Annotated in this window: 53 protein-coding genes (1 of these 53 only partly in view); 32 read left to right on the top strand and 21 right to left on the bottom strand. The window is 44.4% G+C overall.

Annotated elements, in window-relative coordinates; genetic code table 11:
• Positions 1 to 28 precede the first annotated feature (28 nt).
• Positions 29 to 778, bottom strand: a complete 750-nt coding sequence (locus LEP1GSC058_RS01455; protein WP_016547770.1) for a menaquinone biosynthetic enzyme MqnA/MqnD family protein — start codon at positions 776 to 778, stop codon at positions 29 to 31.
• Positions 779 to 929: 151 nt separating this feature from the next.
• Here LEP1GSC058_RS01455 and LEP1GSC058_RS01450 point away from each other — a divergent pair, with 151 nt between their 5' ends.
• Positions 930 to 1,217, top strand: a complete 288-nt coding sequence (locus LEP1GSC058_RS01450) for an STAS domain-containing protein (RefSeq protein WP_016547583.1) — start codon at positions 930 to 932, stop codon at positions 1,215 to 1,217.
• Positions 1,218 to 1,220: 3 nt separating this feature from the next.
• Positions 1,221 to 2,096 (top strand): CheR family methyltransferase, encoded by an 876-nt coding sequence (locus tag LEP1GSC058_RS01445; RefSeq protein ID WP_016547694.1) that lies wholly within the window; start codon positions 1,221 to 1,223, stop codon positions 2,094 to 2,096.
• A 28-nt stretch (positions 2,097 to 2,124) separates the two neighbouring features.
• On the opposite strand, the gene LEP1GSC058_RS01440 is transcribed toward LEP1GSC058_RS01445, so the two are convergent.
• The gene (locus LEP1GSC058_RS01440; RefSeq protein ID WP_039947826.1) at positions 2,125 to 4,119 is read right to left on the bottom strand and encodes a methyl-accepting chemotaxis protein; all 1,995 of its coding nucleotides are present in this window, start codon (positions 4,117 to 4,119) and stop codon (positions 2,125 to 2,127) included.
• A gap of 121 nt (positions 4,120 to 4,240) precedes the next feature.
• Positions 4,241 to 6,238: a methyl-accepting chemotaxis protein gene (locus tag LEP1GSC058_RS01435; protein WP_016547706.1), complete on the bottom strand. Its 1,998-nt coding sequence runs from the start codon at positions 6,236 to 6,238 to the stop codon at positions 4,241 to 4,243.
• A gap of 179 nt (positions 6,239 to 6,417) precedes the next feature.
• On the opposite strand from LEP1GSC058_RS01435, the gene rsmH reads away from it, so the two are divergent.
• The 7 genes from rsmH to murC are packed head-to-tail and all read left to right on the top strand — an operon-like array spanning position 6,418 to position 14,021.
• A complete protein-coding gene (gene rsmH / locus LEP1GSC058_RS01430) occupies positions 6,418 to 7,386 on the top strand; it encodes a 16S rRNA (cytosine(1402)-N(4))-methyltransferase RsmH (protein WP_016547677.1) in 969 nt (322 codons plus the stop codon).
• Positions 7,383 to 7,742, top strand: coding sequence for a hypothetical protein (locus tag LEP1GSC058_RS01425; protein WP_016547726.1), 360 nt, complete (start codon positions 7,383 to 7,385; stop codon positions 7,740 to 7,742). Before rsmH ends, LEP1GSC058_RS01425 begins: the two co-directional genes overlap by 4 nt.
• The gene (locus LEP1GSC058_RS01420) at positions 7,720 to 9,225 is read left to right on the top strand and encodes a UDP-N-acetylmuramoyl-L-alanyl-D-glutamate--2,6-diaminopimelate ligase (RefSeq protein ID WP_016547620.1); all 1,506 of its coding nucleotides are present in this window, start codon (positions 7,720 to 7,722) and stop codon (positions 9,223 to 9,225) included. The genes LEP1GSC058_RS01425 and LEP1GSC058_RS01420 overlap by 23 nt, the downstream gene beginning before the upstream one ends.
• 35 nt (positions 9,226 to 9,260) lie before the next feature.
• Entirely contained in the window at positions 9,261 to 10,373 is a 1,113-nt protein-coding gene (mraY, locus tag LEP1GSC058_RS01415) for a phospho-N-acetylmuramoyl-pentapeptide-transferase (RefSeq protein ID WP_016547547.1), read from the top strand.
• Positions 10,370 to 11,521, top strand: a complete 1,152-nt coding sequence (locus LEP1GSC058_RS01410; protein ID WP_016547554.1) for an FtsW/RodA/SpoVE family cell cycle protein — start codon at positions 10,370 to 10,372, stop codon at positions 11,519 to 11,521. Before mraY ends, LEP1GSC058_RS01410 begins: the two co-directional genes overlap by 4 nt.
• Positions 11,518 to 12,594, top strand: a complete 1,077-nt coding sequence (locus LEP1GSC058_RS01405) for a UDP-N-acetylglucosamine--N-acetylmuramyl-(pentapeptide) pyrophosphoryl-undecaprenol N-acetylglucosamine transferase (protein WP_016547626.1) — start codon at positions 11,518 to 11,520, stop codon at positions 12,592 to 12,594. Before LEP1GSC058_RS01410 ends, LEP1GSC058_RS01405 begins: the two co-directional genes overlap by 4 nt.
• Positions 12,594 to 14,021 (top strand): UDP-N-acetylmuramate--L-alanine ligase, encoded by a 1,428-nt coding sequence (gene murC, locus LEP1GSC058_RS01400; protein ID WP_016547678.1) that lies wholly within the window; start codon positions 12,594 to 12,596, stop codon positions 14,019 to 14,021. Before LEP1GSC058_RS01405 ends, murC begins: the two co-directional genes overlap by 1 nt.
• Positions 14,022 to 14,135: 114 nt before the next feature.
• On the opposite strand, the gene LEP1GSC058_RS01395 is transcribed toward murC, so the two are convergent.
• The 3 genes from LEP1GSC058_RS01395 to LEP1GSC058_RS01385 are packed head-to-tail and all read right to left on the bottom strand — an operon-like array spanning position 14,136 to position 17,203.
• Complete coding sequence (locus LEP1GSC058_RS01395; RefSeq protein ID WP_016547622.1) at positions 14,136 to 15,257, bottom strand: 5-(carboxyamino)imidazole ribonucleotide synthase; 1,122 nt, start codon at positions 15,255 to 15,257, stop codon at positions 14,136 to 14,138.
• Positions 15,254 to 15,742: a 5-(carboxyamino)imidazole ribonucleotide mutase gene (gene purE / locus LEP1GSC058_RS01390; protein WP_016547592.1), complete on the bottom strand. Its 489-nt coding sequence runs from the start codon at positions 15,740 to 15,742 to the stop codon at positions 15,254 to 15,256. The genes LEP1GSC058_RS01395 and purE overlap by 4 nt, the downstream gene beginning before the upstream one ends.
• 48 nt (positions 15,743 to 15,790) lie before the next feature.
• Complete coding sequence (locus LEP1GSC058_RS01385; RefSeq protein ID WP_016547720.1) at positions 15,791 to 17,203, bottom strand: UDP-N-acetylmuramoyl-tripeptide--D-alanyl-D-alanine ligase; 1,413 nt, start codon at positions 17,201 to 17,203, stop codon at positions 15,791 to 15,793.
• A 95-nt stretch (positions 17,204 to 17,298) separates the two neighbouring features.
• On the opposite strand from LEP1GSC058_RS01385, the gene LEP1GSC058_RS01380 reads away from it, so the two are divergent.
• From LEP1GSC058_RS01380 to LEP1GSC058_RS01360, 5 genes are read left to right on the top strand one after another with little or no spacing between them, the layout of a single operon-like run.
• Positions 17,299 to 18,354, top strand: a complete 1,056-nt coding sequence (locus tag LEP1GSC058_RS01380; protein WP_039947823.1) for a Gfo/Idh/MocA family protein — start codon at positions 17,299 to 17,301, stop codon at positions 18,352 to 18,354.
• A gap of 5 nt (positions 18,355 to 18,359) precedes the next feature.
• Complete coding sequence (locus LEP1GSC058_RS01375) at positions 18,360 to 20,063, top strand: ABC1 kinase family protein (protein WP_016547761.1); 1,704 nt, start codon at positions 18,360 to 18,362, stop codon at positions 20,061 to 20,063.
• The gene (locus tag LEP1GSC058_RS01370) at positions 20,060 to 20,617 is read left to right on the top strand and encodes a lipoprotein signal peptidase (protein WP_016547749.1); all 558 of its coding nucleotides are present in this window, start codon (positions 20,060 to 20,062) and stop codon (positions 20,615 to 20,617) included. Before LEP1GSC058_RS01375 ends, LEP1GSC058_RS01370 begins: the two co-directional genes overlap by 4 nt.
• Before the next feature lie 2 nt (positions 20,618 to 20,619).
• Positions 20,620 to 21,147 (top strand): cyclic nucleotide-binding domain-containing protein, encoded by a 528-nt coding sequence (locus tag LEP1GSC058_RS01365; RefSeq protein WP_010568884.1) that lies wholly within the window; start codon positions 20,620 to 20,622, stop codon positions 21,145 to 21,147.
• A complete protein-coding gene (locus tag LEP1GSC058_RS01360) occupies positions 21,140 to 22,234 on the top strand; it encodes an AI-2E family transporter (protein ID WP_016547768.1) in 1,095 nt (364 codons plus the stop codon). The genes LEP1GSC058_RS01365 and LEP1GSC058_RS01360 overlap by 8 nt, the downstream gene beginning before the upstream one ends.
• Positions 22,235 to 22,309: 75 nt before the next feature.
• On the opposite strand, the gene LEP1GSC058_RS01355 is transcribed toward LEP1GSC058_RS01360, so the two are convergent.
• The 5 genes from LEP1GSC058_RS01355 to LEP1GSC058_RS01335 all read right to left on the bottom strand — a co-directional run bounded on the left by LEP1GSC058_RS01355 (position 22,310) and on the right by LEP1GSC058_RS01335 (position 28,194).
• On the bottom strand, positions 22,310 to 23,848 hold the full coding sequence (locus tag LEP1GSC058_RS01355; protein ID WP_016547555.1) for a sodium:solute symporter family transporter: 1,539 nt from the start codon (positions 23,846 to 23,848) through the stop codon (positions 22,310 to 22,312).
• Positions 23,848 to 24,162, bottom strand: a complete 315-nt coding sequence (locus tag LEP1GSC058_RS01350) for a DUF485 domain-containing protein (RefSeq protein WP_016547498.1) — start codon at positions 24,160 to 24,162, stop codon at positions 23,848 to 23,850. The genes LEP1GSC058_RS01355 and LEP1GSC058_RS01350 overlap by 1 nt, the downstream gene beginning before the upstream one ends.
• Before the next feature lie 102 nt (positions 24,163 to 24,264).
• Positions 24,265 to 25,608, bottom strand: coding sequence for a hypothetical protein (locus LEP1GSC058_RS01345; RefSeq protein ID WP_016547654.1), 1,344 nt, complete (start codon positions 25,606 to 25,608; stop codon positions 24,265 to 24,267).
• Between the two features lie 21 nt (positions 25,609 to 25,629).
• Positions 25,630 to 26,346, bottom strand: coding sequence for a hypothetical protein (locus LEP1GSC058_RS01340; protein WP_016547704.1), 717 nt, complete (start codon positions 26,344 to 26,346; stop codon positions 25,630 to 25,632).
• A 21-nt stretch (positions 26,347 to 26,367) separates the two neighbouring features.
• Positions 26,368 to 28,194, bottom strand: coding sequence for a hypothetical protein (locus LEP1GSC058_RS01335; protein ID WP_016547715.1), 1,827 nt, complete (start codon positions 28,192 to 28,194; stop codon positions 26,368 to 26,370).
• 115 nt (positions 28,195 to 28,309) lie between these two features.
• Here LEP1GSC058_RS01335 and LEP1GSC058_RS01330 point away from each other — a divergent pair, with 115 nt between their 5' ends.
• Together LEP1GSC058_RS01330 and LEP1GSC058_RS01325 are read left to right on the top strand one after the other, a co-directional pair.
• The gene (locus LEP1GSC058_RS01330; protein WP_039947822.1) at positions 28,310 to 28,672 is read left to right on the top strand and encodes an STAS domain-containing protein; all 363 of its coding nucleotides are present in this window, start codon (positions 28,310 to 28,312) and stop codon (positions 28,670 to 28,672) included.
• Positions 28,673 to 28,706: 34 nt separating this feature from the next.
• Positions 28,707 to 29,477 (top strand): LA_1326/LA_4305 family lipoprotein, encoded by a 771-nt coding sequence (locus LEP1GSC058_RS01325; protein ID WP_051133741.1) that lies wholly within the window; start codon positions 28,707 to 28,709, stop codon positions 29,475 to 29,477.
• Position 29,478: 1 nt separating this feature from the next.
• Here LEP1GSC058_RS01325 and ileS read toward each other — a convergent pair whose 3' ends face one another.
• The 4 genes from ileS to LEP1GSC058_RS01305 all read right to left on the bottom strand — a co-directional run bounded on the left by ileS (position 29,479) and on the right by LEP1GSC058_RS01305 (position 35,778).
• Positions 29,479 to 32,223 (bottom strand): isoleucine--tRNA ligase, encoded by a 2,745-nt coding sequence (gene ileS, locus LEP1GSC058_RS01320; RefSeq protein WP_016547730.1) that lies wholly within the window; start codon positions 32,221 to 32,223, stop codon positions 29,479 to 29,481.
• 6 nt (positions 32,224 to 32,229) lie between these two features.
• Positions 32,230 to 32,874: a leucine-rich repeat domain-containing protein gene (locus LEP1GSC058_RS01315; RefSeq protein WP_016547548.1), complete on the bottom strand. Its 645-nt coding sequence runs from the start codon at positions 32,872 to 32,874 to the stop codon at positions 32,230 to 32,232.
• The gene (gene purL / locus LEP1GSC058_RS01310; RefSeq protein ID WP_016547488.1) at positions 32,871 to 35,105 is read right to left on the bottom strand and encodes a phosphoribosylformylglycinamidine synthase subunit PurL; all 2,235 of its coding nucleotides are present in this window, start codon (positions 35,103 to 35,105) and stop codon (positions 32,871 to 32,873) included. The genes LEP1GSC058_RS01315 and purL overlap by 4 nt, the downstream gene beginning before the upstream one ends.
• A 193-nt stretch (positions 35,106 to 35,298) precedes the next feature.
• The gene (locus tag LEP1GSC058_RS01305; protein ID WP_016547708.1) at positions 35,299 to 35,778 is read right to left on the bottom strand and encodes a flavin reductase family protein; all 480 of its coding nucleotides are present in this window, start codon (positions 35,776 to 35,778) and stop codon (positions 35,299 to 35,301) included.
• A gap of 620 nt (positions 35,779 to 36,398) precedes the next feature.
• On the opposite strand from LEP1GSC058_RS01305, the gene LEP1GSC058_RS01295 reads away from it, so the two are divergent.
• Positions 36,399 to 36,737: a hypothetical protein gene (locus LEP1GSC058_RS01295; protein WP_016547734.1), complete on the top strand. Its 339-nt coding sequence runs from the start codon at positions 36,399 to 36,401 to the stop codon at positions 36,735 to 36,737.
• A gap of 100 nt (positions 36,738 to 36,837) precedes the next feature.
• Here the strand turns inward: LEP1GSC058_RS01295 and LEP1GSC058_RS01290 are convergent, their stop codons facing one another.
• Both LEP1GSC058_RS01290 and LEP1GSC058_RS01280 read right to left on the bottom strand, forming a co-directional pair.
• Positions 36,838 to 37,746 (bottom strand): class I SAM-dependent methyltransferase, encoded by a 909-nt coding sequence (locus LEP1GSC058_RS01290; protein ID WP_016547597.1) that lies wholly within the window; start codon positions 37,744 to 37,746, stop codon positions 36,838 to 36,840.
• Between the two features lie 711 nt (positions 37,747 to 38,457).
• A complete protein-coding gene (locus LEP1GSC058_RS01280; protein ID WP_039947871.1) occupies positions 38,458 to 39,948 on the bottom strand; it encodes an amidase in 1,491 nt (496 codons plus the stop codon).
• A 209-nt stretch (positions 39,949 to 40,157) separates the two neighbouring features.
• Here LEP1GSC058_RS01280 and LEP1GSC058_RS01275 point away from each other — a divergent pair, with 209 nt between their 5' ends.
• Both LEP1GSC058_RS01275 and LEP1GSC058_RS01270 read left to right on the top strand, forming a co-directional pair.
• Complete coding sequence (locus LEP1GSC058_RS01275; protein WP_051133740.1) at positions 40,158 to 41,117, top strand: ankyrin repeat domain-containing protein; 960 nt, start codon at positions 40,158 to 40,160, stop codon at positions 41,115 to 41,117.
• A 169-nt stretch (positions 41,118 to 41,286) separates the two neighbouring features.
• A complete protein-coding gene (locus LEP1GSC058_RS01270; protein ID WP_084680319.1) occupies positions 41,287 to 42,981 on the top strand; it encodes an HsdM family class I SAM-dependent methyltransferase in 1,695 nt (564 codons plus the stop codon).
• 42 nt (positions 42,982 to 43,023) lie between these two features.
• Here the strand turns inward: LEP1GSC058_RS01270 and LEP1GSC058_RS01265 are convergent, their stop codons facing one another.
• A complete protein-coding gene (locus tag LEP1GSC058_RS01265; protein WP_016547744.1) occupies positions 43,024 to 43,449 on the bottom strand; it encodes a MarR family winged helix-turn-helix transcriptional regulator in 426 nt (141 codons plus the stop codon).
• Between the two features lie 47 nt (positions 43,450 to 43,496).
• Positions 43,497 to 43,961: a MaoC family dehydratase gene (locus LEP1GSC058_RS01260; RefSeq protein WP_010568903.1), complete on the bottom strand. Its 465-nt coding sequence runs from the start codon at positions 43,959 to 43,961 to the stop codon at positions 43,497 to 43,499.
• Between the two features lie 569 nt (positions 43,962 to 44,530).
• Here LEP1GSC058_RS01260 and LEP1GSC058_RS01250 point away from each other — a divergent pair.
• From LEP1GSC058_RS01250 to LEP1GSC058_RS01190, 13 genes are read left to right on the top strand one after another with little or no spacing between them, the layout of a single operon-like run.
• Positions 44,531 to 44,908, top strand: a complete 378-nt coding sequence (locus tag LEP1GSC058_RS01250) for an NADH-quinone oxidoreductase subunit A (RefSeq protein ID WP_016547598.1) — start codon at positions 44,531 to 44,533, stop codon at positions 44,906 to 44,908.
• Complete coding sequence (locus LEP1GSC058_RS01245; protein ID WP_016547502.1) at positions 44,899 to 45,459, top strand: NADH-quinone oxidoreductase subunit B; 561 nt, start codon at positions 44,899 to 44,901, stop codon at positions 45,457 to 45,459. Before LEP1GSC058_RS01250 ends, LEP1GSC058_RS01245 begins: the two co-directional genes overlap by 10 nt.
• The gene (locus tag LEP1GSC058_RS01240) at positions 45,456 to 45,980 is read left to right on the top strand and encodes an NADH-quinone oxidoreductase subunit C (RefSeq protein ID WP_016547541.1); all 525 of its coding nucleotides are present in this window, start codon (positions 45,456 to 45,458) and stop codon (positions 45,978 to 45,980) included. Before LEP1GSC058_RS01245 ends, LEP1GSC058_RS01240 begins: the two co-directional genes overlap by 4 nt.
• A 5-nt stretch (positions 45,981 to 45,985) precedes the next feature.
• Positions 45,986 to 47,200 (top strand): NADH-quinone oxidoreductase subunit D, encoded by a 1,215-nt coding sequence (locus LEP1GSC058_RS01235; protein WP_039947866.1) that lies wholly within the window; start codon positions 45,986 to 45,988, stop codon positions 47,198 to 47,200.
• Positions 47,200 to 47,679, top strand: a complete 480-nt coding sequence (locus LEP1GSC058_RS01230) for an NADH-quinone oxidoreductase subunit NuoE family protein (protein ID WP_016547635.1) — start codon at positions 47,200 to 47,202, stop codon at positions 47,677 to 47,679. Before LEP1GSC058_RS01235 ends, LEP1GSC058_RS01230 begins: the two co-directional genes overlap by 1 nt.
• Before the next feature lie 11 nt (positions 47,680 to 47,690).
• Positions 47,691 to 48,980 (top strand): NADH-quinone oxidoreductase subunit NuoF, encoded by a 1,290-nt coding sequence (gene nuoF, locus LEP1GSC058_RS01225; RefSeq protein WP_016547608.1) that lies wholly within the window; start codon positions 47,691 to 47,693, stop codon positions 48,978 to 48,980.
• Between the two features lie 6 nt (positions 48,981 to 48,986).
• Entirely contained in the window at positions 48,987 to 50,045 is a 1,059-nt protein-coding gene (nuoH, locus tag LEP1GSC058_RS01220) for an NADH-quinone oxidoreductase subunit NuoH (protein ID WP_016547764.1), read from the top strand.
• Entirely contained in the window at positions 50,039 to 50,647 is a 609-nt protein-coding gene (locus LEP1GSC058_RS01215; protein WP_016547647.1) for an NADH-quinone oxidoreductase subunit J, read from the top strand. The genes nuoH and LEP1GSC058_RS01215 overlap by 7 nt, the downstream gene beginning before the upstream one ends.
• On the top strand, positions 50,644 to 50,979 hold the full coding sequence (nuoK, locus tag LEP1GSC058_RS01210) for an NADH-quinone oxidoreductase subunit NuoK (RefSeq protein ID WP_016547568.1): 336 nt from the start codon (positions 50,644 to 50,646) through the stop codon (positions 50,977 to 50,979). The genes LEP1GSC058_RS01215 and nuoK overlap by 4 nt, the downstream gene beginning before the upstream one ends.
• Before the next feature lie 5 nt (positions 50,980 to 50,984).
• Positions 50,985 to 52,919, top strand: a complete 1,935-nt coding sequence (gene nuoL, locus LEP1GSC058_RS01205) for an NADH-quinone oxidoreductase subunit L (RefSeq protein WP_016547731.1) — start codon at positions 50,985 to 50,987, stop codon at positions 52,917 to 52,919.
• Positions 52,920 to 54,569 carry a complex I subunit 4 family protein gene (locus tag LEP1GSC058_RS01200; RefSeq protein ID WP_016547754.1) on the top strand — a complete coding sequence of 550 codons (1,650 nt, stop codon included), beginning with the start codon at positions 52,920 to 52,922 and terminating at the stop codon, positions 54,567 to 54,569.
• Positions 54,566 to 56,047, top strand: coding sequence for an NADH-quinone oxidoreductase subunit N (locus LEP1GSC058_RS01195; protein ID WP_016547640.1), 1,482 nt, complete (start codon positions 54,566 to 54,568; stop codon positions 56,045 to 56,047). Before LEP1GSC058_RS01200 ends, LEP1GSC058_RS01195 begins: the two co-directional genes overlap by 4 nt.
• 2 nt (positions 56,048 to 56,049) lie before the next feature.
• Complete coding sequence (locus LEP1GSC058_RS01190) at positions 56,050 to 56,556, top strand: SseB family protein (RefSeq protein WP_016547750.1); 507 nt, start codon at positions 56,050 to 56,052, stop codon at positions 56,554 to 56,556.
• Between the two features lie 67 nt (positions 56,557 to 56,623).
• On the opposite strand, the gene LEP1GSC058_RS01185 is transcribed toward LEP1GSC058_RS01190, so the two are convergent.
• A complete protein-coding gene (locus LEP1GSC058_RS01185; RefSeq protein ID WP_016547582.1) occupies positions 56,624 to 56,995 on the bottom strand; it encodes a response regulator in 372 nt (123 codons plus the stop codon).
• On the bottom strand, positions 56,992 to 57,515 hold the end of the coding sequence (locus LEP1GSC058_RS01180) for a sensor histidine kinase (RefSeq protein WP_016547516.1). 1,165 nt of this gene lie beyond the right edge of the window; only the last 524 of its 1,689 coding nucleotides appear in the window; its start codon lies off the right edge, out of view; its stop codon occupies positions 56,992 to 56,994. Before LEP1GSC058_RS01180 ends, LEP1GSC058_RS01185 begins: the two co-directional genes overlap by 4 nt.

The raw sequence follows: 57,515 nt of genomic DNA, 5'->3' as shown, positions 1-57,515 counted from the left end.
TAAATTCCGATTAAAGGTGCGATTTGATCTAGAGAATTCCTAAATCAGCACAATATTTGCCGAAACGATCCAGACCGGCTCTATCGGATTCGGTAATTTCGTAATGAAGTTCTTGCGTAAGATATTTGCGCACAAGTTCTTCGGGGAGACGGGTCTCCTTGGCGATTATATCTTCTATATGATCTTGTCCAAATTTCAACGAATCCATGAAGAAGGAATCCGGCAGTTCCAGCGGTTTTTTCGAGGCCCAAAGAGCGAAAATGAAGGAGGTCCCTGTCGTCTCGTACCACCAGCCAGCCAAATCTCGAACTTCATAAATTTCAGGATTCCACTCCGCGAACAATGCATTGTCGCCGAATAGCATATGCGATCCGCGACCGATGGAAATTTCTTCCTTAATTATCCTCGGATCGGTTGGAGAAACTTCAGGGAGATGTCCGGATTCATTATGAACCAAAACTCTCACCAGCGCCATACTAGTTCGCGAACCGTTATCAGTCAGGATTCGAAATGGAGGATAAGGTTCTTTTTTATTTTTAAAGAATTTTATGGAACGAACTTGTTCGGTGGCACAGACTCCGACTTTCATAGATACCGAAAGAACGTCGGCGTTTCTCAAGCATTCGATCGATGAAATAAGTCCTACGTCGATTAAACCTCGAAGCAAATAATCCTTTAAAAGGGAGGGATTTTCCGGCACCACTTTATGTTCCGAATGGTGCTCGAAGCCCCAAGTTAGGGGTCTTGCATTCAAGTGTTTAACGATACCGATTTTCAATCTTGATTTCCGAATCTGCTTCTGGAAGGGTTCTAATAGCCAAAAAACCAATTCATGGATTCCCAGCCAGAAAAATTAGCTTTTTCCTTTTCTTTTCAGAGTCGATTCTCGACTGTATTCCGAAATGGGAAAGTCCCGTCGGATATTAGAGATGAGCGAAAAAAATAAAATCGTAATTACCTTAAATTACGAGGTTCTTAACGCGGACCACGAAGATTTACGCGCATTCCTAAACTCTCATTTGGAAGGAAGTCCAACTCATGTGGTGTTGGATCTGAAGGAAGTGCAGGTTTTGACTTCTATCGCATTAGGGGCTCTGGTCGCCTTTGCAAACCGGCTTCGTAGCCAGGGAATGAAATTGGAAACGATTAATGTTTCCCCGAAATTACTAGAAATTATCAAACTCGTTTCCCTAGACCAGGCGCTCGGGATTCAATAATTCATGGAAGACACATTTTCTCATTTAGTCCAGATTTCGGACGAAGAGTTTCGATTCGTTAAAGATTTAATGTATCGGGAAACCGGTATTTTTTTGGCGGATCATAAGAAGATTATGGTCCAATCCAGACTGAATTCGAGAGCGCGATTTCATAAGATGGCGAGTGTCTCCGACTATATCCGAGCCCTTCAGGCCGATCGTAAGTTTTTCGAAAGCGAATTAACGGAACTTATTAATCGCATAACTACAAACAAAACGGATTTTTTTCGCGAGAATCATCACTTTGAATTTTTGAAAGACGTTTTTTTTCCCTCCGTCGAGGAAAAGGCGGCCAAAACTGGTAAGAAAAGCCTTCGCATTTGGTCAAGCGCTTCCTCTACCGGAGAAGAACCGTATTCGATCGCTATCACTTGCGCCGAATACTTCGCTTTTAAACCGGGTTGGGATATTAAGATTTTTGCGTCCGATATCGATACGAACGTCGTAAAGACCGCTCAGGACGGTGTTTATAAACCCGACAGACTCGAGCCGGTCAGCGAGTCGTTAAAGAAGAAATATTTTTTACGCGTCCGGGATTTGTCGGGAAGAGATGAAGATTTATATCAAGTCAAGCCTGAACTAAAGTCCATGATCGAATTTAAAAAAATTAATCTTCTGGAAACGCCTTATCCTTTCATAGAAAAGATGGATTGTATCTTCTGCAGGAATGTTATCATTTATTTTGATAAACAAACTCAGAAAAAGATTTTCGAAAATTTCGAACAGGTGCTTAAAGATCGAGGGCTAATGGTCATTGGACATTCCGAGACGCTATTCGGGATTTCAGAAGCTTATAAATTTCTCGGTCATACGATTTATCAAAAAAAGCCTAAAATTTAAGTCTGAATTTCCTTCACAGGCCTTATTATCAGTTGAACTTGAATTTTTCCGCGATTCTTCTAAGAGTTTCTGCGGTGCTTGAAAGTCCTTTCGAAGAAGTCGACATTTGTTCCGCACCTGACGCGGTATTTAACGTATGTTCGTTGATCTGAATGATGACTTGTGCGATTTCTCGGACAGCGCGCCGTTGCTCCGCGGTGGCTATTTTGACGGATTCCGATTCGGCTCCCACCTGATTGGCTTTCTGGTTCACAATCTTATTCACTTCCTCTTGTGACGAAGTGATCGAATAGAGTTTGTCCATCGCATCCGATACGCTATCCACATTGCGGATTATCGCATGAATAATCTCGGTAGAGGATTGAATTCCTTTTGCACCGGAATCTAATTCGGTATTATTCTTGGCGATCATCGATGAAATGGATTTAATCGATGAGGCTGTTTTTTCGGAAAGCTTGGAAATTTCCTCAGCAACGACTGCAAATCCTTTTCCGGCTTCTCCCGCACGGGCCGCCTCTATCGCCGCATTTAGTGCGAGTAATTGCGTTTGATCGGAAATATCATTAATGATTCCTACGATGGCTTTCATTTCTCCTGAGGATTTGAGAATGTTTGCGATCATATCCGTCATTCCGTTCAGAGATTCTTCCCCTTTTTTTGCCTGAGATGATATCGATTTAGCGATTCCTAAAGTACTTTGAATTTCTTCGCCTATCTTTCGAACGCTTTCCGAAAGCTCCGATATTTTGGCGTGAAAATCCGAAATATTCCTATACTGATTTTCGGTCGTTCCTGAAATCGTTTCCATTCCCGCCGACATCTCCTCGACGGTAGCGGACATTTGCTCCGTGGATGCAGCCGTAGATTGAGCGGAATTGGAAAAGTTCTCCGAATTCGCGGATAAGGCTTCGGCGGAAGATGCAAGCTCGGAAGACACTTTCTGTATCTCTTTTAATGAATTTTTTAGACCGTTTAAGAATGCGTTCGTATCCCGGCTTAGATCTCCGATTTCATCGTCATGGATGATATCTAAATCTTTACTAAGGTCTCCTTGTGACATGGATTTGAAAAGATTTCGCGCCTCTTCCAAAGGTTTCAGGCGAGTCGTTAATAATCTGGAGAGAAACAAAATAGATACGACTAGAAATATTGCCGCAAAGGCGATAATCTTATATAACATCGAGTGGACGACGTCGGCAAGTTCGTCCTTCGATACCACCGCAGCAACTAACATCCCATATTCTTCAATCCTATAAACGGTCGCAATTTTTTCTTTCTTAAAGAAATATTCGGTATGTTGGTCCGTTTTCAGGGACAACATGCGGCGTCCCCATTCGGTCTTTGATAAATCCAATTTCATAATCAAAGACTTGTCAGGATGTCCTACGACAACTCCTGCCGAATCTACAATTGCGATATAACCGTCGGCTCCGATTTTTACGTCTTTAACGACCGCTTCCGTTACCGAGTTCAGAGAGAGTGCGAATCCCAAAATTCCTACGACTTTTTTTCCATCCATAATCGGGACAGTAAGAAGCGTTACAGGTTCCTTCGTAATCGGGGATTGTCCTACTTTACTTAAAAAAGGTTTTCCTTGCAAGGACGCTTGGATGTTTTCATCAAATCCCTTTTTTCCCCAGCGAAAGTTAGACCCCTTTCCGGTCGCATCGGCGAATGTCAGTGGATTTTCCTCGGGGGTGGAAAAAAACGCATTCTCATAGACGGCAAATTTACTATTAAGGTCGGCTAACATCGGATTCAAAACGGCACGATCTTGGCCGGCAGCGGCTTTTATGACCGTAGATTGGTTGGCGATGAATTTTGCTAAATTGAATTGTGTATCGAAGAAATCCTTTATTTCCCGAGAACTTACGCGGGAGACTTTTTTCATTTCGTCAATGTATGTTTCTTCAATATAGCTCTTTGCAGTAAAATAAGCGAATGAGGATAACGCCGCAGTTAAAAGGATAACCGTAGCGCTACTGGAAAATAACAAAATTAGTTTTAAACTGTTGCGTCGCATTGGTACTCTTTTAGAATTATAACCGGAAATAGAAATTTAATGATACATATTATAGACGAAAAGAAATAGCTAATGCATACTTTCTATATCATTCAAAAAAGACGATATGGAATTGATATTTTCATATTTTGAATTTGTCGGTGATATTCTTTAAGGTTTCGGCAGTTGTGGCAAGATTCTGCGCCGATGATGACATTTGTTCCGAGCCAGAGGCGGTATTGAGCGTATGCTCGTTTATTTGGGTGATTACTTGCGTTATTTCTCGTACGGCGCGTTTTTGCTCGCCGGTTGCAAGTTTGACTGATTCCGCTTCCGATCCTACCTTATCGGCCTGATTGTCGACGATCTGGTTGATTCCCTCCTGGGCAGAAGTTATTTCATAAAGATGGTTCATTGCCTCCGCGACCGAATCGACGCTTTGAATGATGCTGTGTATGATTTCCACGGAAGATTGGATTCCTTTAGCGCCGACGTTCAGTTCGGAATTATTTTTATTGATCATATCTCCGATAGATTTGATTGAAGAAGCCGTTTTAACTGAAAGCTTGGAAATTTCTTCGGCCACTACTGCAAATCCTTTTCCCGCTTCGCCCGCTCTTGCTGCTTCGATGGCGGCATTCAAAGCAAGCAGTTGAGTCTGATCGGAAATATCGTTTATGATTCCGATAATTGCGGTCATTTCGCCCGAAGATTTAAGAATGTTGCCGATCATTCCGCTCATTCCTTTAAGCGACTCTTCTCCTTTCCGCGCCTGTGTTGAAATCGATTTTGCCACTCCGAGCGTTCCTTGAATTTCCGATCCAATCTTTCGAACTCCTGCCGATAGCTCTTTGATTTTGGAATGAAATTCAAGAATATTCTTATATTGTGTATCCGTAATCGAAGATATGCTTTCCATTCCTGCCGACATTTCCTCGACCGTTGCCGACATTTCTTCGGAAGATGCGGCCGTCGATTGGGCTCCCGAAGCGAATGCTTGGGATGAACCGGTCAATTGTTCGGCAGCTGCACCCAATTCTAGAGCGATACGTTGGATTTCGCGTAGCGAGGATCGCAAGCTGCCGATAAACGTATTCATTTCTAAGCTCATCGTTCCGATCTCGTCGTTATATGCGGCTTCGACATTGGTAGTCAGATCACCTAAGGCCATCGACTGAAAGACCTTGCTCGCCTTACTCAGAGGGCCTAACCGTCTTTTTAATAGAAAATAGAGGACTGAAAGAGCGATAATTGCGGTCAATGTCGAGGCGGCGAGTATTGCGAGAAGCATTCCTTTGAATGAACTCCAAATTTCATCCTTCGGAACGATTACGATGGCTAAAGTATCCCAATTCTTGAGACGGAAGAGGGTCGCATATCGCTCCTGACCTCTAAACTCGAATTCCATCATTTCGCCGGACGTCAAAGTTAATAATTTTTTTCCATAAGTGGTCTCTTTCGTCACATCCAAATTCAGGATCATGTCTTTTTTAGGGTGCGCGTACAATATTCCGTCCGCAGTAATCGCCGCCAAATACCCTTGTTGGCCTATTTTATAATTCTTAATTACTTTTTCCGAAAGTGATTCCAAGGAGACGGCCAGGGCCACGATTCCGATTACTTTCCCCGCATCCATTACTGGAACGGTGAGCAACGATACCGGTAATTTTGTGATAGGAGAACGGAGAGGCTTTCCTAAGTGAAATTTTCCTTCTAAGGCCGCCTTAATATTCGGAATGTTTTGCTCCCTTAACCCTAAGCGTAATCCGGTACCTTTTTCCAAAGCATCCGTGATCACTAACGGATCTTTTTCGATCGTGGTAACGAATACATTCTCGTATGCGCCGAATTTTTGGAGAACTTCCTTGTACAATGTCTGAGCGATCGGCTTTCCGCTGCGAATGGTTTCCTTGGTTCGGGGATCTTCAGCCAGAATTTCCGCGACTCTTAACTGGGTATCGTAAAAGTTTTCGATTTCCAACCCGGCGGATTGGCTTACGCTTCTCATTTGAGTGAAGTAAATTTCTTCGATCTGATCTTTTCCGACGCCTAAGGCCACTCCGGAAATCGTTACTACAAGAATGGCGATAATCGAAATGCTATAAGCGAGCAGGATAAATATCAGACTTTGACGTTTCATATAATATTATTTATTAAGACGACCTGTTTTGAAGATAATTTCGGGAGAGTCAATTATTTGTTCTTTCTTGAATAATCCGTACCATTAATTCTTACGGTTTTACTTTCGATTTAATGCGCTATTGGCTCTTTTAATACCATCGTTTCGCTTTACAGTTGCCCCTAAAAGCCGATAAAGGGATGTTGGAACATAAATTGGAACCGGTCCATTACTCCGTCCTTTACCGCGAGATTCTTTCCTTCTTTCTAGACGTTTTCGCACCAGATCAGGAAATTCTTTTTCTAGATGGCACTGCGGGTGAAGGGGGACATTCCCTTCTCCTTTTAGAAAATTTTCCCCGCGCAAATATTATTCTACTAGATCGGGACTCGGTGATGCTATCCAGAGCAAAGGCCCGTTTAGAAGGATTTCACGATCGTACTCATTTTATTGAGGCGAATTTTTCCGAAGTGGACGGGGAATTTCTTCGCGAAGCGGGAATAGGTCGACAACCGGACGGCATTCTTCTGGATTTAGGAATTTCCACATTTCATCTCTTACATGCCGGGCGCGGCTTCAGCTTCAGGGAAAACGAACCGTTGGACATGAGGCTTTCCGCAAGTGGAGGCATATCCGCGGAAGATGTGATTAATACGTATCCGGACAAGGCTCTTAGTAAAATTTTCTATGAATATGGAGAAGAGCGTTGGACCAAGAAAATCGTGGAAGCCGTGCTGGAACGGAGAAGACACGGTCGGATTTCCTATACCGGTGAATTAGCTCAGTTAATCTCTAGAGTGATTCCCCGAAAATTCTGGCCTCCGGGACGTCATCCTGCGACCAGAGTTTTTCAGGCCTTGCGGATAGAGGTGAATCAGGAATTACTTCATATAGAGTTCGGCTTATCCAAGCTTCTTGAAGTGCTTGCTCCCGGCGGGCGGTTTCAAGTCATCTCATTTCATTCTTTGGAAGATCGGATCGTTAAGAATAAGTTTCGCGATTACGCCCGTTTGTCGGACGCTAAAGTTGTGACGAAAAAACCGGTTCTTCCGGGGGAAGAAGAGATGCGCGAAAACAATGCATCTCGATCCGCTAAATTGAGGGTCATAGATAAACTTCTTCCGTCCGATACTATGGATATAGAAGAGGAGGAAGACGAAGAAGAATGAGTCGAATCGTTGAATTTGCGGACCATCGAATCTGGAGAGACTTGTCATTTTTAGGACTGATTTTTTTAAAAGTAGCTCTTCCTTGCTTTTTCTTATTTTTATTCGTTTGGCAAAACGTGCAAGTAGCCAGGTTGAATCGAGAACTGGCTCTCACTTCCCAATCTAAAGAACTGCTTTTAAAGAAAAACGACGATCTTAAAATCGGAATGGCTACTTATACTTCTGCCCGCCGTATCGAAGCATTATACAGGAAAACGTATCATTACTTGCCGATTACCGTGGGGGATAGAATTATTACCGTAACGCTCCCTCCGGAACGAAACGAGACCGATCTTGAAACTTTCCGTTCTCCTTGAAGCATTTCCCGGGATAAAAGTTTTATCTCCCTTTTTCGACGATTCTGAAGAAGTTATCTTTGCTCGCACGGATTCCCGTCAACTTTCCGAACAGGATCTGTTTTGCGTTCCGAATTCCTTGGGGATTAAAGGAATCGAATACGCCGCCGAATCGATCGGACGCTTTCTTTTGTTTCAAGATGGGACTCAAATTCCGGATCTTCCGAATAAGATCATCTTAACGTCTCCGCAAGATCCCGAAAAATATGCGGGAAAAATCGCCTCCTTCCTTCTCGGGAATCCATCCGAATCTTTGAAAGTGATCGGCATTACCGGAACAAACGGAAAAACGTCTCTTACTTATATACTTGCTTCATTGGGTGAAGCAGTTGGAGCGAGCTGTGGCGTTATCGGAACCGTAGGGGTTAGGTTTAAAGGAAAGAAAAAAGATACCGGTTATACTACTCCGGATGCGTGCACACTCCAAGAGATTTTAAAGGAAATGTTGGATGCAGGAATCGAATACGTCTTCATGGAAGCCAGTTCACACGGTCTGAAATTAGGTAGAACCGACGGTGTTCGCTTTATTGCAGGTGTTTTTACCAACCTCACTCAGGACCATCTAGACTTTCATTCGAACATGGAGGATTATCTCCGGAGTAAAAGTCTACTCTTCCAGTCCTTGAAGACCGAATCGGGAGCGTTCGGAGTTTTAGATCTAGCTTCACCCGGTGGCTCGCAAATGTTTAACTTGATCCGTAAGGGCCGTCCTGACTTGAAACTCTTTGCGATTTCCGACGAGAACGGCGAACTGAAAATCTCAAAAGAAGAATTTTCACTGCAGGGCACCGAATACGATTTCGAAATCCCGCCGGTATGGGGTGGTCGAGCTCGAATTCATACGAACTTATTAGGCGGGTTCAATATTCGTAATACGGCTTTGGCTCTGACTACGGCTTTAGGACTTGGTTGGCCTCGAAATTCTCTGCTGGAAGCTCTTCGTTCTATTCCGCAAATTCCCGGAAGGTTCCAGCTATACTATAGTCCTGATCGGTCAAGAATGGCGGTGGTAGATTATGCGCATACCCCGGATGCTCTTGAAAATATCTTAAAGAGCGTTCGGGAATCGAAACCTAAGGAATTAATCGTTTTATTCGGATGCGGCGGAGACCGTGATCGGACGAAGCGGCCTCAAATGGCTCGAATTGCGGAGAGACTTGCGGATAAAGTCATTCTGACTTCGGATAATCCCAGAACTGAGAACCCCGAGGCAATCTTGGACGAAATACAATCCGGTTTTTCGGCCGGGTTTACTCCGTTCCTTCGCGAAACGGATCGGGCCGTGGCTATTCGGCGAGGGATCTCCGTTTTACGCGAAGGAGGTTGTCTTTTGGTCGCCGGTAAAGGACACGAAGACTATCAGATCGTCGGAAAAGAAAAACGTCATTTCGACGACGGCGAAGAGATACAAAAAGCTTGGCAGTTTTCCGAATCAGGACGATAGGTTTAAGAGATCTTCCGATTCGGACCAAGGGGACTATGTTCTATTACGTATACGAGTATTTTTTCCGGGAATGGGATTCCCTTCGTATTTTCAGCTATGTAACCTTTCGCGCTTTGATGGCCGGCTTAACGTCCATGTTCATCACCTTTTGGTTCGGCGGAAGGATGATCCGTTTTCTGTATGGATTGAAATTTCGTGAAAGCGTCAGAGATGACGGTCCTAAATCTCATAACGCGAAATCGGGAACTCCCACGATGGGCGGCTTGATGATTGTAGGCGCTTTGCTTTTATCCGTATTGCTCTGGGGAAACCTCAAAAATTTAAACGTGCTCCTTTTATTAGCCGGCGCCGTATTGTTTTCCGCGCTCGGATTCGGGGACGATTATATGAAATCGGTAAAAAAGATCAAAGGAGGAATGAGAGCTCGAACCAAATTCGTTTTATCGATTCTTCTTTCGGCCGGTTTCTGTGCTGTCTATTTCTATTATACGGGCGAGTCTCACGGAGGTTCTTCCGGCAGAATTCCGTTTCATTTAACGGATTTATTCCTACCTTTTGTGAAAGGACCCGTTCTCGCGCTCGGTATCTTGGCGATTCCATTTTCAATTTTAGTAATTCTCGGCGCCTGCCATGGAGTCAATCTGACAGACGGTTTGGACGGGCTTGCCGGAGGAACGGCTTGCATTGCGGTGACGACTCTTGCGATCATTTCTTACGTGTCAGGAACTCCGGTCGCCGCTAATTATTTAAATATTCCTTATTTACCCGGAGCTCACGAATATAGCGTTTTCCTTTCCGCGTTGGCCGGAGCTCTTATCGGTTTTTTGTGGTTCAATACTCATCCGGCTCAAGTGTTTATGGGGGATACCGGATCTCTTTTTTTAGGTGCCACAATCGGAATGACTTGTGTGATGCTCAAAAAAGAAATCTTACTCGTGATACTAGGCGGGATCTTCGTGGCCGAGTCTTTATCAGTAATTTTGCAAGTAGGTTCTTTTAAATTAACTAAAAAAAGAATTTTTAAGATGGCTCCTTTGCATCATCATTTCGAGTTGGTTGGGATTTCCGAAACGAAAGTAGTTATTCGTTTTTGGATCGTAGCCGTCATTTTAGCGATCATCTCACTTTCAAGTCTGAAAATTCAATGAAAGAATTAGGGCGTAGATGGAGGGAATTCTGGGAGTCGCCCGGGGCTCCTTTCGATCCGCCCATGGTAGGAACGATCTTCCTACTTTTACTGTTCGGAATTTGCGTAATGTATTCCAGCTCTTCTATTACGGCATGGAGAGATTTTCACGATTCCGAGTATTTTTTAAAAAAACAAGCTCTTTGGGCGATCATCGGAATTCTTGTTTTTTTCTTTTTCGCAAATTTCTCCTACCGTCGTTTGGAGCGATTCGCATTGGCCGGCATCATAGTAAGCATCATACTTCTCATCCTGGTATTTATTCCGGGAATCGGAAAATCGGTCGGAACCTATTATGGAAGAAACTTCCATCGTTGGATAGGCATCGGACCATACCAGCTTCAACCGTCGGAGATCGCAAAGCTTGCTGTGGTGATTTATCTCTCCGCTATGATTTCCAAATTGAAAGATAAGGAAAATCGAGAACCGAAAAAGTTTTTAATTCCCGGCGCTCTACTTCTCTCCGTTCTCGTTTTAATTCTCGCTGAGCCCGCATTTGGAACGACGATGGAGATCCTATTCGTCGTCTTAGCGTTCGTATTCCTTTTCGGATTTCCGTTTCGTAATTTACTTTTAGTAGGTTTGGTATCCCTCCCGCTCGCTTATTTACTGGTTGATCGTGTCGGCTACCGAAAGAAGCGGGTGGAAGTTTGGCTAGATCCGTATAAATTCCGTTTTGATGAGGGACATCAATTGGTGACTTCGTTTAGGGCATTTTTGGACGGAGGATGGTTCGGGAATAAACTCGCGAGCGGATATGCTCACCGATATCTGACTTACAGCCATACGGATTTCGTATTGGCTACCTTTGTGGAAGACTTCGGATTTGTCGGCTTCCTTTTCTTTTTCGGTTTGGTTCTGTTTCTTTTGTATCGAACATACGTGTTATTAAAGAAAGTTTCGGACCCGTTCGGTTTTTACCTAGGAGCGGGCCTTCTGTTTATTCTCGGCACACAGTTTGTGATTAATAGTTATGTGGTCACGGGATTATTTCCGATCACGGGGATCAGTCTCCCGTTTATGAGTTACGGCGGGTCCTCGCTACTTGTTGTTCTGGCGGCTTTCGGAATTCTTGTCAATATTACTAGAAGAGAAAACCTAGGCGTATGAGATCCGTCTTAATCGCGGCCGGCGGGACCGGCGGTCATATTTCTCCGGGAGTCGCGTTGGCGGAAACACTGATCGCCGCCAAGATACCGTCCTTCGATATCGAAAAAATTTATATCCATTCTCTTTATCGAAACAAAGATAACCCTGACCTTAAACAGGCCCCTTGCGAAGTTCTATGGCATAATACTCCGAATTTATCCGGGAATTTTTTATTCTTACCGTTCCACTATATCTATCAATTGTTAAAATCCTGGATACAGTTCTCCCGTCTCGGGGTGGACGCGGTGATCGGGATGGGGGGATACTCCAGTTTTCCCGCTCTTCTCTACGCTCTAATATTTCGTAAAAAGATTTTTCTATGCGAACAAAATTGCATTCCAGGGAATGTTAACCGAATCTTCTTTCGCTTTGCCGACAAGGTCGCCTTTAGCTTTCCTCCTCGGGATACTAAGCTTTCTTGCCAATGGGAAATTTTAGGAAATCCGCTCCGAAATAAGACCGTTCCGAAACTCGCATTAAAATTCAGCGATAAATGGGATCCGAAAAAGAAGAAGCAGTTCAATGTTTTAGTTATGGGTGGTTCGCAAGGCGCTCGTCAAATTAATAATATAGTCGTCAATCTAATGAAACATGAAATGATTCAGGAAAGATTTCGTTTCCGCATGTTGACAGGAACGGCTCTATACGACGAGGTTTCCAAGAAAACCAAGACCGCGGATTTAATTTCATACTCCGATAATATGGCGGAGCATTACGAATGGGCAAACTTAGTCATAGCTCGCTCCGGATCCGGAGTACTTTCCGAATGTGCCGCATTCGCCCTTCCGATGATTCTAATTCCCTATCCCTTTGCGAAAGACGACCATCAAACCGCTAACGCAAAATACATGGAGGGGAATGGAGCAGCGGTTGTGATAGAACAACGCGACGAGGACGAGAGTAAGCTCTTTAAAATTCTTTCCGACCTCACGGATGACCCGAAAAAGTTAAATGATATTTCAGTGAAATCTTTGGAGTGTTCTCATGTCGATGCTGCAGAGGATACCGTTCGATTCTTCTTCGGAAAGGATTGATGTCCGGATTTAATTTTTCCAAACCCGATTTATCATTTTCTAAACCTTTTTTCCTTGGCATCGGCGGATCCGGAATGTCTAGCCTCGCACACATTCTACTCGATATCGGGTTGCCTGTTGTCGGCTACGACGGAAAGAAAAGTCCCACGACGAAAATATTGGAAGAGAAGGGCGCGATAATCTATTCCAAATCCGACGAAATTCCGGACCGATTCGATGCGGCCATTTACTCTTCCGCAATTCGATTGGATGAACATCCGATTGCAAAAGTCCTGAACGATCGTGGAGTTCCCTTCTTTCATCGGTCGAAAGTGTTACATGATTGTTTCGCTTCACAAATCGGTATTGCGGTAGCCGGTTCTCACGGTAAGACCACTACCACCGCTATGACGGGGTTTCTTTTGGATTCAGTCGGCTTGAAACCTTCCGTAATGGTAGGAGGAGAAGTCGCGTTTTTGGAAGGAAAAGGGGGAAGATTCGTGCAAGGAAAATATGCGGTTTTTGAATCCGACGAGTCGGACGGTACGTTTTTGAATCATGATGCGCCTATCCGTATATTAACGAATATTGATGAAGATCACCTGGACTATTATAAGTCGAGGAGGAATCTTTTGGAAGCGTTTGCGAAGTTCGTCGATAAGACACGAAGGCGTATTATTCTAAATTTGGACGATCCCGGTATACGGGAATGTATTCCTTTGGTTCGATCTAGAAAAACGATATTCGGATTTTTCGAAATCGACTCCGAACATTGGAACAAAGAAAAAAACGGGTCTTCCCTAGAAAGGAAATTCGGCCTGGAAGTCGATTCAGTGATCGCATATAAGATCGAAAAAGGTCGTTTAACGTTTCTTTATAATGGTAGTGAGATTTCTTTCAGTTCCAAGTTTCCTGGAGCCCATTATTTGCGAAATTCTTTGGCGGCGATTATGGCAGGTATAGAGGTCGGTATATCCGCCGAAGATGCAGTGCGATCAATTTCCGCCTATTCTGGCGTTAAGCGAAGGCTGGAATACTTAGGATCCGTAGACGGAGTCGACGTCTATGATGATTACGGTCATCATCCGACCGAAGTGAGAGCGGTGCTTTCTTCAATGGCGGAAATGTCCGATGGGAAAGGAAGAACGGTCGTCCTTTTTCAGCCTCATAGGTTCACTCGAACACAAAATTTATACAAAGAATTCGCGGAGAGTTTGGAGTCGGGAGAGATCGTATATCTTCTGCCGATATATTCCGCGGGGGAAAATCCGATTCCCGGGGTAAGCTCCGAATTGATCGTAGAAGCTATGAAGAGAAAACCGATTCTTCTTTCCGATGACGTCAAAATGGGATGTGCCGAGTTACGAAAGTTTCTTCGATCCGGTGATAAGCTAGTCACGCTCGGGGCCGGGAATGTTAGAGATTGGGGAATGGAATTTTTATCCTAGTCGGTTCGGTGATCTTAAAATTAGGCCTGTTCGTTTAACGAAATTTCCGAAATCGCTTCCTTCCGGTTAGGAGCGTTGACGAAGTCAACACGACAATCCAGCGAATAGCCCCGACTACTTGAAGGCATTTTTCGGATTTTCACCAACGTAATTCCAGTGGCCCATTTTTCTATCCGTTCGCGGTTCGGATTTTCCGTAGAGGTGAAGGGAATACCTCGCATCGGACATATATTTTAACCATTGCTCGGAATCGGGAGCAAAGTCTTGCCCTAAAATATTCTTCATGGAACTATCGGAACTTAAAATAAAATTCGGAATGGGTAAACCGACGAGCATCCTTACTTGTAATTCGAATTGGGAAACCGAAGCCGCGTCTTGGGAAAAATGTCCCGAATTATGCGGTCGTGGGGCGAATTCGTTTAATAGAAATGTGTCGCCTACTATAAAGAATTCTAATCCGAAGACTCCGACATAATCGATTCCTTCCGCTAAACGGACTGCGGCGGCAACCATTGCATTTTTGGTCTTTTCCGAAAATTCTCCCGGATGAATCGTTAAGTCCAGAATATGATTTTTATGTACGTTTTCGGACGGAGAAAAGCAGAATGATTTTCCGTCTCGCGATCGGGCGAGGATCACTGATGCTTCCTTGTCGAAAGAAGCCCATTCCTCCAAAATAAGATCCAACGGTTCGGTACCGAGCGATCCCGCCCAAAATCGGAATTCTTCTCTAGTCCTATATTTCGTTTGCCCTTTCCCGTCGTAGCCGAACGTAGAAGTTTTCAATACCGCAGGAAATTTACATTTTTCCGCAGCCGCGACCGCATCCGACTTATTCGCAATCGGATAAAAATCGACCGTCGGTAGGCCTAAATTTCGAAACGTCGTTTTTTCCCTGATTCTGTGTTGAGCGATCCGGATACACTCCGGTCTCGGGGATACGATGAGTCCGGTCTCTTTCGAGAAATTTTCGATGAGAGTCAATTCGCTATTTGGAATATTCTCAAATTCAAATGTAACAGCGTCAACGCTTCCTAAAAATTTTCGAAGGGATGTTTCATCTTCGTAAGGAACTACTACTTCTTCGGCTCCAGCCAAGGCCGCAGGTGTGTTCCGTTCCGGGGAATAAACGGAGACTCGATAGCCCATTCTAATCGCCTCCTGGGCAAACATTCTTCCGAGTTGTCCCGAACCCATGACGCCTAATCGAGCGGGAGGAAATAGGGCTTTATTCATATTAATTGATCGTTTTTAGACAAGGCTTCTTCGCGAATTTTATCCCGGTATGCTTCTAACTTTTTAGCAAGGTTCTCGTCATGAAGCGAGAGAATTCTTGCAGCCAATAATCCTGCGTTCTTGGCTCCGGCGGAGCCGATCGCAAGAGTTCCGACGGGAACTCCTCCAGGCATCTGAACGATGGATAAAAGACTATCGAGTCCTTTTAAATTGGAAGATTTGACGGGAACTCCCAAGACGGGCAGGGTTGTTAGGGATGCTACCATTCCGGGTAAATGTGCGGCCCCTCCGGCTCCGGCGATGATGATTTCGAAACCTCTAGATCTTGCGCTCTTGGCAAAATCCATCATGATCTCCGGTGAACGATGAGCCGAGATGATTTCCTTATGCGAGGCGATTCCCAACTCTTGAAGAATTGTGACGGCTTCCTTCATCGTTTCCCAATCGGATTGACTACCCATAATCACTGCTACTTTCGGTTTCACGCTTGCAGGGTCCTCCGGAAACCGTACGGGGGCAAGCCGGAAACGATCTTACTCAATCTTTGAAACCGAATTTAATGCTTCTGCGACTCTCTCAAGCTTCATGCCGCGCGATGCTTTTGCCAATATGTACGATCCTTCCGGGACATTCTTTCTAACCGATTCGAGTAGGGAATGAAGACCTTCTTCGTCTCCTGAGAATGAGAATGCCGTTCGGGAAGGAGCCGCCTTGCTCCGAAATCCTTTGAATGTGGAAATAGAACCGGAACCGAAAGTGAAGATTCCTTTACAGTTGGAAAGAGAGGCTGCGAATTTTCCGATTTCAGTATGAAACTTGGAGGAATAAGATCCTACTTCTTTCATATCTCCCAAAATCGCATAGAATCCATCGACGCCGGAAAGCTGGGAACAGGCTTCCAAGGACGAGAGCATAGATTCTCGATTGGCATTATAAGTGTCGTTTAGAATGCGATACGTCCCTTCCTGAAGGTCGAGTCGTTTATCTTTCGTTCTAAAATTACGAATTCCTTGTATGATCCAATCTACCGGTGTCCCTATTTCCTCTAAAGTCGCGATACATAGGGATAAATTTTCCAGTAACTTAGAACCTGGAAGATTCCAGTTTAAAATCGTATCGGATATCTCTAGTCTAAAGCCCTCTCGTAAAGTTTCCAAGATTTTGATCCGAGAAGTTAACGAAACAAATTTCAGTTTAACGCCTGCCTTTCGAGCTTTCTTAGATAAGATTCTTTTGTATTCCCCCGTTGCAGGATAAAAAACGATTCCGCTTTTCGGCATTCCATCCATCACTTCGGCTTTTGCTTTAGCGATCCCTTTTCTCGAACTGAAGAATTCGATATGAGCGGTACCGATAGTCGTAATAATCGCTAATTGCGGTTTTGCCATCGAAGATAATCTGGATATCTCGTCCTTCGTGTTCATTCCCATTTCGCATATTACATATCGCGTCTTGGGTCCGATTTGAAATAAGGTGAAGGGTACGCCGATTTCGTTATTATAATTTTTTTCGGTTACGACTAGAGACTCTTCCAAAGGAGCCAGGCAGGAACCTAAGATTTCCTTCGTAGTCGTTTTACCGCTGGAACCAGTTACCGCAATTACGATCGGCTTAAATCTGGATCGATGAAAGGCGGCCAATTTGCCCAACCCGATCAATGTGTCCTTAACGAATATGGCTTTCTCTTTGTCCGCCTCCGAAAGTTTTTCCAGGATCGTATGCTCGTATTCGCAAAGAAAGTGAATAGCTCCCTTGGAAAGAGCGTCCGGGATGAAATCATGGCCGTCACGATTTCCTCGGAGAGGCACGAATAGCGAGCCGGCTTCGCACATTCCCGAGGACGTGGTGACGGATAGAATCTCGGATTCCTGTGCAAAGGAAAACTTGGATGGGGAAGAAAGAACTCGTCGAACGGTTTCCGGATCGTATTTGAAATCGGATCGCATAGGCACCAGAATTCAAGATCCCCATTACGGACGGTAGTCGATTTTTGGAAAAAATCGTCTTGCGAAAGCGGAGAAAACCACATTCAGTATTTTCGATGCGAAAGACAAAGACATTGATCGTAGGGTTGGGAAGAATTGCCGGCATCTTAGAGAAAGATCCCCTTCGGCAAAAACCCTGCACTCACGCCGGCGTCCTACTTTCTGCTTGGGGCAAAAAGAATTTTGAAATTATCGGCGCCTTGGATCTTAACCGGGAAAAGCGGGAATTGTTTCGCAAGCAATGGAAGTTTCCGACGGATCGTATTTTTTCCGATTTAGATTCGTTCGCAAAGATTCGAAATATTCCGGATCTTACTATAATTGCGACTCCTACTGAATCGCATTATCTCGATGCTTGTTCCGCAATCCGATTCGGAAGTAAAAACCTGCTGGTGGAGAAGCCCGTTTGCGAAACGTTTCTTCAGGCAAAATCTCTCGAAAAATTGGCAAGGAAAAACGAAGTCAGAATCTGGGTAAACCACGAGAGACGATATCATCCGAAATATTCTTGGGCAAAGTCCGTCTTGGAATCGGGTAAATACGGTACGATACGGACCATTCGGGCTTCCGTTTTAACATCCGCCGCCAACCCTGGACGAGCATTTCATGACAGAACCGGACCTTTGTTTCATGACGGAACGCATGCGATAGATTTAATTTACTGGTTATTGGGAAAACCGGATCGGGTTCGCTCTAGTTTACGAAAACGAAACGGAGTTTCCGTCGAAGATAGAGCGGTTGCCTTTTTGGAATATGATTCCGGGCCGATCGTATTCTTAGAAGCCGGAGGAAGTCGTAACTATTTTCAGTTTGAAATGGATATTATGACGGATTGCGCTCGAATGATTCTCTCAAACGACGGTTTTAGTCTCTTCGAATCCAAAGCTTCCCGTAAATACAAAGGATTTAATAGTTTGACGGAAGTCTCGTTTCCGGAAAAATCTTCCATCGGACCGAATCCCTTTGAAAATCTCTACGCGGAAATCCGATCCGTTCTTGCGAATAAATCGGATCGTATAACCGGAGATATCCGAGAGAATTTGGGAATTATGGAACTCCTAGATCGGATCAAGACGAAGGCGGATGTCCGGATGGTATCGGAACCTGAATAGGATCTATGTCTAATTCTTCCTCCACTAAGAACGGAAACAATCTTCCAAAATATTCGGCGAGCGGCAGATATTACAGAGGTAGCTGGTTTCTTTGGAAGAAAATTTTCAGTCTTCTTTGGTATTATAAATTCGCGAGGCTTTTTCTACCCTCCTATCGGAATGAGGAAAAGGAAACGGAGTTCTTTCAGAATTTAGGGCGAGAGTGCCGGGAATTCTTTTTGCGAATGGGTGGAGTTTACGTTAAACTCGGTCAGTATCTCGCAAGCCTTTCGCATCTCTTTCCGGAAAGTTTTACCGACCCTCTGCAAGACTTGCAGGATAGAGTCCCTCCTCATCCGTTCTCGGAGATTAAGGAAAGATTTCGGAAAGAATTCGGAAAAGATATCGTGGAGATTTTCCCCGATATTTCCGAGATACCTCTCGCTTCGGCCTCCATAGCACAAGTACATTCGGCAAGCTTTAAGGGAGAGAAAGTTGCGATTAAGATTCTATATCCGGGCATCGAAGAGATTATTGTTAAGGACCTAAAAGCGATTCGCACATTCTTAAAGAGAATCAATCGTCTACTCGTTACCTTCGATTACAGAATCGTTCATAAGGAAATCGCAAAATTAGTCGGTCGTGAAACGGATTTACGCTTGGAAGCGGAATCGATGGAACGCATGGCGCGTTATTTCGCCGAAGAGCCCGACTATGTGTTTCCTAAAATTCATAAAGAATGGAGCGGCAAAAGCGTCCTTACTACCCGGTACATAGACGGAGTAAGAATCACTCAAGCGGCCGCGTTGAAAAAAGGACAGGCAAAATCCAGACCGGTCGATCTACTGATTCGCGCTTACATTCTAATGGTATTCGAATATCGGTTTTATCACGCGGATCCTCATCCGGGAAATATGATTTATACTCCCGAAGAAAAACTCTGTTTTATCGATTTCGGAGCCGTGGGGGAGATCCCGCCGAGCCAGGCATTGGTATTGCGTAAGATATTTTTATGCGCAATGTCGAAAGACTACGGAGGTGTCGTAGAGGGTCTGGACGAACTCGGTTTACTTTCCCGCAAGGCGGACAGAGATAAGGTAGAGGAAGTCGTCCGATATTCTCTGGAAAAACTTTCTCGTTTCCTGACGGATACCGATTCCTTTCGCAATATCAAATTCGAACAAATTCATACGCCCGAGGATTTGAAATTTTTAAAAGAGATCAACTCCAGCCTGCGAGATTTGCTTAGAATGGTACAGTTGCCTGTCGCTCTGATCCCGTTGGAAAGAGTCTTGGGATTATTGGTAGGAATAACCGCGACTTTGGATCCATATAGAACCGTTCTGGACTACGGAGAAAAACCGTTTAAAGGCATGGTTTTACAAGGGGAAAACAACTGGCAAAAGGCGCTTGTGCAGGAAGGGGGGATTTGGGGGCAGGCGGTCTCTCTTCCGGGCGAATTGTTACAAACCATAAAGAATCTGAATAGAGGGAAGCAAGCCTATCGATTGCCGGATTTGGAAACCCATAGTCGAAAGATGTATTCTTTGGGACATCAGGCAATCTCTATTGCTATCATTTTATTCGGAATCCATTATGGAACGGAAAGAATGGATAGAGGAGAGGAACTGTACGCAACCATTAGCTTCGGTACTTCGATTTTCTTCGGAATCCTCCTTGCTCTCTCGGTCCTAAAAAATAAATTCAGCTCAAAAAGGAACCGTCAGTGAAATTTTTCGAAAAGAAATTCTTAGAAGTATACCCTCCTCTTTTCCTTATATCGGTAGTTCTGGGAACTGTTATAGACCTCGTTACAAAATATATCGCTATTCTTTATCTTCATCCTCATAATCCGGTCGAAATACTCGGAAATTTTTTCCGGCTAACTTTAACCTTCAATACCGGCTTCGTAATGGGATTCTTCCAAGGTTTTCCTCGAACGTCGCTTGCAATGACAGCAGTCGCCATCCTGGTATTGATTGCATATCGTTGGAAAAACCCGGATCTTGGGCATCCGGCAGGTTGGGCGCTAGTTATGTCGGGAGCATTCGGAAACTTTATCGATAAATTCTTCGTAAAAGTGATCGGTGTCGGGGCCGAATTCGGTTTTGTCGAAAATCAATTTGCGGGGAAATTTATCGGAGTCGTGGATTTCCTAGACTTTGATTGGCCTAATTGGTTGATCTACGATCGTTGGCCCGCCTTTAACTTCGCGGATTCTTGCGTAAGTGTCGGCTTAGTTCTCTTAATCCTCACAATGAAACTCGAGGAGGATAAGAAGTAATCTTGAACCCTCTACAGCTTCCCATTTGGAAGAAGTTATTCAAGAAGAAGGGTACTTCTAACCCGGAAATTATCCGTTTTCTGCGGGAAACGTCGGTTTTTGGAAAATTAAAACGACGAACATTAAACGAAATCGCACGTTTAGTTCATGTTCGTAAATATGTGGAAGGAGAGGAGATCTTTCGTCAAGGAGAAGCCGGCGCCGGTTTTTACATGATCTTTGACGGGAAGGTAACGATTCGTTCGATTCGAGACGGAATCGAATTGGACCTGGCTCACCTGGACCAACATTCCTTTTTCGGCGAGCTATCCCTTTTTTCGGAAGAACGGCGGACTGCGACTGCAATCGCATCTGAGCCTTCCACTTTACTCGGTTTTTTTCAACCCGATTTAAAGGAAATCATCGAAACCAAACCTAAAATCGGTATCGAGATTCTGCTAAGTCTTACCGGGGTAATCGTAGAACGTCTTCAGAAAACCAACCAGCTTCTTGAAAAAGCTTATTATAAAGGCAAGCAGAAGAATGTCTGAATCCAGGCCGTTATCTACATATGTAATTCGCATCATTTTCTTCCTACTAGTAGGAGCGGCGATCGCATTTTTTATCCTCGGGCTGAAGCTACTAATCGTCCCGATAGCTTTATCCCTGATTCTATTCTATATTTTTAACGGAAGTATTAACTATTTCGAAAGTCTTGGAGTTCCTCGCATTTTATCCGTCGCAGGATTGATGATTTTAGTTTGCATTCCGATTTACTGGATCGCGACGGAAGTAGCCTCGCCTATCGTTTCCACCTTGGAACCTTTAATGAAGAATTGGAGACAGGATATGGAAGATGCCAAATTCAAATATTTGGTCGTAGGTTTTAAAATCCAATTCAATGATTTCCCGGCAGGATGGGAAGAGACGCTCCGTCCGGAAGAACTCGTTCAGAAAGTCGCGGATATAGTGCAAGGGGAAGTGGCGGGCTTAGTTTCCATTATTCCTACATTGATCGGATACTTGGTAGTTACACCTTTGTTTGCGTTCCTGTTTCTATTGAACGGCAACGGAGTCTATAAGAATATCGTAAGCTTAGTTCCGAATCGTTACTTTGAAATGACGATCATGATCGCGGCTAATATCAACGAACAAATCACGAATTATTTACGTAGTTTGGTGATTCAGAGTGCTATAATTACCGTCGTTGCTATGATCGGCTTTTCGGTTATCGGACTTAGATATTTTTATATATTTGCGCTCTTTGTAGGGATCGCGAATTCGATACCCTACTTAGGACCTATTATCGGTGCGGTTCCTCCTTTGTTTATGACTCTAACACAAGGTTCAGCGATCTTTTATGCAAAAGGTATCACTGACGGTATGGGGATGTACGAACTGATGGGCGCTATTCTAATTGTTATAGTTATCGCGCAGGCGGTCGATAATTTTTTTGTCCAACCTGTCATCATTTCTGACGCAGTTTCTTTGCATCCGATCGTTGTCGTCGGAGCCGTTACGGTCGGAGGAACTTTATTGGGGATCGCAGGAATGCTCGTGGCAGTCCCGCTGGCCGCAATCTTGAAAGTGACGATCGCGACATTATATCGGTCGATGAAAGATCATAATCTGCTTTAACGATCCGAAAAGCATTTGCATTCGGATCGTTAACCCTTCTTGCGAGAAGTCTTAGCTTTTTATCGGCGCTCAGACTTACTCGGCGCCGACTCCTAGATAAACCCTTACTTTCTCAGATTCATATAATTTCTGAGCACGTTCTTCCGGGAAAAATTTCGAAAAAACGATCGCGGCTAAAAACGAAAGAGTCATGGAAAAGATCGCAGGATTCTTATAGGGAAAAAGCGCCGTTCCAAAACCGAAGATGTCCACCCAAATAGTCGGGCTAAGAATGATCAAGGCTGTTGCCGAAATGGAACCTACTAATATGGAAGCGACACCTCCGGCTGTGCTGAAGTTCCGCCATAAAATGGATAGGAAAAGCGCAGGGAAATTCCCGCTTGCCGCGATTGCAAATGCGAGACCGACCATGAAAGCGACGTTCTGATCCTTGAATAAAATTCCGAAAAGGATTCCCAAAATGCCGAAGGCCACCGTGGCTCGTCTTGCAACGCGTACCTGCTCCTGTTCGCTCGCCTTTCCGTCTTTGAAAACGTTAAAATGCAGGTCGTGGGAAATCGTAGACGCCGCGGCCAACGTCAATCCTGCCACTACGGCTAAGATTGTCGCAAACGCGACTGCCGCAATAAAGCCTAAAAAGGGAGTTCCTCCTAATAATTCGGCAAGCAATGCCGCCGCCATATTTCCGCCTTTATCGATGGACGCTATTTGATTTCTTCCGATCAGCACGGCTGCGGCAAATCCGACGATCGGAATAATAATATAAAAATATCCTATGAATGTCGTCGCGTAGGCTACGGATTTTCTGGCCTCTTTCGCGTGAGGAACGGTATAAAAGCGCATTAGAATATGAGGAAGTCCTAATAATCCAAACATAAGAGCCAGCCCCAGAGAGATAGCGTCTAAGGGATTGGAGACTAATCCTCCCGGTTCTAACGCGGACCTTCCGTATTGGCGCTCGACTTCCCCGTATAAATTCGAAAGATCGAAATTAAATTTGGCCATCGCGAGAATTGCCAAAAGCGTGACTCCGAACAAAAGTAGAGCCGCTTTGACGATCTGAACCCAGGTAGTTGCAATCATTCCTCCGAAGAGAACGTATAAAAGCATGACTCCGCCGACTAAAACGACGGCCGCTTCGTAGGAAATCCCGAACATTAGGTTGATTAGCTTCCCCGAACCGACGATCTGAGCGATCGAATAAGTAAGAGTTACTAGAATTCCCCCGATCGATGCTGCGATTCGTATCGGCTTTTGATGCAATCTAAATGCGAGAACGTCCGCAAAGGTGTATTTGCCTAGGTTACGAAGCGGCTCGGCGATTAAAAACATTAAAGCGGGCCATCCGACCAACCATCCGACCGCGTAGATGATTCCATCATATCCTTTTAATGCAACCATGCCGGAAATTCCTAAAAACGAAGCCGCGGACATATAATCACCGGATAACGCTAAACCGTTTTGGAATCCCGTGATGTTTCTTCCAGCGGCGTAAAATTCGCTGGATGTCTTGGTTTTCTTTGCCGCCCAGTAGGTGATTCCTAACGTTAAGAGAACAAATATGACGAAAAATAAAACGGAGACGAAGTTGGGTTGTCCTAAAGACGATTCCATTAGATCTCACTTCCTTTTTCTAATTTGCTTTTTAGATGCTCCGTATCTTTATCGTAGGAAGTATTTGCCCAATAAACATAAACGATCGTTAAAAGCCAGGAAACGATTATGACTAAGGCGCCTGCCATCAATCCGTAATTAGCAAACTGCCCGAGGCGTTCAGTCAGCCATTCTTTCTTGAATGCAATCGTTAAAATGAAGCCGTAATAATTTATAAAAAGAATGGAAAGTAGGATAAAGCTGACGGTCCAGCGTGTTCTGACTAATTTTTTGAACTCGGGAGATTCGATGAGTTGATGCGGTTTGACTTTCATCCCGTACTCCTATGCGTAAATGCAATCGAGGATTCTAGAAAAATTGCCTATGTTCGCAAGGATAAAAATACGCATCCGGAAAAAATCCGAACACGTTGGTGATTAATTTTCGCGGGATACCTTCGATCGAATCATTTTGATTCCTCGATCGACGTAAGTTTTGGCTCGGATAAAGGAGAATAAAACGCAAAGATACCAAAAAGGCTCCAATTCGAATCTCATGCGATTCGCTTCAAACGGATCGATAAACGAATACAAAATAGTCATTGATACGGTATGGAGGACGATAATTCGGATTTTGTAGGAAAGGGATGGGAAGCGGAGCAGGAGTAATAATAGCGAGATCGGATATACGATTCTATATAAGTTTTTATCGAAGGAACCGATCGAAACGGAAGCAAACCAATCCAATCCAGGATATTTCCGCAAGAATTCCGGTATCGCGGCGAATTGCGGTAATAGGAACGGATAATTCGAAGGGCTACTTAAATAAACTTTAATACCGAATTTTAGTAATTTGAGAGATTGCTGAACATTTGTGGCTTCCTTGACCTTGGACAGATATTTGCGCGAAACTTCGATAAACCGGATATTATGATAGTCGTCTTCATTTAGGCAGATCTTGTCAGAATAACGGGAGACAAGCGGATCGTTTTCGGAATAAATTCCTCGATATAGAGTGGTCGGGAGCTGGAATGGAGCCAGATTTTTGCGTTCGTTAGAATCTAAAGTTATCAATCGAGATCGGGCGAGATTCATTCCCAGCCAAGAAGAAGCCGAAAACGAGTCGAAAAGAAGAAAATTTTTTAGATATAATCCGAACGGTAATAGGAGTATTAAGAAAGCCGTAATTACCGAGGCGCGTGACAGCTTTTTACGTTCATGCCAAGTTAACCATCCAATCCAGAAAATCGCAAGACCTAGATGCCAGGAAGGTCGGATGGTCGCGGCGGCCGCGATCGTGATCGAAACGTACAATAACTTTCTGTTTTTATCTCTGACTACAAATAGAGAATATAATAAAACTAACGAGAGAAAGAATAAATAGGTGGAATAAAACGGATACCGAAAATAGGCGAACGCAAGAGGGTTAATAAAAAAGAGAGCGGCCCAAATATTACGATATCGTATTTTCAATCTGGAAAGAACCGATAGAAAAAGGTGGCAACTGATCGCATGCAGAATCGGTAGGAAGACCGCATACAAAGGGTAAGGATTGCCCTTCCCTAAATGTGCGAAAGCGGAATGGAAGAGGGCTAAGGCAGGACTCGTTCCGTTCAGAGTAATGAGAGCCTGAAAAGGATGGTTGTACCAGCATTCCTTAGAAGGTAGCTGCCAATAACCGTCTATCCTTAATATCGGAAAATCTAGAAACTGTAATATAGCATGAACGCCGGCAATCGCTATCGGTAAGCAATATTTTCGCGCGATATTACTGTATCCCATTTTTTCCGAGAGTGAAGTCGTTTAAAACAGGCCGTTAATTCCGTTAATATTTACGGTTTTTATGATTTCTTTGTCCTTTTCGGATTCGGCAACTTTCCATGTGACTCCGGTAGGAGTCGACAATAAGCTTCGCCCGATACGCTTCTTTCCGAAAGGAGTGCCATGCCCCGAAGAACGAAGCAGAAATAGATTATATTTTGCCGATAAGTCCGCGTACTTTTTCAAGTCCTCTGCATAGTTAATTCCGTTTTCCGGGACAGAGTCTATATGGAACGCTAGATTGATGTTTTCGGATTTTAACCGATCAAACCGAGAAAGATCGTCGATTTCTTTTCCCACGAAAATACCGAAACGGAAGCCGCCTAGAATAATCGCTTCATCGCCGGAACCGGGCTTTGCAGGAGCTTCTTCCGCGTCCAAAACTTTTACGTCGTACCAATCGACTAAAACGATATTTTGAACTATCGGGACGGAGAGGCGTAATAGGCCTTCTTCGTCTTTGCGAAACATGCATCCGCCTAATATGGCTCCTTTGTAAACTTCGGAAACGGCCAACAGTTCGTCCAAAAAACCTTTCGAACGAGACGCGAGTGATTCGGGAGAAGAAACCCCGCCTCCGGGAAAGTACATCGGCAGAATTAGGAAATCCGATTTTTCTTTCGATAGCTTGGATCTTTGTTCGGGAGATATAGGCTGAGATAATTCCTTTTGGAATAGAGTGATCTTTACAGAAGCCACGCGTAACCTGCGCTTGTAGATTTAGTCGGATAGAATGGACGGGTCGACGCCGAAATTATCATCGGCGGCTTTTTCGGCGGAAAGGTTCGGATCCATTAGCTCGGCTTCCTGCTGAGAAGCGTTTGCCTTAATTCCGAATTCTTTTTCCATTTCTTCGGGGGACATTTCAATAACACCTCCGAACAAATCTCCGCTTTCCAATCGCTCCGCGAGAGCTAGAGAATAACAATATGCTTCCATGATGCATTGTTTGATCGGTTTTTTATTCAGGCGCTTTTTGGACTCTATCAGATCGAAAGTCATTAAGTCGTCCATATTCGTAACGACTTCCTTTTTACCTTTCATATCCGCGATCAGTTTCGAGAGTAGGTCGGATCCCTTTTGAATGAAGTCCTTTACCGTAACTCGAACATTTCTGGATTGCTGGCTTTTTTTGGTCTCTAAGGCCGAAGTTTTTTTGGATGACTCTATGTAGTTGGCGCCGGGATTCTTCAGATGGGAATCCAGTTCCTTGTGATATTGATCATAGATTCGGAATTGTTCCTGTATGCCGCGAGTCGTTTCATACAAGTCGATTAGCTTTTCCCGGAAATCCATTTTCGCGCCCGCGACGATCGTAGGCTTCAAATCGATTTTCTTGGTGGTCATCACAAAGGAATATTCCTCGTCGAATTCCCGAAAAAATAGCCAGGAAAGCAAAGCTTTATCGGAGGAAGGAATCCGTTCGTAATCTCCTTTCGGATCATGCTTCTTTCGAAGTTGCTCCAAAGTCATCATGCGCATAAGCTTCAATCCATACTTCAGCTCTTTACTTAGTGATTCCTCCGGATCGATCGCTTCCTCTTTTTTTTCTTCTTTGACTTCTTCCTCTTCTTCGTGGGCTCCCCCGGAAATTTCGTCCAGCTCTTGTCCGGGTTGACGCTGTCCCAATTTTTCTTCAGGGACGATTCCTAGAATATCTTCCATATAGGAGCTGATCAGCGGAATATTTTTATCTTCGCTACGAAGGATCGCCAGATACAATTTATCAAAAACGGTTCCATAGAGTACGTCGAATTCCTGGAGCGCACGTTTCCGTTTCGTATTATAAACGGTGGCAGGTTTTCCTTCCAGTTTTTCGAGCGCTTGGTATCCAAGAGTAACTGCCTTAACGTACGACCCTTGGAACGGATAAATATAGTATAATTTCCTAAATAAAGAATATAAGGGTTGCCGCACCCGCGAAATAGAGACTGCCATATCCGGGGCTGCGTTATGCGCTTCGAGCAATTGGTTTAATTCCACGTTATCGTAAACTTTGTGCATCCGACCGAGAAGTTCGATGTAAAGAGGATTTTGCCCGTCTAATTCTTTGGCGATTTTTGCTGCGTAAGCCGGATTGCCCAGCAAATCGTTCCCAACAAAGTTCATTTCAAGAATGGCTTTTTTGCCCGCGATATTAATCTCGGATAGGAATCCAGGGAGTAGATCGCTGGATGAAAAAGAAGTAACCCTTGATATCCAGCATTTAAACTTAACGGCCATTCTGTTGAAGAAGTTTCCCATCTCCGCTTCGATCGCTTTCCGATCCCTGAACGCGTTGGGCTTGACTTGTTGAGTTTTAGCTGGAGCGCCGGATCCGCCTTTACCGGACGGTGATTTTGAATCTCTGCCGCCTGCTTGGCTTCTGACGCCTTGACGGACTTGCGGTTGTTCTTTTTGCTTTTTAAGGGCTTCGTCCCGCTTTTTGTCTTTTTCGGAAACAACCTTGCCGCCGGCAGATTGAAACTTATCAAACATCTCTCTTCTGGCCTTATCGTCCAGATTGTTTACGCCGATGCTTTTTTTGGTTTTATCGAATTCAGACATTGGTTTGGATTCCCCAGAAACCGCTCTAATAGTATCCTGGCGGTCGTTCCGAAATAAATCAACTAAGATACTTATTTCTTGACATACTTCGAATTCCGATGCGTGTTATTTTCCCATGATTCTCAAAAGTCTCAACCGAGACAATCATCTCGTCCTGTCGGTCCAGGAGGATATCCTGATGGATAATTCCCGTGACTTTTACGTCGAGTTTGAAGAAAGCGTCCTGAACGGATACCCCCAGATTATTAGTTTTCACCTGGGGTTGGTCAAATTTATAGACTCGTCAGGGATTGGAATTATTATTAAAGTCCGCAACCAAATCCGGGATAAAAATGGTATTGTAAACATCTTCGGCTTAAATAAGTCCCTTCATTCCGTTTTTCGGCTTTCCGGGCTGGATCGCATCGTAAACCTTTACACTATGGAAGAATTCCTGGAAAAATATCCGAACTTTTCGGAATTTCTGCGAGGAGACTGAAACTCTCCGCTTCTGAATCCGTTCTTAAATACAGATGAAACGACCCTTTTTTTCCGACTCGATGCAACAGACGTTTTTTTCAAAAAGCCTCCCTTCGTTCCCAATCCTAATGCGTTTCTTTATCGCCTGCATAGTTTTTGGCATTTCAAGCTGTTACCCGTACTCCAATCGGGAGAGCGTGTTCCGTTCCGAAGGAATCGCCCTTTTTAAAATCGACCCGAAAGATTTACCCGGTTTCTACAAAATAACGAAAACGAATTCACTAGACCATCCGATCCAGTTGGATCAAAATAAAGTAAAAGACTACCTGGGAAATCTTAGATACTCCAAGCGAACTACTATCGGATATTTTTCCGATTTCGTTTTTTCCGATCACGAGTTGGATGTTTTAGCGAGAGATTTGCCTTTCGCCCTAAAGGCTCTTCCGAAAGATAAGCTGCTGCTGCTCATCACGAAGTATGACGATACCCAATCGGTCATCTCCTATGATGAGTTGACTACCTGTATCCTTTGGGCGACGGACGCCAGACTGAACGTCGTTTTCGGCAGAATTAAACGTGAGATCGTGGATAAGGATCAAACTCTCTTGTTCGATCGCTGGACTCGAATCGAAGAGATTCCGTTGGAACAATCGACTGACGGAACCGAAATCGTGGAAGGGGAGAATTTCGACTTCGGTCTCGCGGGGGGAGTTCCTCAGCGTAAATGGGTCTCTTTCGATCTAAAGAATCCCACCAAGTATAAATTTTTACCTAGAAAGCAATACGGCCCGGTTAAACTGACTGACGAAAACGATCGCCCTTGAGTTAGATCGAGACCGCTTCCGAGCAGCGTAGGCAAAGTTCTCCCTTCCGTTCTTCCGCAGGGTGTCTCCAGCAGCGAGGACATTCGCTTTCGTTCGGTTTTACGATTCTGACCGCAAATTCTTCATTGGAATGTTCGGCAAGTATCTCTCGCTCCGTTTTGTCAAAGCGGACTTGAGACACGGTAAAAATGAGTTCCAACGCAGCGTTGGAAAAACGAGTCTTGAGTTCCTTACTTCCGTTCCCGGTTAATTCGACTGCGCCTTCCAGCGACTTTCCTAACTTTCCTGCTTGTCTCGCGACTTCGAGGGTTTTATGGACGATTTCACGGGCGGCCAAGGTTCTTTCAAAGTCCGTTTCCAATTTCGGATCTCGAACTTTCGACAAATCGGGAAAATCTTCCAAGAAGACCGAGTCTTTCTTATTGTTTTCCTTCCATACTTCTTCGGCAGTAAAGCTTAGAACCGGAGCAGAATAAATACAAAGAGTATCCAATATAATTTGCAAAACCGTAGAAGAGGAGAGTCTTGTCTTCGATTCCCGTCGATCGCAATACATTCTGTCTCTTATCATTTCGAAATAATCTTGGGACAGCGTCACCGTACAGAAGAGAAGAAGTTTTTGATAGACTTGATGGAATTGGTAGCTTTCGTAATAAGCCTTAAGCTCTTCGGTTAGATGCGCCAATCTGGATAAGTAGTAACGATCCACTTCTTCCAATTCATCGATCGCTAAATTTTGCTCGGTCGTATGCCCGGCCAAATTTCCCAACAGATAGCGGAACGTATTTCGAATTTTCCGATAATTATCCGCGATCGTTTTGAGGCCTTCTTTGCCGACCCGAACATCGTCTCGAAAATCCTGAGAACTGACCCAGAGTCTTAAAATATCCGCACCATATACGTTGATAATATCCTTGGTCGGATCGATTCCGTTGCCCAAGGATTTGGACATGGCTCGTCCTTGCTCGTCCAGAACATAGCCGTGCGTAAGTACGGATTTGTACGGAGGTATACCTCTTAGAGCCATAGACGGCCATAAGCTGGATTGAAACCAGCCTCTGTGCTGGTCCGACCCTTCCAAATATAGGTCGGCAGGGGGCTCGGAACCACGTTCGCTTAATACAGCAAAGTTAGACACGCCTGAATCGAACCAAACGTCCAAGATGTCCTTTCCTTTTCTAAAGGAAGACGAACCGCATTTCCCGCATTTTGTACCGGTGGGAAGCAAAACGTCTGCGGGTTCGGTATACCAAATCTCTATTCCTTTCCGTCTTACGATCTCGGTGAAGAAACGTACGGAAGCGGAATCCAAATGAGTTTCCCCGCATTCATTGCAGGTAAAAGCGGGGATAGGCACCCCCCAGTTTCTTTGGCGGGACAGACACCAATCCGGCCGTGTTTCAACCATCGAGCGAATGCGGCTGATCCCCCAGTTAGGAATCCATTGGACTTTATCAATCGCTTCCAGCGACTTTTCTCGTAGGCCTTTGTAATCGATTTGAAAGAACCATTGTGGAGTCGCTCTGAAAATGAGAGGTTTCTTGCTTCTCCAACTATGAGGATAGCTATGTTCGAATTCGGAATAATGAAGCAATAAACCTTTTTCTTTTAAGAGGTCCACGATTTTGGGATTTGCATCCCAAACTTTGACGCCTTTCATCATCGGGAATTCGTCGGTATACCTACCGTAATCATCCACGGGAGAATAAGGCTCCAATCCCGCCGCTAATCCGACTTTATAATCGTCTTGTCCGTGTCCGGGTGCGGTATGCACCGCTCCGGTTCCCGCATCGAGAGTAACGTGTTCCCCGAACAAAGGGATGGAATCTCGATCCAAAAACGGATGTTGAAATACCATCGATTCAAGATCTTGATTTGTAACCGCGCCCGACTTCTCCAACGGAACTCCAGTGGCTTTCTCAACCGCCTCTTTCAGTCCGTCCGCAAGTAAAAGGGATTCTCCATCCGGAGTTTTATAGAATGAATATGAGAATCTAGGATTAAAACTAATCGCCAAGTTGGCGGGTAAGGTCCACGGAGTGGTTGTCCAAATTAAGGAATAACTTTTGTCCTTTCCTTTCACCGGAAATTTCACATAGATCGACGGGGATCTATGCGGGTGATATTCGATTTCCGCTTCCGCGTGCGCGGTCGCTAATTCGATACACCAATAGACCGGTTTTTTTCCGCGATATATATAACCTGCGTCGAAAAGTGCGCCGAAGATCTCCACGATTTTCGCTTCGAAGTCCGGACTCATCGTTTTATAAATATGATCTTTTTCCCAAAAACATAAAAAGCGAGAAAGGTCCTGTCCTTGCTTGACCACGAATTCTTCCGCATAGTCGCGACAAAGTTTTCGGAGTTCTTCGGGGCCGATTTCCTTGGCTTTCTTTCCAAGATTTTTAAGGACTTGAACCTCTATCGGCAATCCATGACAGTCCCAACCCGGAATCATATCGGCATTAAATCCGGAAAGAGCCTTGGATTTGACGATCATATCCTTTAGGATTTTATTAAGCGAATGACCCGTGTGGAAATTTCCGTTTGCGTAAGGCGGGCCGTCATGCAGGACGAATTGAGGATTATTCTTCCTCTTCTCCCGCATTCTTCGGAAAAGATGTCCGTTTTCCCATTCTTTGATTTGTTCCGGTTCGCGGGTCGCTAAGCCGGCCTTCATCGGAAAGTCGGTTTGCGGAAGTATGACTGTATTTGAATACGGATTTTTTTTCTCTTCTTCTTTCATGGATATTTAAAATTCTATACGGATCTTCGGAAGTAATTTACGCGCAGCATTTACGTCGGCGGTTCTGAGTCCTGAATCTTTCAGGATAAGAACTCGTAGCTTCGGATGGTTTGCGAGCGAATCTAGATTCTTGGGAAAAGAAACTATGGCCCTGTTTTTGGATAAATCCAAAATTTCCAGTCGTTGCAAATTTCCTAATATATCTATATCTTGTTCGTTTAAAGTCAATTTGTTCTGATCGATATAGATTGCTTCGAGTGGAAGCCCTTTTAATTCCGGCGGAATTCTTTCGAAGTCGTTATTTCCCGCAAAGAGGACGCGCAGTTTTTCGAGCTTGGCAAAGGAAGCGGGAAGCCGTTTTAGGTCGTTTCCGTAGATATTCAGATATTCCAATCGTTCCAAGTCGCATAGATTTTCGGAGAGTGTTTCGAGTCGGTTCAGCCGAATATCCAACCATTTAAGATTCGGAAACGTAAATAATACCGGAGGGAGCGTGCCTAACCTCTGCAATCCTAAATCCAATTTTTCGACCTTCAAAGGAGTTTGAGAGGCGGTGGAAAGAATATCGTCGGCGGATTTTTTACAGGAATTTCCGAAGAGTAGAAGTCCGAATAAAGTCGGGACGACGAGCGATCGAATCGTTGGATTCATTTGAACACCTCAACTAATCCGCGTTCGTACCGGTTTGAAAGTTCCGAAACGGGGATTTCTACTTTAAAATCTGCGATTCTCAATTTAGCTTCGGACACCGTTTCTCCCACGGACAAAAAATCGAGTCCCTTGCTCAAAGTCATCTCTTGAATGGGCATTTCATTTTTCATTTCGAACCCGATTAAAATGCAGGAAGCGGTCTCTCCGAACAAAGTCAAATCTACGCGATCCTGCCGGAGTTCCTGCAGATTCGCTTTAACACCTAAGCCGGAAAAGATTGCGGTCTTGGCCAAAGCGATAGCGACTCCTCCTAAGGATAAATCGTGGGCCGAAACCACTTTCGAATCTTTTCCTAAGGAAACGATCAAATCCAGAAGCGATTTTTCCTGAGAAAGATCCAATTCCGGGATCCGCCCTTGAACGGTCCGCCATTGGATTTTTTGGAATTCGCTTCCGCCGAGGGAAGGTCGAAATTTTCCGATGACAGCCAGCCTAATCCCGGCCTTTCGGGGATAATTCCGTATTCCGAGTTTCTTGTTGTCCAAGATTCCCACCATTCCGATCGTAGGAGTCGGAAAAATGGGCCCCTCGGGGGATTCATTATAAAAGGAGACGTTTCCTCCGGTAATCGGAAGCCCGAGGAAGCGACAAGCATCTCCCATTCCACGGACACATTCGGAAAATATATAGTAATTTTCCGGAATATATGGATTGGCAAAGTTAAGATTATTGGTCACTCCGAGAGGATCGGCGCCGGTTACAGCGACGTTACGCGCCGCCTCGCAGACTGCGAATATCGCTCCGTGATATGGATCGAGATACGTATATCTGGAGTTGCAATCGGTTGCGGTTGCCAGCGCCCGGTCCGTATCGGGAATCGCCGAGAGTCCTCCGTCGTATCCGGGGCCGATAAGCTTTACCAAACCTACTTCGGTATCATATTGCTCGATGATCGGTCTTCTAGAAGAGAGATTCCAGCCTCCCAGGAGCTTTAAGAAGATAGAATCGATTTCTCCCGCTTCCTTCAAGTCGGGTAAAGAATTCGGGGTCCAGGCGGACACTTGATCCAAATACGCCGGGCGTTTCGTTTCTCGGACGTAGCGAGGAGCTCCCCCGCCCAGTACCAGGGATTCGGCGGGAATCTTTACTTTCAGTTTTCCGTCTTTATGAACTTCTAGAAATCCGTTGTCCGTGACTTCTCCGATTTGAACCGCATTTAAATTCCATTTTTTGAATATAGAAATGAGTTCTTCTTCCTTACCTTTAATCGGGATGACGAGCATTCTCTCTTGGCTTTCGGAAAGCATTGCCTCGTACGCGTTCATTCCCGTTTCGCGAAAAGGAACCGAATCCAAATCGATCCGCATTCCGGTTTTTCCCTTCGCGCTCATTTCTGACGTTGCACAGGAAATTCCTGCCGCGCCCATATCTTGAATTCCTACCAGTAACCCTTTTTGAATTGCTTCGAGAGACGCTTCCATCAAGAGTTTTTCCATAAACGGATCGCCTACTTGAACTGCGGACCGTTTCGACTCGGATTCCTTGGTAAGATCCTTAGAGGCGAAAGAAGCCCCGTGAATTCCGTCCCTGCCGGTAGTCGAACCGACGATAAAAACGGCGTTCCCGACTTTGCCGCCGGTAGTTGCGCTTGCCATCTGATCATGGCGTACGATTCCGACTGTCATAGCGTTCACGAGCGGATTTTTGGAAAAACACTCATCGATAAAAAGCTCTCCGCCCGATACGGCAATTCCCAGAGAATTTCCGTAGTCGCCGATTCCCTTTACCGCCCGAGATAGAAGATATTTATTGCGAGATTCATCCGGATTACCGAAGCGGAGCGAATTCAAAGAGACGATGGGCCGAGCTCCCATGGTAAAAATATCTCTCATGATCCCGCCCACTCCGGTGGCCGCACCCTGATAGGGTTCGACTGCGGTGGGATGATTATGGCTTTCTATCTTGAAAACGACTGCGAGTCCGTCTCCGATATCCATGGCTCCGGCGTTCTCTTCTCCGGCTTGTGCCAGGAGTTTATCCGATTTTGTCGGAAGCGTCTTTAATTGCAGGATGGAATTCTTATAAGAGCAATGTTCCGACCACATTGCGGAGAAAACTCCGAGTTCGGTCGAGTTGGGAATTCTTCCCAATATTTCTTGGATCTTAGCGAATTCTTCCGCCGTAAGTCCGTGGTCTAAGGCGTCTTCGAGAGAAACGGCTTCTTTTTCCATTACGGGACCAGTTTTTCCCGCTCTAGGCCCAAGGGAAACTACTTTCACCGAAATAGGTCAAGTCTCGGATCGGAGACGAAGAATTTCCGATTCAAGACCTAATCAAATTTTGCGGGTTAGGGAACTCGAATTGGGTCCTGACCGCTTTCCGCCCGGAATTTTAAAGGGAGAAGTAACTCGGCTTACTCTCATTTTAGATGTTATAGTAAGCCCTGCGATAATAGAGAAGGGGTCGCTTTGAATCGTCCGAAGCGGCAAAGAGAACCCGGCCGACCACGATAGTATGATCTCCCCCGTCTATCTGCTTTTCCAAATCACATTCCAACCGGGATAGGGTTCCATCCAAGTAGGGGACTCCGTTATGGCCAAGACTGCATGCCAAAGTTTGGATCAAATCATGCTTATCGATTTTTCCAGATGCGAATTGGTTGGAAAGCTTCTCCTGTTCTGCAGAAAGAATGTTAACCGTAAATTTTCCCGATGCCAATAATGGATCATGACTGGAGATATTCTTCTGCAAATTGAATAAGATTAACGGAGGGTCCAACGATAAAGAGGTGAAGCTGCTTACGGTAAGTCCACCCGTTCTCGTCGTGTCCGAATACGTAATCACGGTCACACCGGAGGAAAAATGAGAAAGGGCATTCTTAAAATCATCATGGCTTAGGGACATTAGGGTATTTGATTTAGGTTCTCTAGATTTGTAAAGTGTTACTTCCTATCGAGCGAATGAAATTCCCGAAAGCAAAACGTCGGGGTTCACGGTTTTTGGGAGAACTTCACTCCGGGGGCGTCTGGAAAGATCAGGAAATATCTTTGGGGTATGAGAAAAATTCTATCCTCTCGTTGCGCACAATTCTCTTGGAAATAATCTTCGATAGAAAAAAAGAATTATCCGGACTCGACCTCTTTCTGAGATGTAGGTTTTCAATTTATTCGTTTTGCATGCCCTTTTTTCTTTCCACCTTGATTGCTCGAGTTTTTATTAATGCTAAAAGGTCGACGGCGAATATTTGAGAATAAAATTCATTTAAGAAATCTTAACAAAAGTCAAGACGACAGATTTTCATTTTAATACTCCGATCGGGTTATCTCGGATAAGCACGTAAAGCTTAATGATTGCCTAAATAACGCACAAAATAGAATTTTATAATTTCTTTCCGATATTTTCGAAAAATCCGGCGGAGGAATTTGTTGATAATATATAGTTGTTTTGATTGAATTAAATGAAATTAATAATTTACCGAATAGTAGATAAATGTTATACTGCACAGTCTTTACAGGGGGACGCCAATGACCTTTTTTACCGTTAGAATTGAACTAAAGAAAGCACTAAGACATAATACGGATAATGACCCTTATCGCGTTCTGGATAAAGAAATGAAAAAAAGAAAATTCCAAACGACAATCTCGGGATTACCCGGAAAAGTTTTTGAACTTCCTCGGGCGGAATATATTTATCAAGGCGATGAAAATTTAGATGGTGTCTTTCGATTAGCTCTTTCTGCCACGAAGAAAACGAAAGTAAAATGTTCCATTATCGTCGATCAGATTGTTAGAAGTCGATGGACAGGGCTGGAAGACGCGTATTTTATAAAACAATTAATGGATTATGAAGAGAACGCTTGCTAATATGCTCTTATAGGATTCCCGACTAAATCAAAATCAAATGACTCGTCGGACTCATTTGACCAAATCTTCCTTATTTCGGAGAATGTTTACGAAACGGATCTTAGCTAATTGAATTTAGGCTGGCCGATTTTGCGACAGGTGGAGACGTGCGCTTCTGTTCTTTGTGAAATTGTGCAAAAAGAGTAAGATTTACGTTGATCCGCTTGAACGTTAGTTTCCAAATTAATAAAGTACTAAAATAGAATAACTTTTTCAAAATAACACCCAATTTAGCGCTGTTGCCGGAAACGGAGGCGATCGGTTTTAGGATCGTAAATTCTACCGAGGAAAATCCGCACTGCTTTGATAGCATGGATAAAGTTTTTTCGGAATAATCATTTATGTGATCTTTAGCTTCAAGATAATGACAGTCGGGCCTCATGCCGCTGATCAAAACTTTCAACTTTGCTTTAAATAACTGAACCGGAAAGTTGGGGGTTTGGATAAATAGAAATCCTCCCGGTTTTAATAATGTGAACAGATACGTAATTAAGGCGTGAGGCCTCGGGATGTGTTCGATTACGTCCCATAACGTGATAATATCGAACTTTTCTTTAGGAAGATTGCTCGTTTGTACGATACCGGAATGAACGTTTTTTAACCCGTTTTTTTCCTTCGCGAACTTTATTGCTTGGTTTGAGATCTCGTAACCGACAGCCTCCCAACCAGGTCGATTATTGTTGACCATTTTAATAAAGAAACCTAACCCACAACCGACATCCAGGATGTTTCCCTTAGGCGAAGATAGAAATTTTTCGATGAAGTCCTGGTAAATTTCCCTATGCGCAAGGTCCCACCAGTTTAAATCATAGGAAGTTTCCTCTTCACCCCAGTATCCTTCATAATGTTCGTCTTGCTCGTACGTGGAAAATACGTGATCGCAATGCAAACAACGAACTATAGCGATACTGTTTTCGATAAAAACAGTTTCATTCTTTTGACTTTCACACAGGTAACAAGTCTGGTTCAACTGACTCTTCCTTCGAGGATTTTCATGTTATTTGCGGATAGCCTTTTAAATTGCTATTAACGTCGGATCCGAGCAAAACTCATGTAATTATCTAAATCCCAAGTTACAAAGTTTAAAATCGCTATTTCAAAAATACTATAGATCGCTTGATATCCTAATTATCTCTCTTTGTCACCTAAAATTATAAAATTTAGTTTGCGATGATTACTTAAGTAATAATAGTAAGCGTATTAAACTTTCGAATATACCTTCTTTGAGTAGGATCTAGGCGGGAAATTTTACAAAAACATTTATGAGATTTTCTTGAATCTAGATGATTGGTCTTTCAAACCGAACGAACTCTCATTTTAAACTAAAACTACTTCTAAAATAGAACCGACTTCGGATTCTATTCGATTTCCAAATTTAATTAGAGGACAAATCGATCCTAACGTAGTTAAAATTGTAGGAAAAGAAAGGTGCGGTCCAATTATATTTGTCTTATAATTCTTCTTACGACCACCGAAAAAAGAAAGAAAAATAACCGACAGTATGTCGATTTTGTGACATTCGGAACCGGGTTTTTGTATCCGAATCGATGAAGGACGATGTAACTGAAATGATCCGGCTAGGATCAAATCGGGAACTTCCGGATCGGCGTATAAAGAATTTTTTCGCGAACGATAAATGACGACTTCCCTTTTATCGAGGTTGTAGTTGAAGTATTAGCGTTTATGCTTTTGCGATACTGGCCCAAGGTTTTGCTTTTTCCAATTGCGAGGCGAGCCTGATCAAGATATCTTCGCGACCTCGAGCCCCAGTAAACATCATTCCGATCGGCAGACCAAATCTTGTTCGAGACAAGGGCACCGACATCGATGGCTGTCCCGTTAAATTGGCGAGTTGAGTAAACGGAGTGCGAGATAGATTTTTTCCCACAATTTGATCGACCATACCCGTAGCCAATAAAAGTTTTCCTAAACCGGCGCGGCCGATGATTTGCATGGCAATCTCTTCGTAGAATTTCGGAGCTAACTCGCCGATTTTTGCCGGCGGTTCCGCAGTCGCTGGGGTAAGATAAACGTCGTACTCCCGATGGAATTCCTCGGTTCGAAAAGCCGCCTGATCCCAGTAGCGTATCGCTGAGACGAATTCGCCGGCCCCGATCGAGCGACCCAATAAACCAAGGATCCATGTCGTCGATTCGACGTCTCCCATCCTGGCCTTTCGCCCGAGAATCGTTTCTAATTTTTGAATTTCTGCAGCAACCTCTCCGAAATACATCATGACATAGGCCTTTGCCAATTTTTTGCCGTCGATATTCGGAGCGGATTCTTCCACTTTATGGCCTAAGGATTTTAATAGCTTGGCAGTCTCTAAAACCGCTTCCGAATGATCGGCGTTCACTCCTGTGCCGATCGGAGATTGAAATGAATAAGCGATTCTTAATTTTCCGGGAGCTTTTCTAGTTTCGGAAAGAAAGGGAGATTTAGGTTTTTCTAATGAGAAAGCTTCCGCGTGAGTAATCCCGCAGACTAAATCCAAAATTGCGGCGCTATCACGTACGGATTTGGTCAGTACATGATCTACAGAAGCGCCTTGCCAAATTCTTCCTAACGGATAAACCGGTACTCGACCTCTACTCGGTTTTAATCCGAATAACCCGCAATAGGCGGCTGGAATTCGAATCGAACCTCCGCCGTCCGAACCCGTAGCAATAGAAACCATTCCGGATGCGACGGCGGCAGCCGATCCACCGCTGGAGCCGCCGGGAGTGCGCTCCAGGTCCCAAGGATTTCTCGTTGGCCCGTGAAGCTTCGGCTCGGTAATTCCCATCAAAGCGAATTCCGGAACATTAGTCGTGCCCAGGAATAAGAATCCGGCTTTTCTGAATCTCGAAACGAATTCCGTGTCCGATTCTGCAATATATTTACGATAGGCCCTAGATCCGGAAGTGATTCGTTCGCCCTTTACTTCATGTATGATGTCCTTAAGTAAGATAGGGACGCCAAAAAAAGGGCCTTTGGGAGCCTTGCCGGAAGCGGCCAGGCTCCTTGCTTGCTCGATCGTTTGTTGGGTGACTGCATTTAATTTAGGATTCAGAATCTCGATTTTCTTAGCAGAAAATTCCACTAATTCTTTCGGGTGAGCTTTTTTTCGGCGGATCAACTCGGAAAGCCCTAATGCATCGTATGCTTCGAAATCTTGCGTCTCTTTCGCCATAATATCCGTCCTTTCCATTCCCCGATAATTTCCGAACCCGGTCTAATAATAGGGGAACGAAATCACTCTCGATTCTCTCTAAAGAAAAGGAACGTAAGGAAGGAATATAGAGGGTCAAGGCAATTCCGGGACTATGAGGAATTTTCATTTTCCGAATAGGTAGTTCCATCAAAATGGGCACAGGGATACAAAGCGGGAACTCGACGAATATGATTCTAAATTTTAAAAGGTATTGGAGATATCAAATCTTACTCGCGTTATGTCTTTCCATCTCTATATCCGCTACTCCGGAGCAGGATAGGGAATTCCTTTCTTCGGTAAAAGAAGGTACTCTGAAGAAAGTGGAAACTCTGCTTTCACAAGGCGCAAGAATCGACGCAAAGGATGAGGAAGGTCGAACCGCTCTCATGCTCGCGCAAGGCGAAGATGTCGTCGAATTTCTAATCAAGAATGGAGCGAACTTAAACGCTCAGGATCAGGACGGAAATTCGGTCCTTTTCTATCGGCTTCTTCCTCTTCTTAAAGTCAAGGTACCGGATATGGACGATCTCGCCGAGGCAAAGCGTTTGATTGAGTCGGGAGCGCAGATTGAATATATGGCCAGAAAAGGAGAGGATCAACATCCTGTGTCTCTCTTGAATATGGCGATACGGAATAAGAACCTCACTCTCGTAAAATTTTTAGTCGAGAACGGAGCAAACCCGAATCACGATCCAGGTGGTGTCGAGGAATATCCGCTCTTTCTTGCGGTCGGCGGAGCCTCCTCCTCTCCCGATCTTTCCATTACCGAATACTTATTGGCAAACGGAGCAAAACCCGTCTTTACAAGTCGCTTAAAAGAGATTCAAACTCCTGAAGGACCCAAACAAATCGGAGCCCGAAACGCTTTTCATTATGCGACGGAGACGCTTGGCACCGACCCGAAAATTTTCGACGTTCTCGCAAAGGCAGGTACAAACCTGAATCATCGGGATGCCCGAGGTAAAACTCCCTTGATCGAGGCAATTTACCGGAAAAATGTCGGTGCGGCTGAGAAGTTAATAGCTTTGGGGGCGGATATAACTCTTTCGGATATAGAAGGCAAAACTGCATTCGACTTGGCAAAAGAAGTACAACTGGAATCAGTTGCACGTCTTATTGGCGAAAAACTTTCGCCTAAAACTCCTTAGTCGCATTTTTCAAATTTTTTTCTTATTATAACTGTATACTAAGCGTATACTAAAGATATTTCCTGCAAAAAATCCTCCTTTTTTTTATTTCTCCAATAAGGCTTGTAAGCATCTTCGAATCCGTATTCGTCGTATTAACGCTAAATAGGCGGGCGACTCGCTAAGCTAAATGTTTATTCAGTCAACTTACAATCCTTCGAAACATAGATTGATCACTTCCTCCAAAGCTTTAGGTCAATTTTTTACGCCGCCCTCTTTGGCTAAAATAATGGTTGAGTGGACTTCCGGAGCAAAATCGAAATTCGAAGCTAAGTCTCCCTTTCGAGTCTTGGATCCTGCTGCGGGCAAAGGGATTTTTTTTTCCATGACCGATTGCTCGGCTTATACCGAATTCCACGGCTGGGAGATTGATCCGATTTTATTTAGAGAGTGTCAGCAAATTCTTGACAAAAGTGGAGCGGAAGGCGGTTCAAAGTTTTTAACTTTAGGCGATTTCTTAACTGCAAAAGTGGATTTTCTTTACGATGCGATCTTGTGTAATCCGCCTTATAAACGGCTCAATCATTCGAAGCTTGGAAACGATCTGCTCAAAACATTCAAAAAACAAGTGGGAGTTTCAATTCCTGGTACAGCGAACTTATACGTTTTTTTTCTTTTGAGAATTCTTTCCCTACTTAAGGAAGGGGGAAGAGGAGCGGTGCTCCTTCCTTACGAATTCCTAAACGCCGGATATGGAATCCCCGTTAAACGTGCGCTTCTCGAATCGGATTCGCTTAGAAGAATACTTTTCTTGGATTCATCCTGGTCTTTGTTTTCAGGAGCGGTAACATCCTCCTGTATACTGTTTTTAGAAAAATTAAAACCGGAATCGTCCGGATTTTTATGGTCGCGTGTTCCTTCATCCTCCCTTAATAGCGAAGGAACATCCATCGAAAGCATAGAATGGAGAAAGGTAGTGTTAAATGCCGGAGATAAATGGACTCGATTACTTCGGAAAGATAAGGATAATATTTATAAAATAAAAAGTGATGCGAAAATATCGTCTAACAATAATTATGTGAGTATGGCGAAGAGTTCCCAACTTGATAGGGTTTCAATTCTTGAGTTCGGAAAATTTCGCAGAGGAATCGCGACAGGGGATAACGGATTTTTCCTACTTTCCGAAAAAGAAGTTTTAAATTTACAGATACCGCCTGAATTTCTTCGTTCTTCCATCCCAAAGGCCCAATACGCCCTTTCTCCTTTCTTTACCGGTGATGACTGGAATGTACTTCGATCGGGAGGAGCTAAGGTTTGGCTTTTGGACGCCAAGGAAGTCCGAAGTATAGACAATCATAAAGGAATTAAGAAATATCTAGAGGAAGGAATTAAACGGGGAGTTCCCAATCGTTTTCTTCCTTCTCGAAGACGGCCCTGGCATTCGCAGGAAAGTAGGGAACCTGCCAGGATTTTAGCGACTTCCTTTCATCGCGAGGATATTCGATTCGTGTTGAACTCAAGTCCCGCGGTCAATCTTACGTGTTTTCACGGTTTCACCGCAAAGCCCGGATACCAGGAGTATGAGGATCTTCTGTTTGCGTATTTAATCACGCCGCACGCTCATAAAGAATTGGAGTCCAGAACCAGGGAATATGCGCAAGGTTTGAGAAAAGTGGAACCGGGAGATTTGAATTCCTTGATCGTACCGGATTTCAGAAAGCTTCAAGAACTGGAAAAAGAGAAAATCGGCTCTCTCTTAGCCAAATACAGGGGGCTACTTCATCCATGGACTCCGGGAAGGCGTAGAAAACCTGAGCAAATAGTCGGAAAGAACCCGGCCGAAAGGCAGTTGCTCGTGTCCATTGAGGAATTTTTCTTTTTATAATTGAGATCGAAATTCCAATCCGGAGAGATCGACTTTCGGAAATCACTTTAAATTTTTATAAAGTTTATCCAATAACCGGACTAATTCTTTTTTTTCCGGTTCCGAAAATCCTTTGTATAATCCTGACAGTAGGGATCTGGAGATGCCGAGCATAATCGGTCGTATGGAGTAGGCTTTCTTTGTAAGCTGCAGATTCACTACTCTCTGATCCCCGTTATCCCGTGCCCGCTCAACGTATCCTAGATCCTCCAACTTATCCACCAGCGCCGTTAAAGTCGATTTATCCCTATCGATCATTTTGGCGATTTCTTGCATCGGAACTTTCTTAGACATCGCCAAGGCAAAAAGTATGTCGGCGTGAGTGGTGGATAATTGTCCTAGACCTTTTTCCTTGAGTTCCCGATTTAAGTGTCGATGAAATTCGTCTCGTATACGCGAAATTAGGTAAATTATTGTTCGGGGATTCATTTATATTTTTCTATCTTCAAGGCTGCGGAACTTAAGGACGTTTTCGCTTAAGCGAATTGGTATAGGTAAATGACTTCTCCGATCGCGGCCGGTTTGGGCGCGCCTTCCACTTCGAAGCTGAGTTTTAGGGTCATTCTTGCCGTTCCCCGGAGATCTTTTAATTCGATAAGTTCCGCGCGGAGCTTGAGTTTAGAACCGACTTTTACCGGGTCCAGGAATCGGAGCTTTTCCATTCCGTAATTGATTCCCATCTTGATATTTTTCAGTTCTAAAATCTGGGAAAGTAGGTAGGGGGCCATAGAAAGAGTCAGATAACCGTGCGCTATGGTCGTCCCAAAGGGAGATTCTTTGGCTGCACGAGCCGGGTCCGTATGGATCCATTGATGGTCGAGGGTAGCTTCGGCAAACTTATTAATCTGTTCCTGAGTGATTTCATGAGGAGCGGAAACTCCAAGCTCCTTTCCGACATAGGCTTCGAGTTCCGCAAAACTAGATAAAACGAGTTTGGCCATCGTGACTTCCTCCATCCGCTCGCGCTGGATTTTATTGAAACTGGCGGAAGTAGATGGTTTTGTCACCAACTTTTTAGATCAAAAACAGAACGGTCGTTACGTCGGTTACACTTTGTTTGCCGGGCTATCTTCGAATTTTCGATGCACTCGATACATCAGGTAGAAGCAGAGGCAGATCAATCCTTCCATCGCCAATATATCCGGGCGAAAAATATATTCCATTTTACTAACCTTCCGACAAAAAGAATCGGCCTCTTTCATCTCGGGGATGTGAAGAAGGGAATACAAATCCGTAAAAAAATTATCCCCGGACCGACGAATATCGAACCGGAAGAAGATTGCTTTTTCGATCCGCCTCGACGGAGGTCGGAGAATAAATCTCAAAAAAAGTGGATGAGAATTTCGATTTGTCGGTTTGCCTCGTATTTAAGCAAACGCCTGCGAGACTCGTCGTTAGATTTTCTTTTCCGGGTTTTCGGACTTTTTCGTATTTGCGTTCTTTTCGGTAATTATGTTTCAAAAGGATTGACAGTTGGCCCCTCGCAGGTTCCGATAGAAGTAGGATAGATATGGGAAGCTCGCCCGAACATTTAGGCCCCCTCCTGATACAATTCCTTCTCGGAGTAGGATTCTCCGCCCTTATCCTCGGCCTCGCGTTTCTCTTAAACCCCAAGAAAAAATCCAAGCCCCATGATACTTTCGAATGCGGAGTCCCGTATTACGGCGATGCCAAAGGTTTGTTTAATATTAAGTTTTATCTGGTAGCAGTCCTGTTTATACTCTTCGACATAGAAGCGGTATTTCTTTTTCCATATGCCGTAAACTTAAAAGCCTTTAAGGAAGCCGGTCTCGGTCCGTTTCTATTAGCGGAGATGTTCGTCTTTATTTTTATTTTAGTCGTCGGTTTATATTATATACGTAGGAAGGGGGCGTTAGAATGGGATTGAACGATCAACTCAATCAGCCCGGTCAGATGTACGGCGATATGGTCCAGGTCGCCAGTGCGGATACGATTATCAACTGGGGTAGAAGCTACTCTCTTTGGCCTTATCCGTTTGCGACTGCATGTTGCGGAATCGAGTATATGAGTACTTCTTGCTCCGATTATGACATTGCAAGATTTGGGGCTGAGCGTCCCTCGTTTTCGCCTAGACAAGCGGATATGATTCTTGTCTTAGGAACGATTACGTACAAAATGGCTCCTGTTCTTCGCGAGATTTACGATCAACTTTCGGAGCCGAAGTTTGTGATCAGCTACGGAGCCTGCGCTTCTTCCGGAGGAATGTTTCACGCCTATTCCGTTCTGCAGGGGATCGATCGGATTCTCCCGGTTGATCTGTATGTCCCCGGATGTCCTCCTAGACCGGAGGCCCTTCTGGATGCGGTGATTAAGCTTCAAGAAAAGGTCAAAACCCAGGGCTTGGAAGCTAGACGTCAGGAAGTGATGAGTAAAATTCGGGAGATCAATGAAAGAAACAAACCTTTGGTCGTCCGATGAAAGAAACGATAGATCGCTTCCTCAAAGACAAATTTCCCCAATACGTCTATAAGGAAGAAGAGGTTATCTCCAACCTCCCTGTATTCTTCCTAAAAGCAGAAGGAATTGTTCCGGTCTTTTCCGCGCTAAAGAACGCGCCCGGAATCGAACTGAATTATTTAAACGACTTAACCGCAATCGATTGGTTAGGAAAGAAAGAACCTAGATTCGAAGTTTGCTATCTTCTGCGGTCCGGAAATAAATCCTCCGCTCGAGTCCAATTCAAAGTTCCTCTTTCTGAAGGCGAGGGAGTTCCTAGTATCGTGCCTATTTTCAAAGGCGCGAACTGGCCGGAACGGGAAGTTTACGATCTTTTTGGAATCCCGTTTCATAACCATCCTCAGTTGGAACGACTGATTATGCCGGACAATTTCCAAGGACATCCTTTGCGGAAAGATTTTCCGTTGGAGGGATTTGGCCAAGACTATTTGATCGAAGACCTGCTGACGATTCACATCGAAGATGATATGGAGGCAGGATGACGATCATGTATGAAAAGACGGCCGAACATTTCGGCTCCAAATTCAAGCATCTGCCGGAAGGTCATTTGCTGGTGAACCTTGGACCTTCGCATCCGGCTACCCATGGGATCCTCCAGAATGTCATTCAACTCGACGGCGAACGCGTTGTGGACGTGGAATCCGTTATCGGATACGTACATCGCAGTTTTGAAAAACTGGGCGAGAAATATACCTACAATCAGTTTCTAGTATGTACGGACAGGATGAACTACGTCTCGACTCCGCTAAACAATATCGGCTGGATTCTCACCGTAGAAAAGATGATGGGGATTCAGGTTCCGGATAAGGTAGTGTACGTCCGGATGATCGTATCCGAATTGTCCAGAATCATGGATCATATCATCTGTAACGGGATCCTGGGCGTGGATCTAGGCGCCTTCTCGGGTATGCTGCATTTGTTTCACCACCGTGAAAATATCTATCAGGTTTTGGAAAAACTGACCGGAGCTAGGCTGACGACAACCTTCTGCCGAGTCGGCGGACTGGAGAAGGATATTTATCCTGAATTTGCCGCCGAAGTTCGGACCATCTGCAAGGGACTCAAACCGGCGATCGAAGAGTTTCAGAGTTTATTAGTAAATAATAGAATCTTTATGGATCGCACTGTCGGAATCGGAGGTATTTCCGCCGAAGACGCGATTGCATACGGATATTCCGGTCCCAATTTGAGGGCCGCAGGAGTTCCTTGGGATATCCGTAAAGACGATCCGTATATGTTCTATGATAAGGTCGACTTCGACGTTCCGATCGGAGAGGATGGATCCGTTTTTCATCGGACTTTGGTTAGAATGGAAGAAATGCGTCAATCCATTCGAATCATAGAACAGTTAGTGGAGGGAATTCCCGATGGGCCACATCATGCGGATCTTCCTCATATCTATTTACCCGAGAAAGATAAAGTATATCATAATATGGAAGAGTTGATCTATCATTTCAAACTCATTATGCACGGTATTAAGGTTCCTCCCGGAGAATATTATCAGGCTACGGAAGCAGCCAACGGGGAGCTGGGTTTTTATATCGTTTCGGAAGGGGAAAAATCCCCTTGGCGAGTCCACGTTCGTCGACCTTGCTTTTGGTTTTATCAATCCTTTCCCGAATTGGTGAAGGGCGGCTTACTCGCGGATACTATTGCCACAATGAGTTCGCTTAACGTTATTGCAGGGGAGCTAGATTGCTAATGCCTTATCAGTTTTCCCAGGAATCCGAAAAAAGATTCGGTAAATTATTGGAGATGTTTCCGGATAAGCGAAGTGTGATTCTTCCAGGGTTATATCTGCTTCAAAAGGAAAAAGGATACGTGGATCGGGAAGGGATGGAATATCTTGCGGAGAAAATCGGAGCGCCGATCTCTTTAGCTCAAGTTTATGGAGTTGCGACCTTTTATACTCTCTATAATAAAAAACCCGTCGGAAAGTTTCATATTCAAATCTGCGGCACGTCAAGCTGTTATATACGCGGAAACGACGCGATAGAGAAACATATCTGCTCTAAGCTGGGAGTCAAGTTAGGCCAAACCACTTCGGATAAAAAGTTCACTGTGGAAGAGGTTGAATGTCTCGGAGCTTGCGGTTATGCGCCGATGGTGCAGATCAACGAAGCATATTACGAAAATTTAACTCTCGAAAAAGTAGACGAACTTCTTCAGAGTCTTGGTTAAGGAGGATCGATATGGCCGAAATGAGAATTCTCACCAAATATATAGATGATCCTCGATCCAACGAGCTTGAATTTTACGAGTCAGTCCACGGATACGATGGAATGAAGAAGGCCCTCCAGCTAAAGCCGGAAGAGATCGTGGATATCGTTAAGAAATCCGGTCTCCGTGGACGGGGTGGAGCGGGTTTTCCCACCGGTATGAAGTGGTCGTTCATTCCTAAAGATATTCCTAAACCGAAATATATAATTTGCAATGCGGACGAAGGCGAACCTGGCACCTTTAAGGACCGGAAGTTGATTGAAAAACTTCCGCACCAGATCATCGAAGGAATGGTCATAGGCGCGAAAGCTATCGGCGCTAATAAAGGATTCTTTTATATTCGCGGAGAGTTTAATAAAGGCATCGATTCCATGCAGAAGGCCATAGACGAAGCCTATGCAAAAGGATACTTAGGAAAAAACATACTCGGTAGCGGATTCGATTTCGATTTAGTTCTGTATGCCGGCGCCGGCGCCTATATTTGCGGAGAGGAAACCGCTCTCATCAATTCTTTGGAAGGGCGTAGGGGACATCCGCGATTGAAGCCGCCCTTTCCGGCGGTATCCGGATTATATCGATGCCCGACTGTCGTAAATAATGTGGAAACGTTTTCCACCGTTCCTCATATCATAGATAAGGGGGCGGATTGGTATTCCAAAATCGGAACTGAAAAATCGCCGGGGACCCGGCTCTTTTCCGTTTCCGGACATGTTAAGAAACCCGGAGTTTACGAAATCGTGTTAGGAACGCCGTTGATGGATTTGATCAACGATCTATGCGGCGGAATGTTGGACGACAAACCTCTAAAAGCGGTAATTCCTGGCGGATCCTCCGTGCCTATTTTGACTGCGGAAGAATGCAAAACGGCGAATATGGATTTTGAATCCATGGCGGCTCATAAAACTATGCTCGGTTCGGGCGCTGTCATCGTAATCGGTGAAGGAACGGATCTCGTCGAAACCACCTATCGATTCGCAAGGTTTTATGCGCATGAATCGTGCGGACAATGTACTCCTTGCCGCGAAGGAACTCATTGGGTCCGGGATCTTTTGGATAAAATTCGAAAAGGAAACGGGACCAGCGAGGACTTGGAATTGATTCTTTCTCTTTCTAAAAATATGGAAGGTGGAACCACCATTTGTCCTCTTTCCGACGCTTGCGTAGGTGCAGTCAGACCTACGATTCAGAAGTTCCGTCACGAGTTCGAGGCAAGGCTTAAGGAGAAGACCCCCGTTCCTTCTCCTGCCGCATCAGGAGTATAAATTAAAATGGATTGGAACCAGATTCTTTTTTGGTTACTGAAAAGTGCGCTCTTTTTCGGCGTGTTTATCACTGCCTGCGCATACTATACGCTGGCTGAAAGGAAAGTGGCAGGCTATATTCAGGACCGAAAAGGACCGAATCGTGCCGGTCCGTTCGGACTTTTCCAGCCTCTTGCGGACGGGATCAAATTCCTTACGAAGGAAGAAATTTTTCCGAAGAATGTAAATAAGGTAATGTATCTGATTGCTCCGGCAATTTCGATGACTTGTGCGATTATGGCGTGGTCCGTGGTTCCCTTAGGCGGGATTTTACCTTTACCTAGTTGGGTGACTGAGAAAACCGGTTTAAGCGTTTTAGATTTGCAAATCGCCAATCCCGATACTGGGATTCTTTTTCTATTTGCCATCTCAAGTCTTTCGGTCTACGGGATTATTCTCGCTGGATGGTCCAGCAATAATAAGTATTCTTTAATCGGCGGAATTCGTTCGACCGCTCAAATGATCAGTTATGAACTTCCGTTAGGCATGTCGGTAGCGGCCATCGTCATTTTAACCGGTTCATTACGATTAACTGATATTAATGATGCGCAGATCGGGCAATGGAATATCTTCAAACTTCCGGGATTTATAGCATTTTCCATTTTTGTGGTAGCGATGTTCGCCGAAACGAATCGGCTACCTTTCGACTTGGCCGAAGCCGAGTCCGAACTGGTTGTGGGATTTCATACGGAATACGGGGCTTTTAAATTCGCGCTATTCTTCATCGCGGAATATATGAATATGATCACGATGAGTTGCGTCGTGACTCTTCTGTTCTTCGGAGGGTATAATGTTCCGTTCGGCGTTTTGGCAGACTCATCGTTTCACGCGTTGTTTGGGCTTGGACTCTTTGCGATAAAGGTACTTTTTTTTGCCTTCCTTTTCATGTGGGTTCGTTGGACTCTGCCCAGGTTTAGATACGACCAACTCATGACGATCGGTTGGAAGACGATGATTCCCTGGGCCGTAGCCAATATCGTAGTCGCTAGCGCTTACGTAGGCACGGATGGATTTTGGAAATGGTAGGAATCTTCGATAATCCTCAATTGCTGTTGTTTTTTATTTTCTCCGGAATTATCATTGCGGGGGCGCTAGGCGTCGTATTTCATCCGAATCCGATCACCTCGGCGATCTTGTTGGTTCTCGCGTTCTTTGCGTTAAGCGGAATATATGCCGTTCTTGGTTCGGTCTTTGTGGCGACGATGCAGGTGTTCGTCTACGCAGGCGCGATTATGGTATTGGTCGTTTTCGTCCTAATGCTTTTATCTCTACACGACGAAGGCATCGCCAAACTTTGGACTCATCCCTTAAAGAAAGGCATTCTTTTGTTTTTTGTGGCCCTACTCGGAGTCGTACTAATCAATTCCGTACGGGAAGGAATTCCGAATACTCAATCTTCCTCCCACGGATATTCAAAAAACGGAAATTACGAATTTGATATAACTCAGAAGGGAGCGACAAAAGCCACGAAAGTGGAGGGAAATACCGCGGTAGTCGGAACGTCTATGTTCTTAGATTACCTTCTTCCTTTCGAAGTTTTGTCCATTTTACTTCTCGCAGCCGTGCTAGGCGCCGTTATCTTAGGAAAGAAGAATTTAGGGAAAAAACCCGAGGAAGGCGAAAGATGAATCCGGCCATACTTAATCCGACAATCTCGGGAATCCCTGTGGAATATATTTTAATTTTGGCCTGCGTCGTTTTTACGATCGGAGTTGCCGGAGTGCTTTTTAGAAGAAGCGCAGTGGTAATTTTCATGTCCATCGAACTCATTTTAAATTCGGTAAATTTGGTATTCGTAACGTTCTCTAAAGCCTTATATCAAGTTCAAGGAGAAGTGGTGGTATTTTTCGTAATGGCTATCGCGGCCGCGGAAGCCGCAATCGGTTTGGCTCTCGTAGTCGCGATTCAGCGTAAGAAAAAAACCAGCTTTGTTGACGAAATGAACTTAATGAAATGGTGATTAATATGGCCTGGGATATTTGGATACCGGTCCTTGTACTTTTACCGTTAATCGGATCCGTCATAAATGCTCTTTTTGGCAGAGTTCTTAAAGGAAACTGGCCCGGCATGCTCGGGACTCTCTGCTCATTTGCAGCCTTTTGCGTCGGACTTTATGCGTTTCTTGCGTTTAAACCATTGGAACGTCAGGTTCCCGAGATTGTTTCATTTTTTCATTGGCTGGACGTAGGCGGGTTTAACGTAGAGGTCGCTTATCAAATCGATCAACTTTCCCTGTTTATGGTTTTGATCATAACCGGAATAGGAAGTCTTATCCATCTTTACTCGATCGGTTATATGAAAGGGAATCCGAGTAACGGCCGATTCTTCTCCTATTTGAATTTATTCGTTTTCTCCATGTTGCATTTGGTATTGGCCGAGAATCTTGTGGTTTTGTTTTTCGGTTGGGAAGGAGTCGGACTCTGCTCCTACTTACTGATAGGATTCGATACTCATAAAGAGACTGCTGCAAACGCAGGTATTAAGGCTTTTATTACGAACCGAATCGCCGATCTTGCGATGGTTATCGGGATTGCATTGACGTATTGGTATACGGGAACCTTATCGTTTACTCAGATCGCGTCCATACTTCCCGAGCTTCGAGGATTTCAACACGTCTTGCCTATCGTAACGACTTGCTACTTCATAGGAGCTATGGGTAAGTCCGCTCAATTCCCGTTTCACGTTTGGTTGCCCGATGCAATGGCCGGACCAACTCCCGTATCGGCATTGATACATGCCGCTACTATGGTCACTGCGGGAATTTTTCTGATCGCAAGATTGAATTTTCTCTTCATTCTTACCCCGCAAGTCGGACTTTGGATCACCGTCATCGGCACGTTTACCGCATTTTTTGCGGCTACGATCGGAATTTTTCAAAACGATATTAAGAAAGTTTTGGCCTACTCTACGGTGTCCCAACTCGGGTATATGTTCGTTGCGATGGGAGTCGGCGCTTATGTAGCAGGATTGTTCCATCTACTAACCCATGCATTCTTTAAAGCGTTGCTGTTTCTCGGCTCCGGATCGGTGATCCATTCCCTGAACGACGAGCAGGATCTGCGGAGAATGGGTGGATTGAAAACGCAGATGAAAGTGACTTGGTTCACTTTTTTATTGGGAACGCTTGCGATTTCCGGAATTCCGCCGTTTAGCGGATTCTTCTCCAAAGATCTAATATTAGAAAAAGCGTATTTTTTCCATCCTCTCTTTTTCGGATTGGGAGTTATTACCGCCTTATTAACGACGTTTTATATGTTTCGCTTAACATTTCTTGCGTTTACGGGATCTTCCAGAATCTCCCCGAGTGTTCACCCGCATGAATCCCCTTGGACGATTACGCTTCCGCTAATCTTGTTAGCCGTCGGAGCCGCTTTCAGCGGATTTCTTTTCGTTCCGGAATCGTTAGGTGGAGTCGATCTTCTGGAACGCTACTTCCAACCGATTTTTGCCTTAGGGAAAGAATATTCGCAAACTGCGATCCGTCATTCTGCAAGCGTGCACCATTTAAGTCCGAGTGCGGAATTGACATTAGCTTTATTGTCCTTAGGAGCGGTCGGAATCGGTTTAGGATTGGCTTGGAATTTTTATTCTCGCAAAGAAGAAGTTCCTCCATCCGAAGAGGAGTATACCGGTTGGAGGAAATTGATCGCTAAGAAATATTATATCGACGAGTTCTTTTCGAACGCTGTTGTCGGACCTATTTTATTCTTTTCGGAATTCTTTTCTACGATCGTCGAAAAGCAATTCATAGATAAGATATTAGTCAATACAGGCCGGCTTTCTTCCGGTATTTCCCTGGTGCTTAGGCGTTTGCAGACCGGAACGGTCGTTGATTATGCTTTTATGATCATCCTCGGTACTATTTTGATTCTATCCTTGTTCCTTTGGAGGGGATTGTAAGTGCCCCAATATTATCTCTCAATTCTTCTCTTTTTACCCGTATTAGGAATTCCGATCTTATTTTTTTCCAATCGTGACGGTTGGATTCGATCCGTCGCATCTCTTATTACGTTTTCCGTTTTTGGAATGACAGTCCCGTTGTTTCTCGAATTCGTTCAAGGGGACAGTGGACCGCAATTCGCACATCGAATTCGCAATTTCTTGGATTTAGGTTCGGGCGGGCTTGACTATTATGTAGCGATCGACGGCTTTTCTTTGCTTCTGATTGCGATGTCGGCTATCCTATTTTTCTTATCGTCGTTGTCGGCAGTTTCCAACGTAAAGCATCGAGTTAGAGAATTCTTCGTTCTCCTTTTGCTTGTCGAGACGGGAGTGCTAGGCGTTTTTCTTTCATTCAATTTGGTTCAGTTTTACGTATTTTGGGAATGGATGGTGCTCCCGTTCGCATTAATGGTCGGCATTTGGGGAGAATCGGGCCGTATCCGAGCTTCGATGAAATATTTGGTATTCTCGTTTACCGGTTCCGTCTTCATGCTTGCCAGTATTCTCGTCCTTTATCATTATTCCTCCACGCTCGATCTGGAAGAATTGGCAGTATTGCCTTTATCTAATATTCCTTCCGAGCTTCGTTTTTGGCTTTTTATCGGATTCAGTTTTGCGTTTGCGATTAAGGTCCCGTTGTTTCCGTTTCACACTTGGATGCCGGACGTACACGAAGAAGCTCCAACGGTGGGTTCCGTGGATTTGGCGGGAATTTTACTTAAGATCGGATTGTTCGCGTATGTTCGCGTTGCAATTCCGATTTTCCCGCAAGTGTTCTTGGAATATCGGGATTTCTTCGCAGGCTTAGCGGTCTCCGGAATCGTCTACGGTGCGGTCGTTGCTTTAACGCAGACCAATAGCAAGAGACTCGTAGCGTTTTCCTCCCTTTCTCATATGGGATTTTGCATCTTGGGAATTCTGACCCTAACCGAAGAAGGAGTTTCCGGCGGAATGTTGCAAATGGTGAATCACGGATTCACTTCGGGCCTTCTGTTTTTTATATTAGGAATGTTGCATGAACGAACCGGCACAAATAATTTAACGGACTATTCGGGTATCGCGAAGATCGCACCGTCCTTGGCGGCCTTTATCGGATTGGCAGCGTTTGCAAGCGCCGGTCTTCCCGGAACGAACGGGTTCGTAGGCGAGTTTTTGATCTTAATCGGGACATTCAAATATCATATTCTCTACGGTATTTTAGCCGGTACCGCTATCATATTCGCAGCAGGATATATGTTGTTCTTCGCAAAATCGTTACTTTTCGGAGAACCGAATCAAACTGCCGCGAATCTGCTTCCGTTGAATCTTCGGGAAAAATTTATTCTGACGGTTACTGCCGGATTTATTTTGATAATGGGTGTTTTTCCGAATCCGTTTTTAAAATTTATAACGCCTAGCGCTCGGGTAGTATTAAATAGCGCAGGTGAGGAAGCTTTAAAAGAGAGAGCTTTTTCCGAAAAAGAAGGATCTTTGCGACAAGTGGAACGTAAATATAAGGATTATCGATCACTCGGAAATACTGTTTCGAGTTACGAGGAAAGAATTCCCGTTTCAAAAGGAACGGGGATACCGGGGTCTCGCCGCTCCGCGAAGGAGAAAGAAGAATGAGTCTGATTCCAGGCGTGAACGACTTACTTTCCATTCTACCGATATTGATTCTTTCGGGAGGCGGAGTTTTATTATTAATTCTTCAATTTGCATTTCAAGGAGCCGAATTTAGGGTCGTTCGGTTTGCCTGCGGGCTTGTGCTTATTGGCTCATTCCTCGCGTTGCTCCATACTCAATTCGAATATCCGGGTCCTGGAATGTATTTTGGCGAACATTACGAAGTGACCTCTTTAGGTTTCTGGTTCGGAGCGCTTTATTTAGTTATGGCCTTCGGAACGGTATTGGCGTCTCCGAGATCATTACAACAGCATAATATGCAATTTCCGGAATTCTATCCCTTGCTATTATTTTCGACTGCCGGTATGTTCTTGATGACGGACGGACGGGATACTGTCACTATCTTTACCGGATTGGAATTGATGAGTCTTTCTCTATATGTTTTGGTAGGCATGGCAAGAAGCGACGAGTATTCGTTGGAAGCAAGTCTCAAGTATTTCTTACTCGGGAGTTTTTCCTCAGGATTCTTTTTAATGGGAATGGCTTTCTTATTCGGCGGTTCCGGAAGTACGAGCCTATCCGAAAGTTTAAAACCGTTGGCGATGAGCGGCTTCGATGCAAATTTTACTAAGATAGGATTACTTCTCTTATTAACGGGTATCGCATTTAAGATCGCACTTTTCCCGTATCATTCATGGACGCCGGATGCATACGAAGGCGCGTTGACTCCTGTAACCGGATTCATGGCTACGGCTTCAAAGACCGCATCAATGGGGCTCTTAATAATCGTTTTTTCTCATATGCCGATGCCTGTATTTTCCAGCGAATGGGCATGGATTACCGGAATACTGGCTCTTCTTTCCATGACTTACGGAAATTTTATAGCTCTAAAACAGGAAAATTTAAAACGATTACTCGCGTATTCCTCCATAGCTCACGCCGGTTACGTGGTTGCGGGGATTAGTCTCGGAGTTCGGGAAGAGGCGATTTTCTATTTGATTATCTACTCCTTCATGAGTCTGGGGGCGTTTGCAATTATAGCGTACTTAGAGCAAGGCCGTCGACAGGTAACTTTTGCCTCCATTCAATCTCTGGCGATTACCCATCCCTGGTCCGCCTTTGCATTGTTTCTATTCTTTCTTTCTTTAGCGGGTATTCCGCCTTTGGGAGGATTTTGGGCTAAGCTATTCTTATTCCAAAAAATTGCGGAACAAGGGAACGATCTGGCGCGACTGTTATTGATCGGCGGTATAGCAAATTCGGCCTTAGCTCTTTACTATTATGCGAAGGTCGGAATTTCCTCGTATATGAGTTCCGAAACGGGGGAGATTTCCAAGGATGAAAAAGTAAGGCCGAGCTACGGAGTCGTCGTCGTTTCCGGTTTGTGTCTTGTTTTTATTCTTATCGGTTGGTACTTTTTACAACCTAAAGACTTGATTAATATAACTCTCGAGCCGAGATCGGAGTCTATTCAAAAATAAGAATGTCTTTTTTTAGGAAATTTCTTTCGCTATTAAATCGAGAGACGAGTATTGCCGGAGTCCCCCAAGCAGGTAATTCTGCATTTCGTCTCGCAATGATGCAGTATGGGAAAAAGAAAAACCCGAAAAATTTGGCTAAGCTTTCCGAGGAACTTACAAAGTCCACCTTTCTCATTCCGCACTTAGAAGCTGAGAAACTTCCTCCGAGAAAAAAAACGAAACTTAAGCCCAAAAAGAAAGCCGTCGCTAAGAAAAAGAGAAAGCAAACGGATCAAATCGTTTTATTATATGTGCGCGATGAGAATGGGCGGATCTTTCTTCCCGCATTTTCGCATCCTGAAGAAGTGGTCCGGTATTTCGGAAAAGAAACATCGACGATTCAACTTTCGGCTAAGGATCTTTGGTGGACAGGACTTCAGAATCAGGAAGTGGCCGGAGTTGTAATCGATCCGGCAACGACTCTTTGGATTCTTTCCCGGGAGCACTTGGAAATTCTTCTGGAAGGGTAGAGGCTTTACCGGCTTTGCCGATTATAAATCGGAATCGACTACGGATAAAACGTAAGCGCCGATAATTTTAATCGGGCAACAGCAGCAAGATCTTGTTGATAAGTAAGGTCGCATTTAAAGGTTTTATGATAATTTCCGTCATTCCGACTGATCGGCAGGCGGATAGAGTTTCTTCCTCGTTCGAGGCAGTAATGCCGATAATCGGAATTTCAGGATTTAAGAATTTAATTCTTTTTGAAAGTTCCAATCCGTCCATTTTAGGCATTCGGATATCGGTAAGAACGATGTTCGGAGAATTTTTCTGAAAGGCTTCCAGTCCCTTTATTCCGTCATCCGCCGTAATGACTTCTTCAAAAGTTCCCGCTAGAATTCTAGATAATGAAATCGATACGATTAACTCGTCCTCCACAAATAGAATTTTGACCGGTTTCTTTTTCATGGTAGCTCTATGCGAAATTCGGCGCCTGTTCCGTCGGAATGAGCGGATAAACTTCCGCCCATATTCTTTTCGACGATCGTTTTGGACATATATAGACCTAATCCTACCCCCGAACCTTGCTCTTTTGTGGAAAAATACGGTAAGAAAATCTTCTCGCCGATTTCATCCGCAAATCCTCCTCCATTATCCTTGACGCTCACAATTTTCTTTCCTAGTTCGGAATATATTCTTATCAGAATCGTAGGTTCCTCGGGGCGGTGTTGTAGGATGGCGTCCTTTGCGTTTGATAAAATATTCAACAGAACTTGCGCGAGTTCGTTAGGGTAACCGTAAGCGGAGTCTTCGCCTGCAAAATGAGTTTCTATTCTTATATTCTGATGCTTCATGCTCGCGGAAACCAAGGACAAGCTCTTCTCGATCGTATTTTTTAAACTGAAATTTTCCTTCTCCTTATTCGGTTTATAAAAATTCCTGAAATCATCAATGGTCTGGGACATGGACTGCAAAAGATCGAATATAC

The organism is Leptospira fainei serovar Hurstbridge str. BUT 6 (assembly GCF_000306235.2).
In the GTDB taxonomy this organism is placed as follows: domain Bacteria; phylum Spirochaetota; class Leptospiria; order Leptospirales; family Leptospiraceae; genus Leptospira_B; species Leptospira_B fainei.
Note: the sequence above shows the minus strand (reverse complement) of the source record. Positions and strands in the feature narration are given on the sequence as shown.

Bases quoted from the DNA above. Each gene is read 5' to 3' on its own strand.
- LEP1GSC058_RS01450 (WP_016547583.1), top strand. From the start codon at position 930: ATGAGCGAAAAAAATAAAATCGTAATTACCTTAAATTACGAGGTTCTT.
- LEP1GSC058_RS01445 (WP_016547694.1), top strand. From the start codon at position 1,221: ATGGAAGACACATTTTCTCATTTAGTCCAGATTTCGGACGAAGAGTTT.
- LEP1GSC058_RS01440 (WP_039947826.1), bottom strand. From the start codon at position 4,119: ATGCGACGCAACAGTTTAAAACTAATTTTGTTATTTTCCAGTAGCGCT.
- LEP1GSC058_RS01435 (WP_016547706.1), bottom strand. From the start codon at position 6,238: ATGAAACGTCAAAGTCTGATATTTATCCTGCTCGCTTATAGCATTTCG.
- rsmH (WP_016547677.1), top strand. From the start codon at position 6,418: ATGTTGGAACATAAATTGGAACCGGTCCATTACTCCGTCCTTTACCGC.
- LEP1GSC058_RS01425 (WP_016547726.1), top strand. From the start codon at position 7,383: ATGAGTCGAATCGTTGAATTTGCGGACCATCGAATCTGGAGAGACTTG.
- mraY (WP_016547547.1), top strand. From the start codon at position 9,261: ATGTTCTATTACGTATACGAGTATTTTTTCCGGGAATGGGATTCCCTT.
- LEP1GSC058_RS01410 (WP_016547554.1), top strand. From the start codon at position 10,370: ATGAAAGAATTAGGGCGTAGATGGAGGGAATTCTGGGAGTCGCCCGGG.
- LEP1GSC058_RS01405 (WP_016547626.1), top strand. From the start codon at position 11,518: ATGAGATCCGTCTTAATCGCGGCCGGCGGGACCGGCGGTCATATTTCT.
- murC (WP_016547678.1), top strand. From the start codon at position 12,594: ATGTCCGGATTTAATTTTTCCAAACCCGATTTATCATTTTCTAAACCT.
- LEP1GSC058_RS01395 (WP_016547622.1), bottom strand. From the start codon at position 15,257: ATGAATAAAGCCCTATTTCCTCCCGCTCGATTAGGCGTCATGGGTTCG.
- LEP1GSC058_RS01385 (WP_016547720.1), bottom strand. From the start codon at position 17,203: ATGCGATCCGATTTCAAATACGATCCGGAAACCGTTCGACGAGTTCTT.
- LEP1GSC058_RS01380 (WP_039947823.1), top strand. From the start codon at position 17,299: ATGCGAAAGACAAAGACATTGATCGTAGGGTTGGGAAGAATTGCCGGC.
- LEP1GSC058_RS01375 (WP_016547761.1), top strand. From the start codon at position 18,360: ATGTCTAATTCTTCCTCCACTAAGAACGGAAACAATCTTCCAAAATAT.
- LEP1GSC058_RS01360 (WP_016547768.1), top strand. From the start codon at position 21,140: ATGTCTGAATCCAGGCCGTTATCTACATATGTAATTCGCATCATTTTC.
- LEP1GSC058_RS01355 (WP_016547555.1), bottom strand. From the start codon at position 23,848: ATGGAATCGTCTTTAGGACAACCCAACTTCGTCTCCGTTTTATTTTTC.
- LEP1GSC058_RS01350 (WP_016547498.1), bottom strand. From the start codon at position 24,162: ATGAAAGTCAAACCGCATCAACTCATCGAATCTCCCGAGTTCAAAAAA.
- LEP1GSC058_RS01345 (WP_016547654.1), bottom strand. From the start codon at position 25,608: ATGGGATACAGTAATATCGCGCGAAAATATTGCTTACCGATAGCGATT.
- LEP1GSC058_RS01335 (WP_016547715.1), bottom strand. From the start codon at position 28,194: ATGTCTGAATTCGATAAAACCAAAAAAAGCATCGGCGTAAACAATCTG.
- LEP1GSC058_RS01330 (WP_039947822.1), top strand. From the start codon at position 28,310: ATGATTCTCAAAAGTCTCAACCGAGACAATCATCTCGTCCTGTCGGTC.
- LEP1GSC058_RS01325 (WP_051133741.1), top strand. From the start codon at position 28,707: ATGAAACGACCCTTTTTTTCCGACTCGATGCAACAGACGTTTTTTTCA.
- ileS (WP_016547730.1), bottom strand. From the start codon at position 32,223: ATGAAAGAAGAAGAGAAAAAAAATCCGTATTCAAATACAGTCATACTT.
- LEP1GSC058_RS01315 (WP_016547548.1), bottom strand. From the start codon at position 32,874: ATGAATCCAACGATTCGATCGCTCGTCGTCCCGACTTTATTCGGACTT.
- purL (WP_016547488.1), bottom strand. From the start codon at position 35,105: ATGGAAAAAGAAGCCGTTTCTCTCGAAGACGCCTTAGACCACGGACTT.
- LEP1GSC058_RS01305 (WP_016547708.1), bottom strand. From the start codon at position 35,778: ATGTCCCTAAGCCATGATGATTTTAAGAATGCCCTTTCTCATTTTTCC.
- LEP1GSC058_RS01295 (WP_016547734.1), top strand. From the start codon at position 36,399: ATGACCTTTTTTACCGTTAGAATTGAACTAAAGAAAGCACTAAGACAT.
- LEP1GSC058_RS01280 (WP_039947871.1), bottom strand. From the start codon at position 39,948: ATGGCGAAAGAGACGCAAGATTTCGAAGCATACGATGCATTAGGGCTT.
- LEP1GSC058_RS01275 (WP_051133740.1), top strand. From the start codon at position 40,158: ATGATTCTAAATTTTAAAAGGTATTGGAGATATCAAATCTTACTCGCG.
- LEP1GSC058_RS01270 (WP_084680319.1), top strand. From the start codon at position 41,287: ATGTTTATTCAGTCAACTTACAATCCTTCGAAACATAGATTGATCACT.
- LEP1GSC058_RS01265 (WP_016547744.1), bottom strand. From the start codon at position 43,449: ATGAATCCCCGAACAATAATTTACCTAATTTCGCGTATACGAGACGAA.
- LEP1GSC058_RS01260 (WP_010568903.1), bottom strand. From the start codon at position 43,961: ATGGCCAAACTCGTTTTATCTAGTTTTGCGGAACTCGAAGCCTATGTC.
- LEP1GSC058_RS01250 (WP_016547598.1), top strand. From the start codon at position 44,531: ATGGGAAGCTCGCCCGAACATTTAGGCCCCCTCCTGATACAATTCCTT.
- LEP1GSC058_RS01245 (WP_016547502.1), top strand. From the start codon at position 44,899: ATGGGATTGAACGATCAACTCAATCAGCCCGGTCAGATGTACGGCGAT.
- LEP1GSC058_RS01240 (WP_016547541.1), top strand. From the start codon at position 45,456: ATGAAAGAAACGATAGATCGCTTCCTCAAAGACAAATTTCCCCAATAC.
- LEP1GSC058_RS01235 (WP_039947866.1), top strand. From the start codon at position 45,986: ATGTATGAAAAGACGGCCGAACATTTCGGCTCCAAATTCAAGCATCTG.
- LEP1GSC058_RS01230 (WP_016547635.1), top strand. From the start codon at position 47,200: ATGCCTTATCAGTTTTCCCAGGAATCCGAAAAAAGATTCGGTAAATTA.
- nuoF (WP_016547608.1), top strand. From the start codon at position 47,691: ATGGCCGAAATGAGAATTCTCACCAAATATATAGATGATCCTCGATCC.
- nuoH (WP_016547764.1), top strand. From the start codon at position 48,987: ATGGATTGGAACCAGATTCTTTTTTGGTTACTGAAAAGTGCGCTCTTT.
- LEP1GSC058_RS01215 (WP_016547647.1), top strand. From the start codon at position 50,039: ATGGTAGGAATCTTCGATAATCCTCAATTGCTGTTGTTTTTTATTTTC.
- nuoK (WP_016547568.1), top strand. From the start codon at position 50,644: ATGAATCCGGCCATACTTAATCCGACAATCTCGGGAATCCCTGTGGAA.
- nuoL (WP_016547731.1), top strand. From the start codon at position 50,985: ATGGCCTGGGATATTTGGATACCGGTCCTTGTACTTTTACCGTTAATC.
- LEP1GSC058_RS01195 (WP_016547640.1), top strand. From the start codon at position 54,566: ATGAGTCTGATTCCAGGCGTGAACGACTTACTTTCCATTCTACCGATA.
- LEP1GSC058_RS01190 (WP_016547750.1), top strand. From the start codon at position 56,050: ATGTCTTTTTTTAGGAAATTTCTTTCGCTATTAAATCGAGAGACGAGT.
- LEP1GSC058_RS01185 (WP_016547582.1), bottom strand. From the start codon at position 56,995: ATGAAAAAGAAACCGGTCAAAATTCTATTTGTGGAGGACGAGTTAATC.